Here is a 44,911-nt window from a genome sequence, read left to right as displayed (position 1 = left end):
AAGTGGCTGTAGAAGACGCTGGCGTAGTGGCCTTCGTATTGGGCAATGGGGTTATTGCGATACCAGTCGTGGGGCAGGCCGGCGTAGAGGGCCTTCATGTGGGCCTCAAGGCCTGCCATGTCAGTGGCTTTGAGCAAGCGCGGCAACCGGATGACCAGCTCATCGAAGATGGCGTGACTGACGCCCAGCACCGGTAGCAAGGCTTCGTTGAGGCTCGTCTCCACCTCCTGGTTGGGCAGGCCCAGTTCGTAGAGCGGTCGGTTGGGGACTTCTTCGTGGATATTCTTCAGGGTGAGGTAGCCCGTCTGAAACAACAGGGCATCAGTGGAGATATCGTCCACATCAAAACGGCTAAGCAGTGCCGGGCGGCTGTGCCAGGCGGTGAGTGCGGGAGTGAAGACGCCGCGCTCTTTGAGCAGATCCACAAGAAACGTGGGGGTTGCGGATTCGAACCAGTAGGGGCCGAACTGGCGCTTTTGAAACAGCAGCAGTACATCGAAGGGGTTGTACACGGGGGTGATGCCTCGCCCACCCCAACGGTAGCCGTTATACCACTGACGGATGGCGTCACGGTCAAGCCCGGCAAGCTCCGGGGCGAACACGGTGTCGATGTCCGCATCGGTATAGCCACAGATCGTGCTATACGGGGCATCCAGGGTAATGTCGTTGAGATTGTTCAGCCCAGAGAACAGGCTGACCTTGCTGAACTTTGAAACACCGGTGAGCATGACAAAGTGCAAATGCGGGTCTGCATCTTTCATGACGCTGTAGAGGTTTTTGAGGCCCTCGCGCAGCTCGCGGGCGCGTTCCGGGTCCCGGAGGTTGTCCAGGATCGGCTTGTCGTACTCATCGATGAGGATGACGGGTCTTTGCCCGTGCTGGCGGTGTGCCGCCTTGATCAGATCGGTGAACTCGCCTGCGATGTCCGTGTCCGCAGGCGGGGGCAAGCCCAGCGCCTGGCGAGTGGAGTCAAGCTGGTAACGAATGCGAACATCGAGCTCGGCGCGGCTTTGCATCACGCCGCTGCCAAAGCTCAGGCGGATCACCGGATGGGTGGTCTGCCAGTCCCATTTATCATGGATGTAGAGCCCTTCGAACAGAGCCTTGCGGCCTTCGAACAGGCAGCGCAGGGTGTCCAGCAGCAGGCTTTTGCCGAAACGTCGGGGGCGGGAGAGGAAGTAGTATTTGTTCTGCTGGATCAGGCGTTCGATCACCGGCGTCTTGTCGACGTAGTAGTAGCCCCCGTCGCGGATCTCGGAGAAGGTCTGAATTCCCACCGGGAGCCTCAGGCGCTGATCGGTAGCCATGCTGGCCTCCAGAGTGAAACGTCCTGCCGGTGCAGGTTTATCACGGCAAAAGAAATGAAGAGAGGTGACGCAGCGGGGAGTTTATCATGGTGGCTTTTGTTCGGTATGATCGGGTCCGCACCCGTCAAGGCAGACTTCAGGTCGTTACATGCAGCAGTGGTACGTCGTCCGTTGCAAACCCCGTGAGGACGAGCGGGCCGAGATGCAGCTCGGCAATCAGGAATATGAGGTCTATCGCCCCCTCGCCCGCATGCGACGCCGGCGGGGTAACAGTGTGACTCATCGTATCGAGTCACTGTTCCCGGGTTATTTGTTCATCCACCTGGACGCCACCCAGGGTGACTGGAGCCCCATCCGCTCCACCCGAGGTGTGCTGGATCTGGTGCGTTTTGGCACCTACCCCACCCCCTTGCCTGACGAGATCATTCAAGATCTCCACCAGCGCGAGGACAAGGACCACGGCTGGGTGGATCTTACCGGCGCCAGCCGCTATCAACGCAATCAGGCCATTCGCATCGTTGATGGCCCCTTCGCCGGCCATGAGGCCCTGTTCCAGTCCCATAGTGGCCAGGATCGGGTTATCGTCTTGCTCAACATCATGCAGCAGTCGGTGCGCACCACCGTGCCGGAAGGCGCCATCACCCAGGCGTAGCGAAAAAGGGGACGGATTTATTTTCCCGCCGCCAAAAGCGGCGGGAAAATAAATCCGTCCCCTTTTTCGCACCCAGGATTAGGTTAAACTCAGGACGTTTGCACAGGGGCATCAAAGGGAGTGTTCATGCAGGTTGAATCGGGACAGCTATGGAGGCATTCGTTCAAGCGTTGGGGGGCGTTTGCGCACGATCTTGCCTGGATTCCGGTGGCTTTATTGCTGGCCTACTGGGCTCATGCCAACTTCCGGTTGATGACGCCGCCGGATTACGAAGGCTTTCTCACCCTGGCGCCGTTGGCCGTCGGGGTGCAGGCGGTGGCCTTCTGGGCCTTTGGCCTGTATCGGGGCATCTGGCGCTTTGCCTCGGTGCCCGATCTGATGCGCATCCTCAAGGCGGTATCCGCCGGGGCCATGGGGGTTGCCGCCCTGGTCTTTTTCCTGCGCGTGGAGGGTGTGCCGCGCACGGCGATCGTGCTGTTTCCCATCTTCCTCACCATGGGCCTGACCGGTCCGCGGCTGCTGTATCGCTGGCTCAAGGACCACAACCTGAAGCTGGCTCGCGAGGACGGTCAGCGCGCCCTGGTGATCGGTGCCGGCCGCGCCGGGGACATGCTCGTGCGGGACCTGCTCAAGGATGACCATTATTCACCCGTGGGGCTGCTGGATGATGCCCCCGAGAAATGGGGCCGGGAACTACACGGTGTGCGCATCCTGGGGCCTTTGACGCAGCTGGCAGCCACCGTCTCACGGCTCAAGGTGGACGTGGTACTGCTGGCCATGCCCTCGGCGCCGGGCCAGGTGATGCGCCAGGTGGCCGACACCTGCCATGACCAACAGGTGCGCTGCGGCACCCTGCCCTCGGTGAGCGAGATTGCCGAGGGGGTCTCCAGCGTAGCCCAGCTCCGGGACATCCGTATCGAGGACCTACTGGGACGCGACTCCATCAGCCTGGATGACAGCATCATCCGCCAGTTTGTGGATGGCAAGCGGGTGCTGGTCACCGGGGCCGGCGGGTCCATCGGTTCGGAGTTGTGCCGGCAGGTGTGCCATTACGCACCGGCCCAGGTGATCATGGTGGATCACGCCGAGTTCAACCTGTACACGGTGGATCAGGAGATCCAGCGGCTCATCCCGGCGGATCGGCTGCATACACTGATCGGGGATGTACGCCACGAGGGGCGGATGCGCGACATCTTCCGCCGTTTTCGGCCTCAGGTGGTGCTGCATGCGGCGGCCTACAAGCATGTGCCCCTGGTGGAACACAACCCGGTGGAGGGCCTGAGTACCAACCTGTTGGGAACCGCCACCGTGGCCGGCCTGGCCTCGGAGTTCGAGGCCGAGAAGTTCCTGCTGGTGTCCACCGACAAGGCGGTGAACCCCACCAATGTGATGGGGGCCACCAAGCGGGCGGCGGAGATGTGCTGCCAGGCCCTGCATGATCGCTCGAAGACGGCCTTCATCGTCACCCGTTTTGGCAATGTGCTGGGCTCGGCCGGTTCGGTGGTGCCCCTGTTCCGCAAGCAGATCGAGGCGGGCGGGCCCGTCACGGTCACGCACCCGGACATCACCCGGTTTTTCATGACCATCCCCGAGGCGGTCAGCCTGATCCTGCAGGCGGCGGCCATGGGGGAAGGTGGCGAGGTGTTCGTGCTGGACATGGGCGAGCCGGTGAAGATCGATGATCTGGCCCGAGAGATGATTCGCCTGTACGACAAGGAGCCGGACGAGGATATCGAGATCCAGTACGTGGGCCTGCGACCGGGCGAGAAGCTCTTCGAAGAACTCTTCCACTGTGATGAGAACCTGGTTGGCACCGGGCACGCCAAGATCATGCGCGCCCAGACACGTTGCATCCAGGGCCCGTGGCTGGAGGATCACCTGGCCCACCTGCGCACGGCCTGTCAGCGCCAGGACGAGGCCGAGGTTCGCGAGCGACTGGGGCGACTGGTACCTGAATACGCGGGGCCTTCAACGCCACCTCAACCCGAGGGCAAGCTGGTTGAGGTGCTGGAGGAACGGCGCCCCCTGAAGGTGGCAGGAAGTTGAGCCACAGATGAACACCAAGTTGGAGCGTTCTCCCTCGAAGCCACCTGCCGGTGTTTCGGGAGGTTTATACTGGTGGGCTGACGACTTTCAACGATGGACAGTTGTTGTAGATGCATGCACGATGAGGCCCTCGCTGACACGCCTGTGCCAAAACAGGCGGGAGACCGCCGCTCACTCCCTTGATCATGGCAGGATGCGGCGGGCCCGAGCCAAGGCACGGTACCAACTGCGTCGGGGTGCCGGCACCACTGGTGGGCGCTGGCTCAGCAGATTCATACGGGGCATTTCCTCGGCATTGCTTTGAGAGATCATGCTCAGTACCTGCTCCCGCGCCCCATAGGTCTCCGTGAGAAACTCACGGGCGTCCTCCGTGAGTTGAACCCGGTAGTGCTTTACCAAGGCCAGGGCCAGCCGTTCTGCGGCCTGGCTCATGTCCTGTTCCACATCCTGAGCCATGGCTTCACCCAGGGCGCGTTTCTCCTGTGCACTCATCCCCGGCTCCAATCCCCCCAGGTAACTGGCATTGGTGGCACCCACGCCTCGCTGCACCTCGGCACGGGAGAGCTGCACATGCGGCTCCAGTGCCAAGGCCACTTCCACAGCCAATTGACGTCCCCCCTCCAATGTCAGTGCGCGACGGCGGCCCTCATGACGCGTGAAGAAACGCCGTCCTCGTTTCTCCAGGTGTTCACCATGCAGATAATTGACGATGTGGCTGCAAAATGCCTCCCGGGCATCCTCGTCCAGACTGATCACCTTCTCGACAATGCGCAGCCCCTTGCTGCCCGGTCCCAGGCGCAGTTGACCGGATTCCTCGCCAGAGCGTGCCACGATCCGCTCCCATTCCTCTGCCGCCTTGAGAAATTCCGCGTGCACACGGCCAATATCCTTGAAGGCCTCGTGAGCCATGCGGTACAACCGTACAGCGTTGGCGAGGATGTCACCTTGCCGCCGCACATCACCCAAGGTCACACCATTGGGGAGATTGTCGGCCCGGGCGCTGAGGTCAGCCAGGTCTCGTGTGATGCCATCCAGCGCCTTGAGGACACGCTCCACCAGAACCGGCGTTGACAGCCCTTCGGGCACCTCCTCGTAGGGCAGCGCTTCCACTTCCACCAGCCAGGAGGCCAACGCGCGGATGCGATTACCGCCCGCCGCCTGGGCAATGCGATAGCGGCTGCGCTGTTCCTCGAGTCGGTCCAGCGCCCCTGCCAGGCGCCATTTGCCACTGTAACTGAACAGCAGCATGGGAATCTCTCGGCCATTGATCAGTTCAAAGGCCAACACGAGCATGGATTCCACATCAGTCGCCGTCATCAACAGAGGATTGTCCTCTTCAATGGCCGCCATCACCCTTTCCAGGAAAAACTCGTCCCTGGGTGTGCCCTGCTGCAGTTTGGGCGCCCCGCCCATGTAACGCTCGCGCAGAATGGAAGCCGCGATGGGGGCTACCGGCTGCAAGTCTGACAAGGCCTTGTCGAAGCGCTCTCCTTGCTCCCGATGCAGGCCACGGATGCGACTGTACAGACCCGCCCGACGCAGATGGTCGATATGCGCCAGACACTGGCCCAATGCCTGGTCACCAGTCAGCTCCTCACAGGCAAAGGCCACTCCATCCGGTGACAGATCCACCCGCTGCAACAGATGAACGGCTGCCTCGCGCCGGAGCACATCCGGCTCGAAGCCTTCCATGGAGAGATCCAGCACGGCGAGGATGAGATCGCCGAGGATGTCGATGGTTTCCAGTACATCCGCCCGGGCCTGCTCCTTGGTCACCCCGTGGGTGCTGTCGTAAACAATGGTAGCCAGCAGACCAATCAGGCCCGAGAGGACGGTGAAGCTCACAAAATAGGTCAACAGCTGAGTGGAGGGCGCATGGCCGTAGCCGATGTAGTACCCCCCGTAGAGGCCCAGTCCTGTCACTGGGCCAGCAGTCCAGACGATTTTCAGCAGGTTACGGGAGACACGCACGCGCCGGACGGCGCGCGTCACGCGCTCCACCTTCTCATTACCGGCCCGCCCCAGGGAGACGCCGTCCTGCTGTCGAGGACGGCGGAACCGACTGAACTGACTCCAGTTCACGTCAGGATTGCCCGATGGCGCTCATGGGAAGTGTCCTTGGACTGACGGTGCAACGGCTTGAGACGGGACACGGCCCTGTCGGCGAAACGTCAGCCCAGGAGACGCTTGCACACGTCATTTTGCAGATAGCCACGGAAGTCGTCGGCCAAATCCGGGTGTTTGAGGGCATATTCCACCGTGGCCTGGAGATAGCCCAGCTTGCTGCCGCAGTCATAGCGGGTGCCCTTGAAGCGCTGTGCCAACACGCGTTGCTCACTCAGCAGATCGGAGATGGCATCCGTCAACTGGATCTCGCCCCCCGCCCCTTTGCCAGTGTTTTCGATCAAATCGAAAATGCGGGGCGTGAGAATGTAACGACCCACCACCGCCATGTTCGAGGGGGCATCGGCCGGGGCCGGCTTCTCCACAATGGCCTTCACATCCCAGAGGCGATCGGACACCCGCTCCGGGCTCACCACGCCATACTTGTGAGTCTCGTCCTCAGGAACATCTTCCACACCCAGGATGCTGCAGCCATACTCCTCGTAGACGTCCACCATCTGCCTGAGGGCAGATCCTCCCCCCTCCCCATCGATCAGGTCATCGGCCAGGATCACGGCAAAGGGTTCATCCCCCACCACGGGACGGGCGCAGCCCACCGCATGCCCCAGACCCAGGGCCTCGGCCTGACGAATGTACACACAGGTGACATTCGGTGGCAGGATGTTGCGGACGATCTCCAGCATCTTCTCCTTGCCGCGCTCCTCCAATTCCGTTTCCAGCTCATAAGCCTTATCGAAATGATCGGGGATGGAGCGCTTGTTACGGCCGGTAACGAACACGAGCACATCAATCCCGGCCGCAACGGCCTCCTCGGCGGCGTACTGGATCAACGGCTTATCCACCACCGGCAACATTTCCTTTGGATTGGCCTTCGTGGCCGGAAGGAAACGCGTTCCCATGCCTGCCACGGGAAAGACAGCCTTGCGTATCTTCTTGTGCATAATGAGTCTTCAGCGTCCAGTTGAGTGGTAGTCGAAGCATGCGTGACTGCCCCACAAAAAGACAAGGGGCAGCGATGCTGCCCCTGGGTCCTTTTCATTGGGAGACGGGTTCCGGGGATTATTGTGAAACGGTCACATCTTCGTCCAGGGTGATGGCGCCCAGATTGATCTCCACAGTCCGAGCACCGATGCCGGGCACCTGCGTCAGTTCATGCACCGACCGGAACGGGCCATGCGCTTCACGGTGCTCCACGATGGCCCGTGCCTTGGCTGGACCCACGCCCTGCAACGCTTCTGACAAGGCCTGGGCGTCCGCCTGATTGATGTCCACGGTGTCGCCCGCATGCAGACCGCCCGCGGTGAACGTGCAAAGAAAAAACAGGATAAAAACGGAGAGATGCTTCTTCATGACCAATTGCCTCCTTGGCATATCCATGGTTTGAGGTGAGCCAGTCTGTCCTGCCATCCTGTGACTCACCCGAGCTATCTTACCCGAGTTGACGAGTTCTTCAAGCCTCCATGACCGCTGCCAACTCCCCATGGATGTCCGCAAGCACGGTGGCCGGGTCCTGTGCCCGGGTAATCGGACGACCAATGACCAGGTGCGTAGCTCCATCACGCAGGGCATCCGCCGGAGTCACGATGCGCTTTTGATCACCGGCCTCGCTACCGCGGGGGCGAATTCCCGGCGTCACCTTGAGAAATGCCGCGCCCAGATCCTCTCGCAGCGCGGCGGCCTCACGGGCAGAACACACCACACCATCCAGGCCGCTTTCCTGAGTCAACCGGGCCAGGAAGCGTGCCTGCGCATCCACCCCGCGACCAATGCCACAGGCTCCCAACTCCGCGTCATCCATGGAGGTGAGTACCGTCACGGCAATCAGCAAAGGCCGGTCCACACCGCCTTCGAGAGCCTCGCGTGCCGCCTCCATCATGCGTTGCCCCCCACCGGCATGGACGTTGATCATCCACACACCCAGGGCCGCGGCCGCGCGACAGGCGCTCGCCACGGTATTGGGAATATCGTGAAATTTAAGATCCAGAAATACCTGAAAACCTCGGGCCTGCAAGGCCTCCACCAGCGCAGGACCCGCTGCCACAAACAACTCGAAGCCCACCTTGAGACGGCACAATGCAGGATCCAGTGGTTTCACGAAAGACAGCGCTGAATCCGCGTCGGGAAAGTCCAGGGCGATGATGATGCGAGGATCCGTATTTTCAGTCAGCATGGCGGTAGCGGGGGCTCAGTTAAGGGATAAGTTGTGGGCGCTTCAAGTGCCTGCCGGCGGTGTGAGCGAGGTTTCGGGGCGGGAGACCTGGGGGCGCTCGAGTGGGCGGATACTGCCCCAAGCATGACAGCCTGGACAATGCCAGAAATGGTTACGGGACTGAAAACCACAACGTACACAGCCAAATTGGGGCCGTTCCCGCAAAAAGGCTTCCAGGGCACGTGCAACCTTATCCAGCGCATCGTTATCACCGGCCTCGCCCCGCGCCGACATGATGAGCAGGTATTCCTTCACCAGCCGCAAAGGGACGCGGTCTCGGCCCATTTCCTCAGTCAACAACTGATCCAGCGGCTCCCGCTGGTCCCGGTTGTGAAGCAGGCGCACCAGCGCCAGCGCCGATCCCACCGAGGTGTCATTCTCGCGCACCGACTGCAGAAAACTCTCGTAGCCCTCGGTATCACCCAACGTCTGGAATGCATCCCGGGCCTGATCCAGTACCAGCGGGACAAACCCGGCATCCTGTCGCATGACCCGGCTATAGTGCTCGATGGCCAGGTGCGGGTGATTTTCTTCACGCGCCAGGTCACCCATGAGGATGCTGGCCCGCGCACAGTGCTGGTCAAAGCTCAGCGCCCTGCGAGCGCAACGCCCCGCTTCAGCGCCATCCCCTCGTGCACGCGCCAACTCACCCAATTCACAATGGTAGTGTGCGATGCGACGGTTTTGGGGTTCACTGGAGAATTCGCAGAGTTGTTCGCTGGCCCATATCGCCTGGGGCCAGTCCTTCTCCTGCTCATAGAGGGATCGTAGACGCTTGTACGCCTCTGCCTGGAGATAGCCCAGCCCGACCAGTTCCTTGAACAGGTGTTCCGCCTGATCCAGCACGCCGGCCTTCATGTAGTCACGCCCAAGCTCCATCAGGGCGTTGGCCCGCTGGGCCGGTTCGAGACTGGGGCGTTCCATGAGGTTCTGGTGTATCCGGATGGCCCGGTCCACCTCGCCACGTCGACGGAATAGACTGCCCAGAATCAGGTGAGTCTCGACCGTTTCCGGATCGACCTCCACCATATCGATGAACACCTCCAGGGCACGATCCGACTGCTCACTGAGCAGGTAATTGAGACCCTGGATGTATTCGGAAGAAAAAGCAGCGCTCCGCCCCGGGGTATCAGCCCCCTGCTGGGTACGTCGCGCTGCCAGCCATCCCGAAGCCGCTGCTACCGGGAGCAGCAGCCACAGGAGTTCGAGCATGCAGGCTTACACCTTACCGCTACTGGGCAACTGGCGCAGTCTGGCGATCTCGTCTTCGGCACGCTTGCAGCGCTTGCGCATCTGGCGCACTTCACGGCCTCGACTCATCACCATACCAGACGTGGCCAACCCCCCAAGGACGGCCCCCAGCAGAAGACTCACGAACACCACGATGGACAGGGGCACCTGGTAGGTTTCCAGGTACAGGTTGACACCCACGTCCCCCGCGTTAATGACCGTGAAGCTGGCTCCCAGCACAACGGCTACGATAACAAACAAGATAAGTATCAATCGACTCATGGGCTGCATTCCCGATTGTGGACATTGGTTGTTGCCACGTCAGCGGATCGCCACCTTGTCAGGCTTTTCCGGCTCGTTCACCCGCTCCCGCAGTTCCTTTCCAGGCTTGAAATGGGGCACGTACTTCCCGGGAAGAGACACCGTCTCCCCCGTTTTCGGATTGCGCCCCACCCGCGGCGGGCGGAAGTGTAAGGAAAAACTTCCGAAACCACGGATTTCGATGCGATCCCCAGTCGCCAAGGCCTGGCTCATCTGTTCGAGGATGGTCTTCACAGACAGCTCGACATCTTTGTACGCGAGATGGCTTTGTTTGCGAGCTAGTATATCGATGAGTTCCGATTTCGTCATCGTTCTGCCCTGTTGCACGTTACACCACCATGACAATCCCTGGCTGGTTCGCCGGGTGCCCTCGAGCGCGGAGTCAGAGGCCCGATGGAGCCCTCCCTGGCTCCAGCGTGCTTGGTGCCCTCCCGATTACTTCTTGTCTGAATCGTTGCCGGCCAGTTGTTCCTTGAGGATATCGCCCAAGGAGGTGGTAGCGACCGAAGAACTGCTGTAGTCCTGCATCATTTCCTGCTCTTCGTCGGTTTCCTTGGCCTTGATGGACAGGCTCACGGTGCGGTTCTTGCGATCCACGCCAACGAACTTGGCGTCGATCTGGTCACCCACATTGAGCATGGTCCGGGCATCCTCGACGCGATCCCGCGAGAGTTCAGAGGCACGCAGCACACCGTCCACGCCGTCACCCAGATCAATGATGGCCGCCTTGGCGTCCACTTCCTTGATCACGCCCTTCACGATACTACCCTTGCTGTGTTCAGCCACAAAGTTGGAGAAGGGATCCTTGTCCAGCTGCTTCAGGCCCAGGGAGATGCGCTCGCGCTCGGGATCCACGGACAGGACCACGGCGTCGATCTCCTCGCCCTTGCGGAAATTACGCACAGCCTCTTCGCCGGGCATGTTCCAGGACAGGTCGGACAGGTGAACCAGACCGTCGATGCCACCATCCAGGCCCACGAAGATACCGAAGTCCGTAATGGACTTGATCACGCCGGTGACCTTCTCGCCCTTGTTGTGCATGGCGGCGAATTCGTCCCAGGGATTGGGCTGGCACTGCTTCATGCCCAGGGAGATCCGGCGACGTTCCTCGTCGATGTCGAGGATCATCACCTCCACTTCCTCGCCCACGGTCACCACCTTGGCGGGGTTGACGTTCTTGTTGGTCCAGTCCATCTCGGAGACGTGCACCAGACCCTCGACGCCGTCTTCCACTTCCACGAAGCAGCCGTAATCGGTGATGTTGGTGATCTTGCCGAACAGGCGGGTGCCCACAGGGTAACGGCGGGTGATGTTCTCCCACGGATCCTCACCCAGTTGCTTGAGGCCCAGGGACACACGGTTGCGCTCGCGATCGAACTTGAGCACCTTGACGTTGATTTCGTCACCAATGTTGACCACTTCGGAGGGGTGCTTGACCCGCTTCCAGGCCATGTCGGTGATGTGCAGCAGGCCGTCGATACCACCCAGATCCAGGAACGCACCGTAGTCGGTGAGGTTCTTGACGATACCGGTGAGCATCATGCCTTCCTGCAGGTTCTGCAGCAGGGCCTCGCGCTCGGCGCTGTATTCCTTCTCCACCACGGCACGGCGGGATACCACGACGTTGTTGCGGCGACGGTCCAGCTTGATGAGCTTGAATTCCAGTTCCTTGCCTTCCAGGTAGGCGGTGTCGCGCACGGGGCGAACGTCCACCAGCGAGCCGGGAAGGAATGCACGGATATCGCCCAGTTCGACAGTAAAGCCGCCCTTGACCTTGCCGCTGATCATGCCGGAGATGGTCTCGTCCTTCTCCATGGCTTCTTCCAGGCGTTCCCAGGCCTTGGCACGCTTGGCCTTCTCGCGGGACATGCGGGTCTCGCCGAAGCCGTCTTCGGGCGTTTCCAGGGCGACTTCCACTTCGTCACCCACCTGGATTTCGACTTCTCCCTTGTCGTTGTAGAACTGCTCGATCGGAATCACACCTTCGGATTTCAGACCGGCGTTCACCACAACCATGTCGTTGCGGATATCGATGACGGTGCCGTGGAGGATGGAGCCGGGCCGCATCTGGGTGCTGGCCATGCTCTCCTCGAGCATTTGCGCGAAACTTTCTGTCATGGGTTAGTTGAACCTGCAATGATTAAGGTCTGCAATCAGTCCCTTTGCAAACCGGTTGTTTTTAAAAGATCCCTGGCCTACCTGCCGGGGACGGTACTTAAGCCGCGCTTGGCCGCCAATGAGAGTATCTCATCGAGCACCGCGTCGATGCTCATGTGGGTGGAATCCACCTCGACAGCATCTTCCGCCGGTTTGAGCGGAGCCACAACCCGCTCTGTATCACGCCGGTCACGCTCGGCAAGCTCGTCTAAAAGGGACTGAAGGTTAGCACTAAGTCCTTGTTCCATCAACTGCTTGTAACGTCTCTGGGCACGCTCTTCACGACTGGCTGTAAGAAAGACCTTTAACTGCGCGTCGGGAAAGACAACCGTTCCCATGTCGCGGCCATCAGCCACCAACCCGGGCGCCACGCGAAAGTCCCGCTGACGGGCCAGCAGGGCCTCGCGCACCGGTGGCAGCGCCGCCACCTGGGAGGCAGCATCACCACAGGCCTCGGTGCGCAATTCCGAGGACACGCGCTGCCCGTCCAGGAAGACTCCCGGGCCCTCCGCCCCCCCGGCATCGAAATGCACATCCAGGTTGCGGGCCAGATCGAACAGGGCATCGGCATCATCCAGGGGCAAGGCACGACGCAGCGCAGCCAGGGCGACCAGGCGATACAAGGCGCCGCTATCAAGAAAACCCCAGCCCAGCCTGTTGGCTACCTGGCGACTGATGGTGCCCTTGCCCGAACCGCTCGGCCCGTCCACGGCGATGACAGGCACACTCATGCCCCACCCTCCTGCTGTTGAATATCCTGCTGTTGAATATGAAGCCCCATGCGCGCCGCCAGGTCCACGAACCCAGGGAATGAAGTGTTCACGTTGGCACAGTGAAGTATCCGGATGGGCGCCTGAGCCCGCAGGCCCGCCATCGCAAAGGACATGGCCACCCGGTGATCACCGTGACTGTTCACGGTGCCGCCGGTGAACGACCCGCCCTCAATGACGATACCATCGGGCGTGGGCCGGGCCTGGATACCCAGGGTGTTCAGACCTTCGGCCATCACCTGAATCCGGTCGCTTTCCTTGACCCGCAATTCCTCGGCATCGGTCAGCACGGTTTCGCCCTGGGCGCAGGCCGCGGCCACGAACAGGGCCGGGAATTCATCAATGGCCAGGGGCACGAGCTCGGGAGGGATTCGCACGCCGCGCAGCGGGGCCGACTGCACCCGCAGATCGGCCACCGGCTCGCCCCCCACCTCGCGGGGGTTCTCCACCTGGATATGGGCCCCCATGAGCCTGAGGATATCGATGATGCCGGTGCGCGTGGGATTCATGCCCACGTGCTCCAGCCGCAACTGGCAATCCGCAGCGATACTGGCCCCTACCAGGAAAAAGGCAGCCGAGGAGATATCTGCCGGCACATCAATCGCCCCGCCCTGGAGACGCCCTTCGCCGCGCAGGCACACGCAACCATCGTGGCGCTGCACCCGGTAGCCAAAACCGGACAGCATGCGTTCGGTATGGTCGCGGGTGGGGGCCGGCTCGGTCACGCAGGTCTGCCCCTGGGCATACAGTCCTGCCAGCAACAGGCTGGACTTCACCTGGGCACTGGCGATCGGCATGCGGTAGTCCACACCCTGAAGTGATGCCCTCCCCTGGATGTGCAGCGGCGGCGTACCCTCATCACTGGTACGGATGCGGGCGCCCATGCGGGCCAGGGGCTCGGTCACCCGGCGCATGGGGCGGCGCGTCAACGAGGCATCACCGGTCAGGATGGAGTCAAAGGCCTGCCCGGAGAGCAGGCCGGCCATCAGGCGCATGGAGGTTCCGGAATTCCCCACGTCCAGGGGCCTCTGGGGGGCCTTGAGGCCATGAAGACCGACACCGCTCACATGGACCTCCCCGTGTTCGGGGCCCTTGATCTCCACCCCCATGGCACGGAAGGCCTTCAACGTCGCCAGGCAGTCTTCACCCTCGAGGAATCCGGTGATGCGGGTGTCTCCCTCGGCAAGGGCCCCGAGCATGATGGCACGATGGGAGATGGACTTGTCCCCCGGCACCCGGCAACAGCCCTGCAACCGGCCGCCCGGCTCCACCCGCAGTGTCACATCCTGTGGGTCAGTCATGCTTGTTCTCCTCCGCGGCGGCTCACCCCGGTCATGTCGGGCATATCAGGTCGCCCTCGGTCGTGAAAACTGAATGGATCATGGATCCTGCCATTATGGGCAGAAACGGTCACGGGCACCCTTGGCACGGTGAAAGATCTCCAGCAAGACATCACCATCGCCCGCTTCGATGGCCCGGGTAATCATGCCCAGATCATCCTGGTAGCGCCCCATCACCTTGAGGATGGCCTCGCGATTGGCCAGGCAGATGTCCCGCCACATGATCGGGTCGCTGGAAGCAATCCGGGTGAAATCCCGAAAACCGCCGGCGGCATAACGGAAGATCTCCTCCCGTTCGCCCATGCGTGCCAGGCTGTCCACCAGACCAAAGGCCAGCAGATGAGGTAGATGGCTGGTGGCGGCCAGGACCTCGTCGTGGTGCTCCACGGACATGGTCTCCACCACTGCACCCGCCTCTTCCCACATGGTTCGTACCCGGGCCAGGGCGCCCAGATCGGTGGTCTCCAGGGGGGTGAGGATCACTCGTCGCTCATGGAACAGGGTGGGAAAGGCCGCCGACACGCCGCTTTTCTCGGTACCCGCGATGGGATGCCCGGGGACGAACCCCAGGGGCATTTCGCCGAACCCCTCGCGCACCGCTTCAACGACACTGGCCTTGGCGCTGCCCACATCCGTGAGGGAAGCATCCGGGGCCAGATGACCGCGGATGGCCTCGCAAACGCCGCGCATGGCCCCAAGTGGTACGGCCAGCACCACCATGTCCGCACCCTTCACGGCCTCGACCGGGTCCAGGGTGTAGCGATCGATGACACCGAGTTCCTTGGCCTCCCGCAGATGATTTTCCGAACGGGAGCAACCCACCACTTCCTGGCAGGTGCCCGCAGCTCGAAGCGCCAGGGACAGTGAGCCTCCGATGAGGCCCACCCCGAATATGGTCAGACGACGAATCACCGGTTCAGTACCTGGTCCAGGGCGTCAATGAAACGCCGGTTCTCATGGGCGCGCCCCACGGTGACGCGCAGATGCTGAGGCAAGCCGTAGCCGCCCACGGGCCGGACGATCACCCCCTGGTGAAGCAACGCCTGGTAGACGGGCTCAGCGTCGCTCCCCACATCCACACAGATGAAATTACCGACGGAAGGGATGTAACCCAGGCCACGCTCATTGAAGGCCTGAGTGAGTTGCGCCAGCCCCTCACGGTTCACCTGCACGGACTGATGCACATGGGCCTCGTCATCCAGGGCTTCCAGGGCGGCGGCCTGGGCCAGACTGTTGGTGTTGAAGGGCTGGCGCACCCGGTTGAGGATATCCGCCACCTGCGGATGAGATACAGCATAGCCCATGCGCAGTCCGGCAAGACCGTGAATCTTGGAAAAGGTCCGGGTCACGATCAGATTGGGGAATTCGCTCAGCCATCGCGTGGTATCCGGATAGTCCTGCTCCTCCACATACTCGCAATAGGCTTCGTCGACCACCACCAGGGTATCGGCTGGCTGGGCGGCAATGAAATCATGCAGACTCTCACCATCGACCCAGGTCCCCGTGGGATTATTGGGGTTGGCCACGAAAATCACGCGGGTGGACTCGGTCACCTGATCCGCCATGGCGGAGAGATCATGCCCCCAGGGCATGGCATGGTCCGGTGCATTCGCGGCCGCCACGCGGGCCTCCGCGCCCACGGCCTGCACGGCCAGGGGGTACACGGCAAAGGCGTGAGCGGAGAATACCGCGCTGCGACCCGGTGCCAGATAGGCGCGAGCAATGAGCTCCAGCACGTCATTGGAGCCATTGCCCAGGGTGATGCATTCCGCCTCCACGCTCAGCTTTTCCGCCAGGCGGCTACGCAGGGCAAAGCCATTGCCATCCGGGTATTGCGCCAACTGATCCAGCAGACTTCCCAGGGCCTGCACAGCGCGAGGACTGGGGCCCAGGGGATTCTCATTGGAGGCCAGCTTGATGCTCTCGGAGATGCCCAACTCCCGCTCAAGCTCTTCCACCGGCTTGCCGGGCTGATAGGGCATCAGCTTTTGCACCCCGGCGTTAGCCAGGGCCTGAAAATCACAACTCATACTCTCTCCTGATGATGTCGATGAGAACCCCTTCCCCTGGGAGCGATCTGGCTACCGATGGCCAGAACTAAAGCACTGCCTTGGGATAGGAGCCCAGCACCTTCACCAACTCCGCCGCCTCCCGCAGTTCGTCCAGCGCCTTGGATACCGGCGCCTCGGCTGTATGTCCGACGATGTCGATGAAGAAGACATACTCCCAGTTCACGCATTGGGACGGACGGGATTCAATGCGTGTCAGACTGACGTCGTTATTGGCAAAGGGTGACAAAAGCGCAAACAGGGAGCCCGGACGATTGCGCGCGGACAGCAGCAGCGTGGTCTTGTCATGACCTGATGGCCCGCTTGAACGTGGACCGATCACCAAAAAACGCGTGGTATTGTCGGGGGAGTCCTCGATATTGGCAGAGAGCACACCCAGGCCATACAACTCCGCCGCCGCCTCGCTGGCAATGGCCGCGGTACCCGGTTCGCGAGCCGAACGCCGCGCGGCCTCGGCATTGCTGCTCACGGCAACGCGCTCGGCGTGGCCCAGGCGCGCGTCCAGCCATTCCCGGCACTGAGCCAGTGACTGCTGATGGGAGTACACCCGCTCCACTTGAGCCAGGTCCCTCTCAGCAGACAGCAGGTGGTGATGAATCCGCAGTTCCACTTCACCGCAGATACTCAAGGGAGACTGCATGAAGCGATCCAGGGTGTGCGTGACCACGCCTTCGGTGGAGTTCTCTATCGGCACCACACCATAGTGTGCGGTGCCGGATTCCACCTCCCGGAAGACCTCGTCGATGGCACTCATGGCCACGGTCCTGACGGAATGGCCAAAATGCTTCAGGGCCGCTGCCTGGGTAAAGGTGCCCTCCGGACCCAGGAAGGCTACCGACAACTGCTGTTCCAGGGCCAGGCAGGCAGACATGATTTCCCTGAACAGACGGGTCATCTCCTCGCTGTCCAGAGGGCCAGGATTGGACTGATGAATGCGGCGAAGCACCTGGGCTTCGCGCTCCGGCCGATAGAACTCCGCCTGGGCATCGGCCTCCCGCTTGATACGGGCGACTTCCTGGGCACAGGCGGCACGATCGCTGATCAGCGCCATGATCTGCGCATCCAGCGAATCAATACGCTGACGGATATCAGCGAGCGTTGTCTCGTCCCCGGCACTCATCAATCAACCTGCCCCGCCGTTTCGGCCCTGTTAGAGGACGCGCACACGCAACACGCCATCAATACCCGCGATACCCCGCGCAGCTTCCTCATCAATCTCATCCTCCACATCGATGAGATTGTAGGCAATGCCATTGCGGGATTCATTCATCATGTGAACGATGTTGATATCGCTCTGGCCCAGGACATGGGAGATCTGCCCCACCATATCCGGGCGGTTGCGGTTCATCACGGCCAGGCGTGCCTTGCCCGCGCGCGGCAGCATGATCTCGGGCAGATTCACCGAATTGCGCACGTTGCCGTTCTCCAGGTAATCCCGCAACTGCTCTCCCACCATGACGGCACAATTCTCTTCCGCCTCACGGGTGGACGCGCCCAGGTGCGGCAGTGCAATCACCTTGTCCTGCCCCTTCAGACCGTTGCTGGGGAAATCGCATACATAGGCGTGCAACTGTCCCGAGGCCAGCGCTGCCAGCACCGCCTGCTCGTCGACGATGGCATCCCGGGCGAAATTGAGGACCACGGAACCACGCTTCATGTTGTGCAGGCGATCACTATTGATCAGGTGGCGGGTATAGTCGTTGAGGGGCACATGGAAGGTGACCATATCGCAGCGGCTGAGCAGGTCATCCACGCTCACCGCCTGTTCCACCGCAGCGTCCAGCTGCCAGGCACGGTTCACGGTCATGTGGGGATCGTAGCCCACTACCCGCATGCCCAGGGCGCGAGCCGCGTTCGCGACCTGAACGCCGATGGCCCCCAGACCCACCACACCCAGGGTGCGGCTGGGCAACTCGAAGCCGGCATACTGTTTCTTGCCCGCCTCCACCTGTTTGTGCACACCGGCATCGTCCCCTTCCAGGTGCCGGGCATAATCCCAGGCCTGACAGATATTGCGCGCTGCCAGCAGCATCCCTGCCAACACCATTTCCTTGACGGCATTGGCATTGGCACCCGGCGCATTGAATACCGCCACGCCACATTCGCTCATGGCATCAATGGGTATGTTGTTCACGCCGGCACCAGCGCGTCCCACCGCCTTGAGGCTGGCCGGGATCTCCATGTCGTGCATGTTGGCCGAGCGCACCATGATGGCATCGGGCTGCGACATCTCCGAGGCCACTTCATAGTGCTCGTGACCGAACTGGTCCAGGCCCTTGGGGGAAATATTATTGAGCGTGAGAATCTTGTACATGTCAGGCCTTGCGCTGTTCGAAGTCCACCATGAATTCCACCAGGGCATCCACGCCCGCCTCCGGCATGGCGTTGTAGATGCTGGCGCGCATGCCGCCCACGGAACGGTGCCCCTTGAGGGTGGTGAGCCCCGCCTGCTCGGCCTCCTTGAGGAACAGACCATCCAGTTCGGCATCCGCCAGGGTAAAGGGCACATTCATCAGTGAGCGGGCCGACACCTCCACCGGGTTGTGATAGAAGGCAGAGTTATCGATGGCGGTATAGAGCTTCTCCGCCTTGCGGCGATTGATCTGTTCCATGGCCTCCAGACCACCCAACTCCTTGAGCCACTGGAAGACCAGACCCGCCAGGTACCAGCCATAGGTGGGCGGGGTATTGGACATGGAATCCGCATCCGCCTGGATCTTGTAATCCAGGATGCTGGGCAGGCCCGGCATGGGATCACCCATCAGGTCATCCCGAACGATGACCAGAGTCAGACCGGCAGGACCGATATTCTTCTGGGCACCAGCGTAAATCACGCCATATTTCGAGACATCGATGGGGCGGGAGAGGATATTCGAGGACATGTCCGCCACCAGCGGCACATCACCCGTCTCGGGCACCCAATGGAACTCCACTCCACCAATGGTCTCATTGGGGGTGTAATGCAGGTAGGCTGCCTCAGGGTTGCATTGCCAGGTCTCGAAGGCGGGGATATGCGTGAAGTTGTCCCCTTCACTGGTGGCCACCACACTCACATCCGCATATTTCTTGGCTTCGGAGATGGCCTTCTTGGACCAGGAACCGGTGTTCACGTAATCCACCTGCTTCTTGCCTCGCAGCAGGTTCATGGGGACAGCAGCAAACTGACCCGACGCACCGCCCTGGAGGAACAGGACCTTGTAGTTGTCCGGCACCTTGAGCAGGTCACGCACATCCTGTTCCGCCTGGGCGGCAATGGACACGAAGGCCTTGCCGCGGTGACTCATTTCCATCACCGACATGCCGGTGCCATTCCAGTCGAGCATTTCCGCGCGGGCGCGCTCCAGCACCGGTTCGGGGAGCACGGCGGGGCCGGCGCTGAAGTTATAAACACGTGTCATGTTTCACTCCTGGTTTGGATCACGGACAGATTGATTTCGCGGGAATCAGGTCAGGAGGCGTCATCCGGGGATGATTCGCCGTCTTCGGCATCGTCGCTGCTGTCATCGCCGCTTTCGTTATCGTCGCCATTGAGGCCCTCGACCCGCGCCAGTTCTACCAGCTTTTCATCATCGGCAAGGCGTATCAGGCGCACGCCCTGGGTATTGCGCCCCAGGACCGGGATATCGCCGATCGGCGTGCGTACGAGGGTGCCACCATTGGTAATGAGCATGACCTGATCGTCGTCTCCCACCAGCGTGGCCCCCACCACCGCACCGTTGCGGCCTCCCGTCTGAATGGCGATCACGCCCTGGCCGCCTCGACCATGGAGGGGGAATTCCTCCGGCGAGGTGCGCTTGCCATAGCCATTCTCGGTCGCGATCAGGATGTTGCCCTGGTCAACAATGATCAAGGAGATCACCTGCTGATCCGAGCCCAGGCGCACGCCACGCACACCGCTGGCCGTCCGCCCCATGGCCCGCACGGTGTCCTCGCTGAACCGCACCGCCTTGCCGGCAGAACTGAGCAGCATGACATCCTGGTGCCCGTCGGTGACCTTCACATCCACCAGCCAGTCGTCCTCGCGCAGACCCACGGCGATGATGCCGTTGGAGCGCGGACGGGAAAAGTCCACCAGAGGCGTCTTCTTGACGATGCCGCTGCTGGTGGCCATGAACACATACATGTCCTCCCGATACTCCCGCACCGGCAGGATGGCGTTGATGCGCTCCCCCTCTTCCAGGGGCAGCAGGTTCACCATGGGCCGTCCACGAGCGGCACGACTCCCCATGGGCAGTTCATATACCTTGAGCCAGTAGGCCTTGCCACGGCTGGAGAAGCACAGGATGGTATCGTGGGTATTGGCCACCACCAGACGATCGATGAAGTCCTCGTCACGGAAGGTGGTGGCGGTCTTGCCCCGCCCACCGCGCTTTTGCGCCCGGTAGGCTGTCAGGGGCTGGTACTTGGCGTAACCGGCATGGGAGAGCGTGACCACCACATCTTCCTCGGTGATCAGGTCTTCCAGGGTGAGATCCTGGTGATGACTGAGGATCTCGGTGCGGCGCGTGTCCCCATACTGATCGCGCATGGCGACCAGCTCCTCGCGAATCACCTCCATCAGGCGCCCAGGGCTGGACAGGATCTCCAGCAACTCCTCGATACGCCCCAGCAATTCACGGTATTCGTTGACAATTTTATCCTGTTCAAGACCGGTCAGGCGGTGCAGTCGCAGGTCGAGAATGGCCTGTGCCTGCGCCTCGGAAAGCCGATAGCCGCCTTCCTGCAATCCGAACTCGCTGGCCAGCTCCTCGGGTCGCGATGCCCAGGCACCGGCACGATCCAGCATGTCCTGCACCACACCTGGGGCCCAGAGACGCCCCAACAGTCCTTCCTTGGCCTCCGCCGGACTGCCGGAGGTCTTGATCAGGGCAATGATCTCGTCGATGTTGGCCAGAGCCACAGCCAGACCTTCCAACACATGAGCCCGCTCACGGGCCTTGCGCAGTTCGAAGATGGTTCGGCGGGTGACCACTTCGCGCCGATGGCGCAAAAAGGCCTCCAGAATCTGCTTCAGATCCAGTAAGCGCGGCTGCCCGTCCACTAGGGCCACCATGTTGATGCCGAAAACATTCTGCATCTGGGTGTGCAGATAGAGATTGTTGAGCACCACCTCAGGGACTTCGCCGCGCTTGAGCTCCACCACCATGCGCATGCCATCCTTGTCGGACTCGTCCCGCAGTTCGCTGATGCCCTCCAGCTTCTTGTCCTTCACCAGTTCGGCAATGCGCTCCAGAAGGCGGGCCTTGTTCACCTGATACGGCAGTTCCGTCACCACGATACTGTTGCGCCCGGTGGACTCGTCGGTCTCCACATGGGAGCGGGCCCTCACATGGATACGCCCGCGTCCGGTGCGATACGCCTCGTGGATGCCCCGGTCGCCATTGATGATGCCGGCCGTGGGAAAATCCGGGCCCGGTATGTGCTCCATCAGGCCTTCCACGCCCAGATCCGGGGTGTCAATGAGCGCCACACACGCGTTGACCACCTCGGTGAGGCCGTGCGGCGGAATATTGGTGGCCATGCCCACGGCAATACCGGCCGACCCATTGATCAGCAGATTGGGCAGCTGGGTGGGGAAAACGGAGGGCTCGGTCTCGGAACCGTCGTAGTTATCGACAAAGTCCACCGTCTCCTTGTCGATGTCCGCCAGCAGCTCATGGGCGATCCGCGCCATGCGCACTTCCGTGTATCGCATGGCTGCCGGGGCGTCACCGTCCACCGAGCCGAAGTTGCCCTGTCCATCCACCAGCATGTAGCGCATGGAAAAGGGTTGAGCCATGCGCACGATGGTGTCGTACACGGCCGAGTCCCCATGGGGGTGGTATTTACCGATGACATCACCCACCACACGGGCGGACTTCTTGTACGGCTTATTCCAATCGTTGCCCAGCACGCGCATGGCGTACAACACCCGACGGTGCACCGGTTTAAGCCCGTCGCGCACGTCCGGGAGAGCTCGACCGATGATGACGCTCATGGCGTAGTCCAGATAGGACTGACGCATCTCGTCTTCCAGGTTGACGGGCAGGATTTCTTTGGCGAATTCGACCATTCAGTCTCGGGGCGCTGTGGTTAACATGGAAGGACTGAAACAAACGCCGGATGATACCACATTGGCGAGAGGGGCAGCAGTGAAGAGGGCTGGCATTGCCAGCCCTCGGTTGTGTCATCCTCGGCTCAGTCGGCCGCGAATAGCGCCTTCATCTTCTGTGCATTGGGTTGTTCCACCACCCCACGCTCCGTGACGATCGCATCGATCAACCCTGCCGGGGTTACGTCGAAGGCCGGATTCCAGGCGGCGGCTCCCGGGGCAGCCACACGGCGACCAGCCAGTTCCAGCACTTCCTCCTGGCCGCGCTCCTCAATGGGAATCTCTGCACCACTGGGCGCATTCATGTCGATGGTGGTGGTGGGCGCCACCACCATGAACTTCACCCCATGATGACGGGCCAGCACCGCCAGACCGTACGTGCCGATCTTGTTGGCCGCATCGCCATTGGCGGCAATCCGATCCGATCCAACAATGACCCAACCCACACGACCCTCGCGCATCAGGCTGGCCGCCGCCCCCTCACACATCAGACTCACGGGAATCCCGTCCTGCACCAGCTCCCAGGCAGTCAGGCGTGCGCCCTGCAACCAGGGGCGGGTCTCATCGGCATAGACATGCTTGACCCGCCCCTGGGCGTAGGCACTGCGAATGACCCCCAGGGCCGTGCCATAGCCACCCGTGGCCAGTGAACCGGTATTGCAATGGGTGAGCACATCCCGCCCGTCCTGCAACAGGGCCGCCCCCAGATCCCCCATGTGCCGGTTGCCATCCACGTCCTCCTGGTGAATGCGCTCGGCCTCCACCAGCAGGGCGGGCTCCGGGTCCTGGCCATCGGGCAGCCCTGCCATCACCTGCCCCATGCGTTCCAAGGCCCAAAACAGGTTCACCGCCGTGGGACGGGAGTCCGCCAGGGCCTTGAGATCGGCCGCCATGGCCGCGCGCCAGTCCTGACCATCCTCGGACCAGGCGCGGCGCGCAGCCAGTACCACCGCGTAGGCAGCCGTCACACCGATCGCCGGGGCCCCGCGGACCACCATGTCACGGATGGCATCGGCCGCTGCCGCGGCCCTATCCGTTTCCAGATAGACGCTCTCATGGGGCAGCAGACGCTGATCCAGCAGGCTGAGGTGGGTACCGGTCCACTGGACCGCGCGAATGGAGTCGTGCGTGTGTGTGCTCATGACATGTCGGGTTGGCGGTGGGTAGCCGCGTACTTTGCCAGGATATGCCGCCCCGTGCCACAGCCCGCTCCAGGCTGAATACTTGTCCAACCCTCGTGTAATCGTTATCTTGCGCGGATGCAAAGCGTCGACAAGATCATCACCCCCCGCTGGATCGTGCCAGTAGAACCGGACGATACGGTGCTGGAAGGCTACAGCCTGGTGGTTCACGAAGGTCGCATCCTGGACCTGCTACCCACGGCGGAAGCAGAGTCGCGCTATCACGGCGAGACCCATCGACGCCTGAATCAGCATGCCCTGATCCCCGGCCTGGTGAACGCCCACACCCACTCCCCCATGACCCTGCTGCGCGGGCTGGCCGATGACCTGCCGCTGATGGACTGGCTGCAGGACCATATCTGGCCCGCCGAGGGGCGTTTCGTCGGCGAGGACTTTGTCCATGATGGCACCCTGCTGGCAGCGGCAGAGATGCTGCGCGGTGGCACCACCTGCTTCAACGACATGTATTTCTTCCCGGAGACCACCGCTCAGGTGAGCGGCCAAGTGGGCATCCGCGCTGCCATCGGCCTGATCGTCATCGACTTTCCCAGCGCCTGGGCGTCGCAGGCCTCCGAGTACATCGACAAGGGCCTGGACATCTTCGACCGTCACAAGGGCGAGGGCCTGCTGTCGTTCTGCTTTGCCCCCCACGCCCCCTACACCGTGGCCGATGAACCCCTCAAGCGCCTGGCCACCCTGGCCGCGGAACTGGACATGCCCGTGCACATGCACGTGCACGAGACGGCTCATGAACTGGAGGAATCCAAGGCCCGCTTTGGCGTCCATCCCCTGGAGCGCCTCGCGCAGCTGGGATTGGCCGGCCCCCACCTCATGGCCGTGCACATGACCCAACTGGAAACCGGGGAGATCGCCCATCTGGCCGACGCCGGCACCCATGTGGTGCATTGCCCTGAATCCAACCTGAAGCTGGCCTCCGGGTTCTGCCCTGTGCAGGCCCTGGTGGAGGCGGGTGTGAACGTGGCTCTGGGCACCGACGGCACGGCCAGCAACAACGACCTGGACATGTTTGGCGAGATGCGCACCGCCGCCCTGCTGGCCAAGGGCGTCAGCGGCAACGCCGCCGCCCTGCCCGCCCACACCGCGCTGCGCATGGCCACCCTCAACGGTGCCCGGGCCCTGGGCCTGGCAGATGAAATCGGCTCCCTCGTCCCGGGCAAGAGCGCGGACATGGTCGCCGTCAACCTGGGGGAACTGGAAAGTCAGCCCGTTTACGATCCTGTCTCTCATCTGGTGTATGCCGTGGGTCGTCACCAGGTCAGCGATACGTGGGTGGCAGGCCGCCCGCTGTTGCGGGATCGCCAACTCACCACCATTGATGAGACTCAGCTGCGCCAGCGGATATCCCGTTGGCAAACCCGCATTGCAGAGGCCGACTGAGCCCCGCACCCGACCCGTGATGACCGCCCCAATGTCCGAGATACATACCAACGTCGACGCTGCCGAGATCGCCAAGTTTGATGACATGGCCCACCGCTGGTGGGATCCGGAGGGTGAATGCCGTCCTCTGCATGAAATCAACCCGCTCAGGCTGGACTACATCGAGGAACGCGCCGGCCTGCAGGACAGGAAGGTGCTGGACGTGGGCTGTGGCGGCGGCCTGCTGTCAGAGGCCATGGCCCGTCGGGGTGCCCAGGTCACCGGCATCGATATGGGTGAAAATGCCCTGGGTGTGGCGCGTCTGCACCTATTGGAATCCGGTCTGGAGGTGGACTACCGGCAGAGTTCCGCCGAGGCCCTGGCGGCAGAGATGCCGGGGCAGTTCGACGTGATCACCTGCATGGAGATGCTGGAACATGTCCCCGACCCGGGCTCGGTGCTCGATGCCTGCGCGCGCCTGCTCAAGCCGGGCGGACATCTGTGCGTGGCCACCCTGAACCGCACCCCCAAGTCGTTTGCCATGGCCATCCTGGGGGCCGAATACCTGATGCGCATGCTGCCCCCCGGTACCCATGAGTACGCCCGCTTCATCCGTCCTTCGGAAATGGAGGCATGGATGCGGCAGGCCGGCTTGTCCCTGCGCAACCTCACAGGCATGCACTATGACCTGATCAATCGCAGCTACCGCCTGGGCCCGGGTGTCGATGTGAACTACCTGGCCCACGCTGTGCGGGAAGACTGAGCCTTGCGCACCATTCTGTTCGACCTGGACGGCACCCTGGCCGACACCGCCCCGGACCTGCATCACGCCCTGCACTGCCTGCAGCGGGAGCGGGGCCTGACGCCCCTGCCCTTCGAGCAGGTCCGTGATCAGGTCTCCCATGGCACGTCGGCCCTGGTGACCCTGGGCTTCCCCGAGGCCGCCGGGGCCGTCTTCGATGGACTGCGGGAGCGCTTTATCGAGATTTACATGGCCCACATCCACCGGGAGAGTCGCCTGTTCCCTGGCATGGACGAGGTGCTGGAAGCCATTGAATCCCGAGGCATGAACTGGGGCGTGGTCACCAACAAGCCGGCCTTTCTCACCGATCCCCTACTGCGCGCCATGGGCCTGTACGATCGTGCCGCCACGGTGATCAGTGGCGACACGACCGCAGAGTGCAAACCCCACCCCATGCCCATGCTGCTGGCCTGCGAGCAGTCTGGCAGCTCCCCCGGGCAGTGCCTCTATATCGGTGACGCCCTGCGGGATATCCAGGCAGGACGGGCCGCGGGCATGCGCACGCTGGTGGCCCGCTACGGCTATATCGATGCCGCTCAGTCCCCGGAGACCTGGGGCGCTGACGGCTTCATCCAGCACCCCGGCGAGATCATGGACTGGTTGCCGGCCCAGGCGGGGCTGTAGCCCCTCTCCCGCTGGCAAAGGAAAACCCATCCCATGCACACACGTCATCCCGCTCTGAGGATCATCACCGCCCTGTTTGCCCTCGTAGTCATCATCACGGCCTGGATCCTGGTGATCGACGCCGGGCGGGGGGTCGAGCAACGCCAGATGGAACGGGACGGAGTGCCGGTCACACTGCTCCTGCCAGCCGATGCCAGCCATGCCCCCGGCGTGGTGGTCGCCCATGGATTTGCCGGCTCGGCCCAACTGATGCGCACCTGGGGACTGGCACTCGCCGATGCGGGCTTCGTGGTGGCCCTGCCTGACCTCAGTGGACATGGACGCAACCGCGCGCCGCTGGACTGGTGGAACGATCCCGAACAGTTCCAGCGAGATGTGCGATCGGCCCTGGCGTTACTGGGCGAACAACCGGAGGTGGATGCCGGGCGACTGTCCCTCCTGGGCCACTCCCTGGGTGCCGGTGCCGTGATCGATGCGGCCATGGAAACCACCCAGCCAATCCGGGCCGTGGTGGCCGTGTCCCCCGGGCAGAGCGAAGTCACCCCGGAAAGCCCTCCCAACCTGCTGCTGATGGCCGGGGCCTGGGAAGGACCGTTCCTGGAGGCGGCGCAGACCCTGCTGGAAAAGGCCGGCGGCCCCGGGGGTGATCCGGCCGCAGGCACTGCCCGGGCCCTTGAGGTGATCCCTGGCGTGGAGCATATCGGTGTGCTGTTCAGCCCCCAGTCTCATGCCGCCTCCATTGACTGGCTGGCCCAGGTCTCGGAGATCGCCCCACCACAGGGCAACGGGGTGAGCCCCATGCTCTGGTGGCTGCTGAATCTTGTGGGGGTTCTCGTTCTCTGGCGTGCCCTGGCGCCCTTCTGGGTGGATGGCGATCGACTGCGCCTGGATACGGCCCAGGCAGAAATACAGGGGCGCACCCGACGCCCCCTGGTGCGGGCCGCCATCAGTGGGGTGCTGGCCACCCTGCTGCTCATTGGCATTGGGGAGGTGATCCATCTGGATGGCATCGGCGGGATCCTGGTCAGCCCCCAATTCGCCCTGTGGCTGGCCCTGGCCGGGGGTATCTGGCTGGCGCTGGGCACCCGTCCGCCCCGGCCTGAATGGCCCGACCTGGCCTGGGGTCCGATCATGCTGGGTGTGCTGGTCCTTGGCTTTGGGGTGATGGGGGCGGCCCTGTGGCTGGCCTGGTGGCCGCCGCTGCATCGACTGCCCTATCTACCCATCCTGACCCTGCTGATCCTGCCCTGGGCGGTTGCCTTTGCCACCGCCCTGCAGGGACGCACCGGCTGGCGGGGGCTGGGCGTCGGGTTGGGCGTGGCCCTGATCACCATGGTCACGGTGGGGGTCGCCGCAGCCATCGTCGATGGCATGATGTTCCTGCTGATCATCCTGCCCCTGCTGCCGGTGATGCTGGCCCTGCCCCTGCTGGTCAGCCGGCCGGTACAGCGCCCCTGGGCGGATGGCTTCGCCCTGGCCGCCTTCCTGGGCTGGACCCTGACGGTGATGTTCCCGCTGATCTAGCTCACCCCGTGGGAGCGGCCCTGGCCGCGAAGGGATGCATCGGCGGGCACCGCCATTCGCCGGCAAGGCCGGCTCCCACAGGGGGACAGGTGCAACTCAGGTTTCCACTGACCTCGCAACCATGCCCCCGTGGGAGCGGCCCTGGCCGCGAAGGGATGCATCGGCGGGCACCGCCATTCGCCGGCAAGGCCGGCTCCCACAGGGGGACAGGTGCAACTCAGGTTTCCACTGACCTCGCAACCATGCCCCCGTGGGAGCGGCCCTGGCCGCGAAGGGATCTGCCGGCGGGCACGCCGTTTCGCCGGCAAGGCCGGCTCCCACAGGGGGACAGGTGCAACTCAGGTTTCCACTGATCTCGCAACCATGCCCCCGTGGGAGCGGCCCTGGCCGCGAAGGGATGCATCGGCGGGCACCGCCATTCGCCGGCAAGGCCGGCTCCCACAATCAGGACTCCCACAGAGGAGGACAGGGTTTGGTTCAGCGGTGAGTCAGGGTACCGCGCAGGGCCGACACGTCCCCGGCACCGCTGGCAAACATGGCCACCCGCAGTTCCCTGAGCACCTGCGAGATGAAGCCATCCAGTGCCTCGGGCCCTTGGGCGGCCTTGATCAGAAACGGCCTGGCCATGGCGGCCACATTCGCACCCAGGGCCAGGGCCTTGGCCACATCGAGCCCCGTGCGCAGCCCCCCGCAAGCGATCAGTGGGAGATCGGGGGCCACCCGCCGGACGTTGACAATGCTCTCAGCGGTGGGAATCCCCCACTCACCAAAGACCTGCCCCAGGTGCCTCTCCCCCTCGCCCTCGGTACACAGGGCCTCCACCCTGGCCCAGGAGGTACCGCCGGCACCGGCGCAATCCAGGCCGGCGACGCCGCAGGCAGCCAGTTCGCGGGCCGCCTGCTCACTCAGCCCGAAACAGACCTCTCGGGCAAATACCGGGATGCCGTCGGCGGCCAGATCCTCGCAGAGCCGGGCCAGTCGGCCTGCCAACCCACGAAAATCCAGATCGCCCCCCTGCACCGCCTCCTGCATGGGGTTGAGATGCACGAACAGGGCATCGGCCCCAATCATCGCCACAGCACGACGCGCCTCCTCGGCCCCCCAGCCCTTGACCAGCTGGGCCCCGCCGATATTGGCAAAGAGCACGGCATCCGGGGCCTCGTCCCGCAACTGGAAATAGCGGGCCCGGGTCGAGTCCTCGATGGCCACCCGCTGACTTCCCACCCCCATGGGCAATCCCCAGCGCTGGGCCGCAGCGGCCAGGATACAGTTGAGTTCATGGGTGCGCGCATCACCCCCGGTCATGGGAGCCATCATCAAGGGGGCCCGCAAGGTGCGCCCGGCCAGTGAAACGGAAAGATCAATCTCGTCCAGACGCAGTTCGGGCAAGGCCTGATTGAGCAGATCATAACGCTCAAGGCCCGTGGACTTGCGGTAGCCCACGGGCCCCGAGAGACACACGTCCAGGTGACGGCCCTTGGATTCAGGATCCCGGCAATCATCACCCGAGGGTTCGCGCACCTCAAAGCCCATGAGTCACCGAAGCCGACGCCGGAGATCTGCCAGATGAGCTACCAGTCCGGCAAATAACCAAAGGGCAACCCAGGGCCAGGCGGACCCGGTCAAGGCGGCCCGGAGAGCCAGCAAAAGAAAGCCACCGGCCAGGAGCGTGGTCGCAATCAAATCCACGGGAAACCCGCGCCCCGTGCGGCGATGCCACCAGAAGAGCAAGGCGCCTTCCAGCAGCATCGCCACAAGGATGAGATCAACAATGTGACCGGTGGCGAAGAGTTCCGACATGCGTGCCTTAAGGACGGATCACACCCGGGACAGCCCGAGCAGATGCCCCATATCCTTGAAGAAGATACGCATATGGGCGAGCGGCTTGGCCTTGACCAGTTTCTTGTACATGTAGGCCTGCCAGGTGAGTTCCTGCACGTCCTTGTCCCGACAGATGGCCACAAACCGTTCCCGGCGCTTGTCGCTGCTGTACCAGAAACGCTGCATGATCCCCAGGATCCAGAATATCTGCCCATGGGCCTTCATGAAGCGCTTGCGGGCCTGCTTGAGCATGGCCGGATTGCCGGATTCCAGGAACGCGGCCACCGCCTCACCGGCCAGGCGGCCGCCCAGCATGGCGTAATAGATACCCTCGCCGGAGGCTGGTGCCACCACGCCCGCCGCATCCCCCGCCAGCAGCACATCCTTGCCGTTGTCCCAGCACTTCATGGGATACAGGGGGATCGGCGCGCCTTCGCGACGCAGGGTCTCGCAATCTTCCATGCCCGCCGACTTGCGCAGATCTGCCACAGCGCCCTTGAGGGAAAAACCCTTATGGGCCGAACCCACGCCGACGCTCACCGTATCGCCGTGGGGGAACACCCAGGCGTAGAAGTCCGGAGACAGCTTGCCCTGGTAGTACACATCGCAACGCTCGGGATCAAACTCCGCATCGTTGGCGGTGGGACGGCTGATGATCTCGTGATAGGCAGCCACGTGCGGGATCTTTTCGGCACCAGGCACCTCCTGCCGGGCCACGGTGGAGCGTGCACCATCGGCACCGATCACCGCCCGGGCGCGCACCCCTACCTCTTCACCCGAGTCATCCTTGTAACGGACGATGGCGGTGCCGTCCCCGTCGCGATCAATCCGCTCGTAGGTGCCAGCACGTCGCTCTGCCCCCCCCTCGGCGGCACGCTTGCGCAGCCACTCGTCGAAGGTCTTGCGATCCACCATGCCCACGTAACCCCCCTGGATGGGCATGTCCACCTTGCGATCCTTGGGCGAAAACATGCGGGCGCAGCGGACCTTGGCCACCAGCACCGACTCGGGAAGTTCGAATTCGGTCATGGTCACCGGCGGGATCGCCCCACCGCAGGGCTTGATACGCCCACCGCGGTCCAGCAGCAATACCTTGCGGCCCGCACGGGCCAGGTCGTTGGCCGCGGTCGCGCCCGCCGGGCCACCGCCCACGACAACAACATCAAAGGTCTGTGTTTCAGCCATTACATTCACCTGTTCCGGTTGCCGCGACGCCCAGGGTCACCCAGGGCCGCCGCAGGGAAAAGCGCGCCCCAGGGAGCGCGACGATGGAGACTGTGCTTGAGGGTCCAATCCGCCCGGGAACGCACACGGACCCGTACACCCGCGCGAGAAGGTATCAGGGACAGGATCGGGGAAAGATGACGCGGGACATGCAGGCCAGCCAACCAGCTGACGCACCGGGTACAAACAGACAAACGGTGGTCATTGAAGAGGCGCATCACCCTGGGTGAAGTCCGGTGCGCAGCTTGGGCATGCCAGACAGGGACCAGGAACGGCGCCTGGATCAAGCTCCGTTCACCTGCCCACCGGGTATTCACGACGCCATCAGGTCCATGCTGCTCAGGGCGAAGGCGGTGACCATCATGCCACTGACGTAGAGCGTGATGCCCGTGGCGTTGTACCACGGAGCCAGTTCCTTGGGCCGCTTGAGCAGACGCACCATGAGGCCAACCTGCACCACCAGCAATACAGCCACGGCGGCAGCGTAGATGGGAGCACCCCAGGTCAGCAGCAAGGCAACCACAACCAGTTGCGGGATGGCCATCACCCAGCAGGCCAGCTTGGCGGCGCGATCAACTCCGAGTTTTACCGGCAAGGAACCCAGGCCCATCTGCCGATCACCTTCCACGGACTTGAAGTCGTTGAGGGTCATGATGCCGTGAGCGCCAATACTGTAGAGAAGGGCCACGGCAATGATGCGCCAATCGGGGAAGACACCCGCCATCACCACCACGCCGGTGAACCAGGGCACGCCCTCATAGCAGATGGCCACGGCGGAATTGCCCCACCACCCATTGCGCTTGAGGCGGGTTGGCGGGGCGCTGTAGGCCCAAGCCAGGATCAGACCGAAAACCGCAGCAATAAAACCCCAGATCCCCAGGACCGTGGCCAGTGCCAGGGAGGCCAGCGTCCAGAGAATGGCCAACCAGAGCCCCCATTGACCCGGGATACGACCAGAAGGGATCGGGCGATGAGGCTCATTGATGGCATCCACATGGCGATCAAACCAGTCGTTCACCACCTGACTGGTGCCGCAGATGAGCGGGCCGGCCAGCATGACACCGACAATGATGAGAACCCAGCGTTCTCCCAGCGCCACACCGGCGGAGACCACGCCACACGCGTAGGCCCACATGGGCGGAAACCAGGTGACCGGATGAGTGACTTCAAGAATGGCACGGGGCTGAGGGAGCGACATGGCGGCTAAATTATACGCGCCCCCCCCTTTCGTCAAGCACCATTTACACCCCGCGGAGACACCATAAGTAATGACAAATGGACACCCCACAAAGGGCGTCACGCCACGCCTTGACAGAGGTCAAGCTTCAGAGCTTTTCCTCGTTCTCCTGGGCCAGGTGACCCAAACCATAACGGCGCAACTTCACATAGAAACTCTGCCGGCTCAGCCCCAGCATCTCGGCCGCCGAAGCCCGGTTGTCATTGGTGAGTTCCAGGGCTGCCTCGATGCACAGTCGTTCGATCATGTCCGTGCTCTCGCGCACCAGATCCTTGAGGGGGACCCGGCCCACCAATTCAGTGAGCTGCTCCACGGAGCGGGGACCATCACGACTCACCCGGGTCTCGCGCGCCAGACGTGAACCCACGTTACGAATGGTAAATCCCAGACAGGGCTCCTCCAGGCCGAGCACCGCCACCGCGGAAATCTCCACCTCGGAAGCAGACCCGTACTCACCGCGCAGCGCCGTGGCAAACAGCCTCACCGCACCGTGTTCACGCAGGTTGCCGATCAGCACGCCAAGGTCCACGCCGGGGCGTCCCAGCCAGCGGCCCAGGGATTCCCCACGGGCCTGCTCTTCCGTGGGCAGTTGCGCCATCTCGAGAAAGGCCGGGTTGGCACTGAGAATGCGCCCGCTCATGTCGGTGACCACAAAGCCATCCGGGGCCCGCTCCACCATACTCAAGACGCGGGACGCACTTTGCGGCCCCACGGAGGCCAGAGCCTCGGCACGAGGACAACGCAGACGCACAAGAAAATGGGAGGCGTTGTCCTGACGGAACAACGAAGCAGAAATCATGAATGCCTGTTCGCCACCCAGGGAACAGACCGATATATCCTCGGCCCGACCGGTGGCACGCACGGTGGCCAGCATATCCTGAACCACCTGGGTATTTTCCAGATCGAAACCTTCCGGAAAGACCCTCCCGACCATTTTATGGGACGCATCCCCCAGCAGTTCGCCTGCCGCGGGGTTGGCCTCCACCACCTTATGGGTTGCCGCATCCATGATCAGTACCGCCTCGGAAGACACCTGAAACAGCAGGCGATACCGGGTCTCGGCATGACGCAGACGGGCATACTCCCGCTCCATGGATTGCTGCGCCTCAACGAGGCGTCGCTGCAGTGCCGCCACACCTCGCAGATCCCGCCCCATGGCCACCACACGCCCGCCTTCCCCCACCTGAATGGCGGAGTACATGACCGGCACATCATGGCCACGACTGGAAGGATGATTCACCTGGCGCCAGCGCACATTGCTGGGCGAGGAGGCATCACGAAGCAGGGCCTCAATCTTGCCTCGACTCTCCACCGTGACCGTGTCCACCCATGGCTTCCCCACCCACTGCCCGTACCCTTCCATGGTGAGATCATCACTGCCCAGGGCCAAATCGCGGATGACACCGGTCTCATCGAGCACCAGGGAAACATCGGCCGCCGTCGCCACCAGGGAGGCGACTTCGTCGGGTTCCAGGTCCCCGAGCACCTGCTTTGGGGCTTTGAACGGCTTCACGAGCTCCACGCTTATCGGTTTCAAATCCTGGTTGGAAACATCATATCGGCCCCATATCCCTGGTGAAGCAGCCGGTGCGTCGTGCCAGCATGGCCTCCGCCCTCCGCACTGCCGAGGCGCCGTCCTGGGCCGTGTCATCCGCACCGACCACCGACACCAGTTGAGGGTTTTCGGTAAAGAGCCGCCCCCCGACAATGATTCCTACGGAAGCATTGCGCGACACGCGCCGCACCCCGCGCACAGTGGTGGTGACCTTGTCGAGCAGGGTCTGACAACTGACCGACAAGGCCACTATGTCAAACCATTCCTGGCGCACCAGATGGTTCAGATCCCGCATGGACAGGGAAGGGTCACAGGTGACATCCCAGCCCTCGCGGCGGAAAAATTCGGAAATCATCATCAAACCGAAGGTGTGCTGCTCTCCGGGAATGGGAGACATGAGAATGCGCTTGCCGCTCACCCTGTGCGGATCCACCTCACCCTCAAAGGCGCCGCCCAACTCCCGGAGAACGTGCTGCAGGCGGCACAACCCCACGGTGACTTCGGTGAAATCGGCCTGATCCTCCTCCCACAACTCGCCCAACCGCTTTGCCGTGGGGGCCAGCAGGTGAACGAACACACTTTCCAGCGCGGTTCCCTGAGCCCTCAGGGTGTCTACATAAGCCAGCGCCGCGGCGGCGTCATGCTCGATCACCATCCGCGAGAACTCCTCCACCACCGGCACACCGATGGACACCCCTTCAGGATCCCCCGGGACATCCTTCGCCGCGCTGCCGCGGACCGCCTCTTCCGAGCGATGCGCCATCATCAGGCGCGGAATAATCTCGCCCTCAATGACGTGGGACAACTCCTTTCGCATGGACTCGGGACACATTCGGTGGGTGCCTGGCACCGGCGACCGGCAGGCACCTTCAGCTTGTCCGCCTCGCTGGGTCGCGCCACTCCGCTCGGCTTCACCTCCCGGATTCAGTGAGGACTCCCCACCCTCGCGACCAAGCTGACGTCTCGCAGTGACCATACATCTCCCCCCAGGGCTGAAAGCGGGCCGCCTGGACTGACGCGACCCTCTCACCCGTCCGGAAAACCTGACCACCGGTCCGGGCTTGTCAACGGAGGCAGTTTAGCAGGCCTGCGGGTATTTTCACCTACGAAAATCATGGTTACGACATCCGGGAATGTCAACCAATCCTTACGTCCAGCTTGATTGACAAAGCCAAGGGGCTTGTACAAACTCAGCGCACCACGTTGAGTTGACTGGAGAAATACCCGATGCAGCATGCCGGAGCCGGGGATCGCAAGCCCCGCCCCCTGTACACCCCCGAGCAGCGTCGGCGGCGGGATGAAACCCCGTGGACACTCGTGCAAGGTATCCTGGCACCGCTGCAGTTCCTGGTCTTCATCATCAGTACCTGGCTGGTGGTGCGATACCTGACCACGGGGGAAGGCCTGTGGCTCGCTCACGCCTCCATCGTCGTCAAGACGTTCATCCTTTACACCATCATGGTCACCGGCGCGATCTGGGAGAAGGTTGTCTTCGGCCATTACCTGTTTGCCAAGGCCTTCTTCTGGGAAGACATGGTGAGCATGCTGGTGATTGCCCTGCACACCGTCTACATGGCGTCGCTGTTCTGGAACTTCATGAGCGCGGAACAGCAGATGTATCTGGCACTCGTGGCTTATACCGTCTACGTGGTCAATGCGGCACAGTTCCTGATTAAATTGCGCGCTGCCCGCCTGGGCGAAGCCGAGGCGAAAAAGGCCCGAGCAGCAGCCTCCGGCCAGGAGTCCGCCAAATGACAGGCGCACCGCAACCTTCCGTCAGCGACGGCTCGGAGCAGACCGTGGACTTTTCCATTATCCGTGAACGGGGTCAGCATGAAGTCTTCTGCGGCCTGACCAGCATCATCTGGCTGCATCGCAAGATTCAGGATGCCTTTTTCCTGGTGGTGGGTTCACGTACCTGCGCCCACCTGATGCAATCGGCAGCCGGCGTCATGATCTTTGCCGAACCCCGTTTTGGCACGGCCCTGATCGAGGAGCGCGACCTGGCCGGACTGGCGGATGCCAACGAAGAGCTGGATCGCGTCGTCGCGCGACTGCTGGAGCGGCGCCCGGATATTCGCATGCTCTTCCTGGTGGGGTCCTGTCCCTCCGAGGTCATCAAGCTGGATCTTGCCAAGGCCGCTTCCCGCCTGTCCCAGCAGTACATGCCCCAGGTGCGGGTGCTCAACTATACCGGCAGTGGTATCGAGACCACCTTCACTCAGGGTGAGGATACCTGCCTCGCCGCCCTGGTGCCGGAACTCCCCCGGGAGACCGAGGCCGACCCAGCCTCCCTGCTGGTGGTAGGCTCGCTGGCTGACATCGTCGAGGATCAGTTCACCCGGTTGTTCGCCGAGATGGGCATCCATGAGGTGCGCTATCTGCCAGCCCGACGCTCGGATCAACTGCCGGCCGTCGGTCCCAACACGCGGTATATCCTGGCGCAGCCCTTCCTGAATGAGACCGCGCGCGCCCTGGAGGGCCTGGGCGCCACACGTCTGCCCGCCCCTTTCCCGCTGGGCGTGGAAGGGACCACCGGATGGCTGCGAGCCGCGGCCGATGCCTTTGGAGTGGATGCGGGGCTCTTCGATCGCGTCACCACACCGGGGATTGAGCGGGCGCAACGCGGTCTGTCTCATATCACTGAGGAACTCAAGGGCAAGCGCATCTTCCTGTTTCCGGATTCCCAGCTGGAAATCCCCCTGGCTCGTTTTCTGCACCGTGAGGCGGGCATGGAACTGGTGGAAGTCGGTACGCCCTACCTGCATCGCCAGCATCTGGCGGAAGAGTTGGCCATGCTGCCAAAAGATACCTGCCTGAGCGAAGGACAGCACCTGGACAAGCAACTGGACCGCTGCCGCGAGGCACACCCGGACGTGGTGGTCTGCGGCCTGGGTCTGGCGAACCCGCTGGAGGCGGAAGGCATGACAACCAAGTGGTCGATCGAACTGGTCTTCACCCCGATTCAGGGCTACGATCAGGCGGCCGACCTTGCTGAACTATTTGCCCGACCGCTGATGCGCCGGGCCAAATTGAGGGTCTGATTCGTGCAACTGACGGTATGGACCTATGAAGGGCCACCCCACGTGGGCGCCATGCGCGTGGCCACCGGCATGGAACGGCTGCACTATGTCCTGCATGCTCCCCAGGGGGACACCTATGCGGACCTGCTGTTCACCATGATTGAACGGCGCAATCAGCGGCCTCCGGTGACCTACACCACATTCCAGGCCCGCGACCTGGGCCAGGATACGGCAGAGTTGTTCCGCAACACGGCCATTGAGGCCTATGAGCGGTTCAAACCCCAGGCCCTGCTGGTGGGATCATCCTGCACCGCCGAACTGATCCAGGACGACCCGGGCGGCCTGTCCCAGACACTCGGCCTGCCGGTGCCGGCCATCCCCCTGGAATTGCCTTCCTATTCACGCAAGGAAAACTGGGGGGCCTCGGAAACCTTCTATCAATTGGTGCGTTCCCTGGCCGGCAATGCCGATGCCCGCCCCGCGGACGATGCCGGTTCTCGTCGGCCCCGCTGCAACCTGCTCGGCCCCACGGCCCTGGGCTTTCGCCACCGGGATGACATCCAGGAAATCACCCAATTGCTGGGCAGCCTGGGGATCGATGTCCATGTGACGGCCCCCATGGGGGCCACTCCGGCCGACATCGCCCGCCTGGGCGAGGCCGACTTCAACGTGGTCCTCTATCCGGAGATCGCCCAGACCGCGGCCAAATGGCTCGAGCGGACCTTCAAACAACCCTACACGCGCGTGATCCCCATCGGTGTACGCGCCACCCGGGAATTCATTCAGGAAGTTGCCGAGATCGCCAAGGTGGACCCCGCACCCGACCTGGAGAACGCACAGTCGCGCCTGCCCTGGTATTCCCGTTCGGTGGACTCCAACTACCTGACCGGAAAACGCGTCTTCATCTTCGGCGACGCTACCCACGCGGTGGCCGCTGCCCGTGTGGCCACCGAGGAATTCGGCTTCAAGGTGGTCGGCCTGGGCACTTACAGTCGCGAGTTTGCCCGCGAGGTGCGTGAGGCTGCCAAACTCTATGACGTCACCCCGCTGATCACCGATGACTATCTTGAAGTGGAGACCCAGGTGGCGGAGTTGCAGCCCGAGTTGGTGCTGGGCACCCAGATGGAACGACACATCTCCAAACGCCTGGGCGTGGGCTGCGCCGTCATCTCCGCCCCCGTCCATGTGCAGGACTTCCCGGCCCGCTACGCACCGCAGATGGGGTTTGGCGGCGCCAATGTACTCTTCGATACCTGGGTTCACCCCCTGATGATGGGTCTTGAAGAGCACCTGCTGGGCATGTTCCGGGAAGACTTCGAATTCCACGCTGAAGCCGCCCCCTCACATCTGGGTGGTACCGGCACGACGGAACGCCGTGTGGCGACAAGTTCGGCCGAAGCGCACACCGAGGCTACCCCGGCCGAAACCGCTCCCGAGCCCGTCCAGGACGGCGAACCCGTGTGGACAGCCGATGCCGAGAAGGAGCTTCGCAAGATCCCCTTCTTCGTGCGCGGCAAGGCCCGTCGCAACACTGAACGCTTTGCCAAGGAAAAGGGTCTCCACGAGATCTCCATCGACACGCTGTATGACGCCAAGGCCCACTTCGGGCGCTAATGCGTTAGCCAAGCCAACGGATTCCACTGATGCCAACGCCCTCTTATCAAAAACGCCGAGGTCAGCTCGAGACCTACTTCGACCGCACCGCGGTGGATGCCTGGAAAAAGCTGACCTCCGACACCCCCGTCGGCCGGGTGCGCGCCACTGTGCGTGCCGGGCGCGAAGAGATGCGCAACACCCTGCTGGACTGGCTGCCTGACGACCTCAGTGGCAAATGGTTGCTGGATGCAGGCTGTGGCACCGGCATGCTCTCTGTGGCTGCCGCCCAACGTGGCGCCCAGGTGGTGGCCATCGATCTGGCCGGTAACCTGGTGGACATGGCCCGGGAACGCGCCGAGGCCGAAGATCTGGGCGAAGGTCGAATCGACTTTCGTGTGGGCGACTTTCTCAAACCCGAACTGGGTGAGTTTGATTATGTGGTGGCCATGGATTCGTTCATCCATTACAAGGACCATGACATCGTGGGTGTTCTGGCAGGTCTCACGGTGCGCACCCATGCTGCCATCCTGTTCACCTTCGCCCCACGCACGCCCGCCCTGTCAGTGATGCACGCCGTGGGCAAACTGTTCCCCAAGAGCGACCGTTCCCCCGCGATTGAGCCGGTAGCCGAGAAGAAGCTCCTGCGCCTGATCAGCGAAGAGCCGTCCCTGGACGAATGGAGTGCGGAGCGTACACGGCGGATTTCCCGGGGCTTTTATACCTCACAGGCCCTCGAACTCAAGCGCGGATCTTCCAGCTGATCCGCCCTGTTCCCAGCCTTTGACCGGTGAAGCTGATCCAGATCATGCTCAAGCCAGCTCGCGCCAACACCCCGACGATTTGTCTGGCATTATCCCGAAGTAGCGCTCCAAAGCTCGCTCATGCCCGTGTGGCAGCCCAAGCCCCGGAGCGTTTGGGAAAGCAGGAATTTTCGGGTCAGGGGGGGCCTCTGGACCCGGAAATTGGCGATGTTGTGGTCTAAAATCTAGTCAACTTGATGTTGTTTGTATCACCCAACGCGTTTGGGCCGCCCATGCAAGGCGGGGGCGTCACCCGAAAGCAATCTTGATCGAGGTTCGGTCCAGCCATTTCACGCGGCTAACCCACCCGAAACTTGGAGGAAAAGCAATGCCAACCGGTGCCATTACTGAATATATGGACGTCGCACAGGTCACCCTGTACGTCTTCTGGCTGTTCTTCGCAGGTCTAGTCTGGTATCTACATCGGGAGAACAAGCGGGAAGGTTATCCGCTGGAGTCCGACCGCTCCCCTCACATTACCGTTCAAGGCTACCCGGCCGCCCCGGGGCCCAAGGAATTCCCCACCATGGACGGCGGTTCCTTCATCGTTGCCAACGGCAATCCGGATACCCGCGAGATCCACGCCAAGCCGGCATATCCCTTCCCCGGTGCGCCGCTGGATCCCACCGGCAACCCCATGATCGACGGCGTCGGTCCCTCCTCCTGGGCCAACCGTGCCGATGAGCCCGACGTGACCATGAATGGCGAGCCCCGCATCGTGCCCATGCGCAGCACCAAGCATGGCTTCGGCATCTCCGAAAAGGATCCCGATCCTCGCGGCATGACCGTGTTCGCCGCCGACGACAAGCCCGCTGGCACCGTTCGCGATGTGTGGGTTGACCGTTCCGAGGCCATGCCCCGTTACCTGGAAGTGGAAGTCAAGGGCAGTGCCCGCCGCATCCTGGTGCCGATGTTCCTGTCCAAGGTGGCCCGCGCCAAGTACGCCGATCCCAAGCTGCCCATGGGTCAGCGCCTGAAGGACGGCCGTCCCTATGAGGTCCGCGTGGTTTCCGTGATGTCCCATCACTTCGCCGATGCACCCTCCACCAAGAGCATGGAATCCGTGACGCGTCTGGAAGAAGACCGCATCATGGCCTACTTCGGTGGCGGTCACTTCTATGCATCCCCGGAGCGTAGGGAAGCCCTGCTGTGAGTCACGACGACCACGCCGTTGAACCGATACGTGGTCTGCCTGAGCTCCCCCCTTCGGGGGAGCGCATTTTGTGGCAAGGTGCTCCTCATTGGAGCACCTTTGCCATTCGGGCATTTCACGTCAGAAAGGTCATTTTCTACCTTGCCATTCTGATTGTGTTACGTGCCGCCTTTAGCTATGGCGAAACGCAATCCCTTGTGGCAGCCCTTGCCTCCACCAGTTTCCTGCTGACCCTGTCAGTGACGGCCGTCGGCTTGCTGATGCTGCTGGCCTGGCTTACGGCGAGAGCCACGGTCTACACCATCACCAATCAGCGCATCGTCATGCGTTTCGGCGTTGCCTTGCAGATGAGTGTCAACCTCCCCTACTCCGTCATCGAATCTGCCTCAGCCAAGCTTTACAAGGACGGCACGGGTGATATCCCGTTGGTGCTCATCCCCCCGGAACGCGTCTCCTATATCATTCTCTGGCCCCACGTCAGACCCTGGCGTTGGATGACGCCGCAGCCCATGCTACGCGGCATACCCAACGCACGGCGTGTGGCCGACATCCTGGCGGAAGCCATGGCCGAAGACCAGAATCGTGCCCGGACCCCGGATGCGACTGACGCAGCCGAATCCGAATCTGCACCGCAGACCCACCGAGAAACTGCCGGTGAAACCGCCTGATGACTGACTCCAACGGTTCTTCCCGTTCCCAGCGCCGATTCCTTTTTCCGGGAATTGGCGTTGTTTTACTGGCCCTCGCCTTCGGCATCTATTACCTGGGCAGCAACGCGGTCTCCCCTCCCCCCCCTCCGGCAGAACCCACGGGGTCCGCGGAAGCCGCTGACGACAATCTTGAGGTGGTACAGTCCATAGACTTGAAGCCCCAGGAAAAGCCCGGTGGTTACCTGGAAATCCTCAATGCCGAGACGAACCAGGTGCTCAAGCGTGTTGAACCAGGCGCCGATGGCTTCATGCGCACTGTGCTGCGCATCATTGCCCTGGACCGTCGCCAGCTGGAAGACCACGAGGATCCACCCTTCCGTCTGACCCGGTGGTCGGATGGGGGTCTGACCCTGGAAGATCCCGCCACGGGTGTCCGCTACAAGCTCAATGCGTTCGGTTCCTCGAATGCCGCCGCTTTCGCGGAGCTTCTTGATTCGGCGCAAGATTCCTGAATCTTCTCCTCAGCGGGGGCCTACGGGACTCGCCGCCGAGAACCAAAAGACTGTACAGTTTCGTCCATCGACTCAGGCCGCAGTCGAACCGAGTTCCCCGGGGTTCCGTGTGTGCCGGGAAAATGAGGAGAACGCAGCGATGAACGGCACCGTGGCAACTGCTTTGCCCGCCCCCTTTTTCCATCACAACGCCCGCGAGGGTGTCCATCAGCCGTCCACGGTGAGGGGCCGGTGATTCAATACGGCTTGCCTATACTTTATGTGGTGTTTCTCTGGTGGTTCAGCACCGGAGCCATCATCTATCTGGACGGTCTGCCACGACGGACCTATCGCTGGAGCATGCTGGGGGCCTCGGTACTCGCGGGCATCGCACTCTACACACTCGCCCTGACCGCTCAACAACAAACGCTGTATGGGGCCTACGTGGCCTTCACGGGCGCCATCATTCTCTGGGGCTGGGTGGAAATGAGTTTCCTCATGGGCGTCATCACAGGCTCTCGACGCAGTCGATGTCCTGAGGGGGCTCGTGGCTGGGGACGATTCCTCTACGCGGTTCAGGCAATTCTCTACCATGAATTCGCCCTCATCATCGCCGCCTTGGCCATTGCCCTGGTCACATGGGGCGGCGTCAACAAGGTGGGGCTATACACCTTCCTCATTCTGTGGGTGATGCGTACCAGCACCAAGCTCAATGTGTTCCTGGGCGTTCGCAACCTCAATGAGGAGTGGCTGCCCGAGCACCTGCGTTACCTGGAAAGTTATTTCCGCAAGAAACCCATGAACCTGCTCTTCCCGATCTCCGTCACTGCCTCCACCATCGTGGCAGTCTGGATCGTGCAAATGGCCATGGATCCAATGGCTGCCACGCACCAAGTGGCCGGGGCCACATTCCTGGCGGTACTCATGGTGCTGGCCATTCTGGAGCATTGGTTTCTGGTGCTTCCCCTGCCCTCCCAGGCCCTCTGGAACTGGGCGCTGCGCTCACGCCAGCCCGAGGAAGCCCATTTCAGGCCCATCTACCCAACCACCAAGGCGGCGAACGACCCGGACAAGCGTTCTCCCACACCGGGGCTCACTGTCAGTTCCAGCCGCCTCCGTTACTGATTGCACACTGCGCACACCATGACTGAACAGAATCAAACCACGGCCCGGATCGGGCCGAACTCCATCACCCGCATGGCCCAGGCTCTGCGTCACCAGCACGACGAGCAGGTCACGGCACGCATCTTTGAAGCCGCCGGCCTCACCGGGCATCTGGCACATCCACCCACCGCCATGGTGGACGAGCGTGATGTGACCGCATTGCACCGCGCCTTGCGAGAAGAACTCACCGCAGAACAGGCCAGCGCCGTATCACTGGAGGCAGGCCAGCTGACCGGGGACTACCTCCTGGCCAACCGCATTCCCAAGCCAGTGCAGTCCATACTGAAACCCCTTCCAGCCGGGCTCTCAAGCCGCATTCTGCTCAAGGCCATCGAGCGCAATGCCTGGACCTTTGCCGGCAGCGGCCAATTTCAGGTCAATCACCAACCCAGCCTCACACTGACCATCACCAACAGTCCCCTATGTCGAGAGGCACAGTCCGCGCACCCTGTATGCGATTACTATGCGGGCACCTTCCAGCGCCTGTTCCAGGTATTGGTTCACCCCAGAACCCAGGTGACGGAAACCCAGTGCGCCGCCACGGGTGCCACCCACTGCGTCTTCGAGGTCCGTTGGCAATAAATCTCACTCCGGCCTGACAGGAATCGAACTGATGAATCGCACCCGCCATGCTGTGTTCTTCACCACCCTGGTCATCCTGGCCATCGCCCCCGCCCTCCAGGCCGGGCAGATCACTCAGGTGACCGTCTATCCGGACCGTGCCGGAATCATCATGGAAAAGGAAGTTCGGCTGGAGGCGGGAGAAGGCGTTGTCAGTATTGACGGACTGCCGGCCCGGCTGGACGTGAACACGGTGCGCGTGCGGGCCAGTGGGCCTGAGGGCATGCGGCTGGGGGGCGTGGAAACCCGAACGATCCCGGGACGGGACCTGGCCCACCCCCGTGAACAGGCACTGACAGAGAAACTCCAGGCACTGGAAGATGAGGCGCGGACCATCGATGACCAGATTCGCGCTCATCAGGTGCAAATGCGCCTGATCGAGCAACTGGGCACACACCCGGAGGCCCTGCCGGACAGCAGCGAATGGCCGCAGGCGTGGGAGCGAGTCGGTGAAGGTGCCCTTCGGGTGCTTGACGCGATCCATGAACAGGAGCGGGCGCGGCGCATTCTGGAGGCCGATATCGAACGGATGCGCCGCGAGCTTGGGCAATTGCAAAGTGGCCAGCGCGACAGCCTTCAGGCCCGTATTCACTATCACAGCCCCAAGGTGGCCCATGCCACCGTGACCCTGGAATACACCGTACCCGATGCCCGCTGGACCCCGCTTTATGAGGCCCGCCTGGACACCAACACCCGTCAACTGCACTTGATCCAGCGCGCCGAAGTGCGCCAGAACACAGGACAGGACTGGTCGGACATCCCCTTGTACCTGTCCACGGCCCGGCCTCGACTCGGGGGGCACCTGCCGGAGCCACCTCCTCGCTACCTGGATGTGCCCCAGCCTGTCCCCACCTCAACTCGGCTCTCCAGGTCCATGCCGGAAGTGGCCCTGGCGGCCGAGCCCGACATGGCGCAAAGCGAAGGTACGGCCTTCACCGTCCGTTATCGGGTTCCCGGCCGCGTGAGCATTGCCTCGGATCACCAGGCCCATCGCCACAATCTGGGTGAGGAAGTCATGGAAGCTCGGCTTTCGGTACGTGCCGTACCCCGGATGACACCTCGTGCCTATCTGTTCGCCGAAAGCGAATTCACGGGCGATGTGCCGCTCCTGCCGGGGCCCCTCACCCTCTTCCAGGACGGCACCCTGGTAGGCCAGCATCAACTCCCGCGCCTGCGTCCGAACAGCGCGCTGGAAATGGCCTTTGGCGTGGACGAACGCGTTGGCATCCAGGTCCAGCTGGAGCGTGACGAACAGGGCCAGGAAGGCCGCCTGAGACGCCACAATACGCTTCAGCGCAGCCATTTGATGACCGTTCACAATAGCCACGACCGCGAGTTGGATGTCACCGTTCTGGACCGGTTACCGGTCTCCCGCGACGAGCGCATCACGGTCACCCTGGCCGATGATGTCAGTGAACCCTCGGAACAGGACATGAATGAAGATCGCGGCCTTCTGGCCTGGCATCGCACCGTTGCAGCAGGCGAAGAGATGACCCTGCGGTTCTCTTACACAGTGACGTGGCCCGAAGACATGGAGACCCCCTGGGGCCTGCGTTGACCGTTAAACCCCTCACGGTATGGGCCTTCTTGACGCACTCCTGCTAGAATCGACACCCGCTGGTCGGGAAGACCCGCACACAACGTCGGGCCCCATCGGCCCGTGTCTTTCTGGCCCAGATGCCACTGGTATCCCACAGTGTCCGCATGCGGGGCATTGGCAGTCATTGAATGTCCACCAAGAAACCTCACACC

The 44,911-nt window shown here is 62.6% G+C and carries 41 protein-coding genes (1 of these 41 only partly in view); 17 read left to right on the top strand and 24 right to left on the bottom strand.

The features are described 5' to 3' along the window. The coding region (locus BMY52_RS02580) for an ATP-binding protein (RefSeq protein ID WP_090250426.1) at positions 1-1,307 on the bottom strand (1,307 nt) is incomplete at its 3' end. A gap of 148 nt (positions 1,308-1,455) precedes the next feature. Here BMY52_RS02580 and rfaH point away from each other — a divergent pair. Continuing rightward, complete coding sequence (rfaH, locus tag BMY52_RS02575) at positions 1,456-1,959, top strand: transcription/translation regulatory transformer protein RfaH (protein ID WP_090250423.1); 504 nt, start codon at positions 1,456-1,458, stop codon at positions 1,957-1,959. A gap of 126 nt (positions 1,960-2,085) precedes the next feature. Further along, a complete protein-coding gene (locus BMY52_RS02570; RefSeq protein ID WP_090250421.1) occupies positions 2,086-4,005 on the top strand; it encodes a polysaccharide biosynthesis protein in 1,920 nt (639 codons plus the stop codon). Positions 4,006-4,188: 183 nt separating this feature from the next. On the opposite strand, the gene BMY52_RS02565 is transcribed toward BMY52_RS02570, so the two are convergent. From BMY52_RS02565 to mtnA, 17 genes are all read right to left on the bottom strand, one after another. Further along, complete coding sequence (locus BMY52_RS02565) at positions 4,189-6,087, bottom strand: coiled-coil domain-containing protein (protein WP_090250418.1); 1,899 nt, start codon at positions 6,085-6,087, stop codon at positions 4,189-4,191. An 89-nt stretch (positions 6,088-6,176) separates the two neighbouring features. Continuing rightward, positions 6,177-7,070: a UTP--glucose-1-phosphate uridylyltransferase GalU gene (galU, locus tag BMY52_RS02560; protein WP_090250416.1), complete on the bottom strand. Its 894-nt coding sequence runs from the start codon at positions 7,068-7,070 to the stop codon at positions 6,177-6,179. A 118-nt stretch (positions 7,071-7,188) separates the two neighbouring features. Then, on the bottom strand, positions 7,189-7,479 hold the full coding sequence (locus BMY52_RS02555; RefSeq protein ID WP_090250414.1) for a ComEA family DNA-binding protein: 291 nt from the start codon (positions 7,477-7,479) through the stop codon (positions 7,189-7,191). Between the two features lie 100 nt (positions 7,480-7,579). Further along, entirely contained in the window at positions 7,580-8,299 is a 720-nt protein-coding gene (pyrF, locus tag BMY52_RS02550; protein ID WP_090250412.1) for an orotidine-5'-phosphate decarboxylase, read from the bottom strand. A gap of 42 nt (positions 8,300-8,341) precedes the next feature. After that, entirely contained in the window at positions 8,342-9,550 is a 1,209-nt protein-coding gene (gene lapB / locus BMY52_RS02545; protein WP_090250409.1) for a lipopolysaccharide assembly protein LapB, read from the bottom strand. Positions 9,551-9,556: 6 nt separating this feature from the next. Further along, a complete protein-coding gene (locus BMY52_RS02540) occupies positions 9,557-9,829 on the bottom strand; it encodes a lipopolysaccharide assembly protein LapA domain-containing protein (RefSeq protein ID WP_238627508.1) in 273 nt (90 codons plus the stop codon). A 60-nt stretch (positions 9,830-9,889) separates the two neighbouring features. After that, positions 9,890-10,216, bottom strand: a complete 327-nt coding sequence (locus BMY52_RS02535; RefSeq protein ID WP_158407551.1) for an integration host factor subunit beta — start codon at positions 10,214-10,216, stop codon at positions 9,890-9,892. 108 nt (positions 10,217-10,324) lie between these two features. Then, entirely contained in the window at positions 10,325-12,007 is a 1,683-nt protein-coding gene (gene rpsA / locus BMY52_RS02530) for a 30S ribosomal protein S1 (RefSeq protein ID WP_090250404.1), read from the bottom strand. A gap of 77 nt (positions 12,008-12,084) precedes the next feature. Next, the gene (gene cmk, locus BMY52_RS02525; protein ID WP_090250401.1) at positions 12,085-12,777 is read right to left on the bottom strand and encodes a (d)CMP kinase; all 693 of its coding nucleotides are present in this window, start codon (positions 12,775-12,777) and stop codon (positions 12,085-12,087) included. Continuing rightward, on the bottom strand, positions 12,774-14,117 hold the full coding sequence (gene aroA, locus BMY52_RS02520) for a 3-phosphoshikimate 1-carboxyvinyltransferase (protein ID WP_090250398.1): 1,344 nt from the start codon (positions 14,115-14,117) through the stop codon (positions 12,774-12,776). The genes cmk and aroA overlap by 4 nt, the downstream gene beginning before the upstream one ends. A gap of 93 nt (positions 14,118-14,210) precedes the next feature. Beyond that, the gene (locus BMY52_RS02515; protein WP_090250396.1) at positions 14,211-15,068 is read right to left on the bottom strand and encodes a prephenate dehydrogenase; all 858 of its coding nucleotides are present in this window, start codon (positions 15,066-15,068) and stop codon (positions 14,211-14,213) included. Beyond that, positions 15,065-16,186 carry a histidinol-phosphate transaminase gene (hisC, locus tag BMY52_RS02510; RefSeq protein WP_090250393.1) on the bottom strand — a complete coding sequence of 374 codons (1,122 nt, stop codon included), beginning with the start codon at positions 16,184-16,186 and terminating at the stop codon, positions 15,065-15,067. Before hisC ends, BMY52_RS02515 begins: the two co-directional genes overlap by 4 nt. A gap of 67 nt (positions 16,187-16,253) precedes the next feature. Further along, positions 16,254-17,345, bottom strand: a complete 1,092-nt coding sequence (gene pheA / locus BMY52_RS02505) for a prephenate dehydratase (RefSeq protein ID WP_090250391.1) — start codon at positions 17,343-17,345, stop codon at positions 16,254-16,256. 30 nt (positions 17,346-17,375) lie between these two features. Continuing rightward, complete coding sequence (locus BMY52_RS02500; RefSeq protein WP_090250388.1) at positions 17,376-18,539, bottom strand: phosphoglycerate dehydrogenase; 1,164 nt, start codon at positions 18,537-18,539, stop codon at positions 17,376-17,378. 1 nt (position 18,540) lies between these two features. Continuing rightward, the gene (gene serC, locus BMY52_RS02495) at positions 18,541-19,623 is read right to left on the bottom strand and encodes a 3-phosphoserine/phosphohydroxythreonine transaminase (RefSeq protein ID WP_090250386.1); all 1,083 of its coding nucleotides are present in this window, start codon (positions 19,621-19,623) and stop codon (positions 18,541-18,543) included. A gap of 50 nt (positions 19,624-19,673) precedes the next feature. Beyond that, a complete protein-coding gene (gene gyrA / locus BMY52_RS02490) occupies positions 19,674-22,277 on the bottom strand; it encodes a DNA gyrase subunit A (RefSeq protein WP_090250382.1) in 2,604 nt (867 codons plus the stop codon). Between the two features lie 125 nt (positions 22,278-22,402). Then, positions 22,403-23,458 carry an S-methyl-5-thioribose-1-phosphate isomerase gene (mtnA, locus tag BMY52_RS02485; RefSeq protein ID WP_090250380.1) on the bottom strand — a complete coding sequence of 352 codons (1,056 nt, stop codon included), beginning with the start codon at positions 23,456-23,458 and terminating at the stop codon, positions 22,403-22,405. 117 nt (positions 23,459-23,575) lie between these two features. Between mtnA and BMY52_RS02480 the strand changes: the two genes are divergently transcribed. From BMY52_RS02480 to BMY52_RS02470, 4 genes are read left to right on the top strand one after another with little or no spacing between them, the layout of a single operon-like run. Beyond that, positions 23,576-24,895 (top strand): TRZ/ATZ family hydrolase, encoded by a 1,320-nt coding sequence (locus BMY52_RS02480; RefSeq protein WP_090250377.1) that lies wholly within the window; start codon positions 23,576-23,578, stop codon positions 24,893-24,895. Between the two features lie 31 nt (positions 24,896-24,926). Next, the gene (gene ubiG / locus BMY52_RS15345) at positions 24,927-25,637 is read left to right on the top strand and encodes a bifunctional 2-polyprenyl-6-hydroxyphenol methylase/3-demethylubiquinol 3-O-methyltransferase UbiG (RefSeq protein ID WP_177169813.1); all 711 of its coding nucleotides are present in this window, start codon (positions 24,927-24,929) and stop codon (positions 25,635-25,637) included. A 3-nt stretch (positions 25,638-25,640) separates the two neighbouring features. Then, positions 25,641-26,300, top strand: a complete 660-nt coding sequence (gene gph, locus BMY52_RS15340) for a phosphoglycolate phosphatase (protein ID WP_177169812.1) — start codon at positions 25,641-25,643, stop codon at positions 26,298-26,300. 33 nt (positions 26,301-26,333) lie between these two features. Next, a complete protein-coding gene (locus BMY52_RS02470; RefSeq protein ID WP_090250374.1) occupies positions 26,334-27,824 on the top strand; it encodes an alpha/beta hydrolase in 1,491 nt (496 codons plus the stop codon). A 477-nt stretch (positions 27,825-28,301) separates the two neighbouring features. Here the strand turns inward: BMY52_RS02470 and fni are convergent, their stop codons facing one another. The 6 genes from fni to BMY52_RS02440 form a co-directional block, all read right to left on the bottom strand. Continuing rightward, positions 28,302-29,357, bottom strand: a complete 1,056-nt coding sequence (gene fni, locus BMY52_RS02465) for a type 2 isopentenyl-diphosphate Delta-isomerase (protein ID WP_090250372.1) — start codon at positions 29,355-29,357, stop codon at positions 28,302-28,304. Between the two features lie 3 nt (positions 29,358-29,360). Further along, positions 29,361-29,624 carry a hypothetical protein gene (locus BMY52_RS02460; RefSeq protein ID WP_090250369.1) on the bottom strand — a complete coding sequence of 88 codons (264 nt, stop codon included), beginning with the start codon at positions 29,622-29,624 and terminating at the stop codon, positions 29,361-29,363. 18 nt (positions 29,625-29,642) lie between these two features. Beyond that, on the bottom strand, positions 29,643-30,830 hold the full coding sequence (locus BMY52_RS02455) for a geranylgeranyl diphosphate reductase (RefSeq protein ID WP_090250368.1): 1,188 nt from the start codon (positions 30,828-30,830) through the stop codon (positions 29,643-29,645). Positions 30,831-31,182: 352 nt separating this feature from the next. Then, entirely contained in the window at positions 31,183-32,067 is an 885-nt protein-coding gene (gene chlG / locus BMY52_RS02450; protein WP_090250365.1) for a chlorophyll synthase ChlG, read from the bottom strand. Positions 32,068-32,194: 127 nt separating this feature from the next. After that, positions 32,195-33,619 carry a transcriptional regulator PpsR gene (ppsR, locus tag BMY52_RS02445; RefSeq protein ID WP_090250553.1) on the bottom strand — a complete coding sequence of 475 codons (1,425 nt, stop codon included), beginning with the start codon at positions 33,617-33,619 and terminating at the stop codon, positions 32,195-32,197. Between the two features lie 40 nt (positions 33,620-33,659). Next, complete coding sequence (locus BMY52_RS02440) at positions 33,660-34,478, bottom strand: cobalamin B12-binding domain-containing protein (RefSeq protein ID WP_177169811.1); 819 nt, start codon at positions 34,476-34,478, stop codon at positions 33,660-33,662. A 410-nt stretch (positions 34,479-34,888) separates the two neighbouring features. Between BMY52_RS02440 and bchF the strand changes: the two genes are divergently transcribed. From bchF to BMY52_RS02385, 11 genes are all read left to right on the top strand, one after another. Further along, on the top strand, positions 34,889-35,416 hold the full coding sequence (gene bchF / locus BMY52_RS02435; protein WP_090250360.1) for a 2-vinyl bacteriochlorophyllide hydratase: 528 nt from the start codon (positions 34,889-34,891) through the stop codon (positions 35,414-35,416). After that, the gene (locus BMY52_RS02430; RefSeq protein ID WP_090250357.1) at positions 35,413-36,705 is read left to right on the top strand and encodes a ferredoxin:protochlorophyllide reductase (ATP-dependent) subunit N; all 1,293 of its coding nucleotides are present in this window, start codon (positions 35,413-35,415) and stop codon (positions 36,703-36,705) included. Before bchF ends, BMY52_RS02430 begins: the two co-directional genes overlap by 4 nt. Positions 36,706-36,708: 3 nt before the next feature. Then, positions 36,709-38,298 (top strand): ferredoxin:protochlorophyllide reductase (ATP-dependent) subunit B, encoded by a 1,590-nt coding sequence (bchB, locus tag BMY52_RS02425; protein ID WP_090250354.1) that lies wholly within the window; start codon positions 36,709-36,711, stop codon positions 38,296-38,298. Between the two features lie 29 nt (positions 38,299-38,327). Then, complete coding sequence (gene bchM, locus BMY52_RS02420; protein WP_090250351.1) at positions 38,328-39,041, top strand: magnesium protoporphyrin IX methyltransferase; 714 nt, start codon at positions 38,328-38,330, stop codon at positions 39,039-39,041. 367 nt (positions 39,042-39,408) lie between these two features. Next, complete coding sequence (puhA, locus tag BMY52_RS02415; protein WP_090250349.1) at positions 39,409-40,233, top strand: photosynthetic reaction center subunit H; 825 nt, start codon at positions 39,409-39,411, stop codon at positions 40,231-40,233. After that, positions 40,230-40,901: a photosynthetic complex putative assembly protein PuhB gene (puhB, locus tag BMY52_RS02410; RefSeq protein ID WP_090250347.1), complete on the top strand. Its 672-nt coding sequence runs from the start codon at positions 40,230-40,232 to the stop codon at positions 40,899-40,901. Before puhA ends, puhB begins: the two co-directional genes overlap by 4 nt. Continuing rightward, on the top strand, positions 40,901-41,395 hold the full coding sequence (gene puhC, locus BMY52_RS02405) for a photosynthetic complex assembly protein PuhC (protein ID WP_090250345.1): 495 nt from the start codon (positions 40,901-40,903) through the stop codon (positions 41,393-41,395). The genes puhB and puhC overlap by 1 nt, the downstream gene beginning before the upstream one ends. Positions 41,396-41,641: 246 nt before the next feature. Further along, positions 41,642-42,499 carry a putative photosynthetic complex assembly protein PuhE gene (gene puhE, locus BMY52_RS02400; protein WP_245740505.1) on the top strand — a complete coding sequence of 286 codons (858 nt, stop codon included), beginning with the start codon at positions 41,642-41,644 and terminating at the stop codon, positions 42,497-42,499. An 18-nt stretch (positions 42,500-42,517) separates the two neighbouring features. Beyond that, positions 42,518-43,120, top strand: a complete 603-nt coding sequence (bchJ, locus tag BMY52_RS02395; RefSeq protein WP_090250340.1) for a bacteriochlorophyll 4-vinyl reductase — start codon at positions 42,518-42,520, stop codon at positions 43,118-43,120. Positions 43,121-43,151: 31 nt separating this feature from the next. Then, the gene (locus BMY52_RS02390) at positions 43,152-44,717 is read left to right on the top strand and encodes a mucoidy inhibitor MuiA family protein (protein ID WP_090250337.1); all 1,566 of its coding nucleotides are present in this window, start codon (positions 43,152-43,154) and stop codon (positions 44,715-44,717) included. Between the two features lie 170 nt (positions 44,718-44,887). Then, positions 44,888-44,911: the start of a putative bifunctional diguanylate cyclase/phosphodiesterase gene (locus BMY52_RS02385; RefSeq protein WP_090250333.1), read on the top strand. The gene runs 2,289 nt beyond the window's last position; 24 of the gene's 2,313 nt are visible here — the first part of the coding sequence; it begins with the start codon at positions 44,888-44,890; the stop codon falls past the right edge of the window.

The sequence above is a fragment of the Ectothiorhodospira marina genome (genome assembly GCF_900109495.1).
Classification (GTDB): domain Bacteria; phylum Pseudomonadota; class Gammaproteobacteria; order Ectothiorhodospirales; family Ectothiorhodospiraceae; genus Ectothiorhodospira; species Ectothiorhodospira marina.
This window is presented reverse-complemented; position numbering and strand designations above follow the sequence as displayed.

Coding starts and splice junctions, on each gene's coding strand:
- fni (WP_090250372.1), bottom strand. CDS start 29,357: ATGGGCTTTGAGGTGCGCGAACCCTCGGGTGATGATTGCCGGGATCCT.
- chlG (WP_090250365.1), bottom strand. CDS start 32,067: ATGTCGCTCCCTCAGCCCCGTGCCATTCTTGAAGTCACTCATCCGGTC.
- BMY52_RS02500 (WP_090250388.1), bottom strand. CDS start 18,539: ATGTACAAGATTCTCACGCTCAATAATATTTCCCCCAAGGGCCTGGAC.
- BMY52_RS02440 (WP_177169811.1), bottom strand. CDS start 34,478: ATGCGAAAGGAGTTGTCCCACGTCATTGAGGGCGAGATTATTCCGCGC.
- bchF (WP_090250360.1), top strand. CDS start 34,889: ATGCAGCATGCCGGAGCCGGGGATCGCAAGCCCCGCCCCCTGTACACC.
- rpsA (WP_090250404.1), bottom strand. CDS start 12,007: ATGACAGAAAGTTTCGCGCAAATGCTCGAGGAGAGCATGGCCAGCACC.
- BMY52_RS02455 (WP_090250368.1), bottom strand. CDS start 30,830: ATGGCTGAAACACAGACCTTTGATGTTGTTGTCGTGGGCGGTGGCCCG.
- aroA (WP_090250398.1), bottom strand. CDS start 14,117: ATGACTGACCCACAGGATGTGACACTGCGGGTGGAGCCGGGCGGCCGG.
- puhA (WP_090250349.1), top strand. CDS start 39,409: ATGCCAACCGGTGCCATTACTGAATATATGGACGTCGCACAGGTCACC.
- BMY52_RS02480 (WP_090250377.1), top strand. CDS start 23,576: ATGCAAAGCGTCGACAAGATCATCACCCCCCGCTGGATCGTGCCAGTA.
- bchM (WP_090250351.1), top strand. CDS start 38,328: ATGCCAACGCCCTCTTATCAAAAACGCCGAGGTCAGCTCGAGACCTAC.
- mtnA (WP_090250380.1), bottom strand. CDS start 23,458: ATGAGCACACACACGCACGACTCCATTCGCGCGGTCCAGTGGACCGGT.
- serC (WP_090250386.1), bottom strand. CDS start 19,623: ATGACACGTGTTTATAACTTCAGCGCCGGCCCCGCCGTGCTCCCCGAA.
- BMY52_RS02470 (WP_090250374.1), top strand. CDS start 26,334: ATGCACACACGTCATCCCGCTCTGAGGATCATCACCGCCCTGTTTGCC.
- ubiG (WP_177169813.1), top strand. CDS start 24,927: ATGTCCGAGATACATACCAACGTCGACGCTGCCGAGATCGCCAAGTTT.
- rfaH (WP_090250423.1), top strand. CDS start 1,456: ATGCAGCAGTGGTACGTCGTCCGTTGCAAACCCCGTGAGGACGAGCGG.
- bchJ (WP_090250340.1), top strand. CDS start 42,518: ATGACTGAACAGAATCAAACCACGGCCCGGATCGGGCCGAACTCCATC.
- BMY52_RS02570 (WP_090250421.1), top strand. CDS start 2,086: ATGCAGGTTGAATCGGGACAGCTATGGAGGCATTCGTTCAAGCGTTGG.
- gyrA (WP_090250382.1), bottom strand. CDS start 22,277: ATGGTCGAATTCGCCAAAGAAATCCTGCCCGTCAACCTGGAAGACGAG.
- hisC (WP_090250393.1), bottom strand. CDS start 16,186: ATGAGTTGTGATTTTCAGGCCCTGGCTAACGCCGGGGTGCAAAAGCTG.
- lapB (WP_090250409.1), bottom strand. CDS start 9,550: ATGCTCGAACTCCTGTGGCTGCTGCTCCCGGTAGCAGCGGCTTCGGGA.
- puhC (WP_090250345.1), top strand. CDS start 40,901: ATGACTGACTCCAACGGTTCTTCCCGTTCCCAGCGCCGATTCCTTTTT.
- BMY52_RS02460 (WP_090250369.1), bottom strand. CDS start 29,624: ATGTCGGAACTCTTCGCCACCGGTCACATTGTTGATCTCATCCTTGTG.
- BMY52_RS02390 (WP_090250337.1), top strand. CDS start 43,152: ATGAATCGCACCCGCCATGCTGTGTTCTTCACCACCCTGGTCATCCTG.
- cmk (WP_090250401.1), bottom strand. CDS start 12,777: ATGAGTGTGCCTGTCATCGCCGTGGACGGGCCGAGCGGTTCGGGCAAG.
- galU (WP_090250416.1), bottom strand. CDS start 7,070: ATGCACAAGAAGATACGCAAGGCTGTCTTTCCCGTGGCAGGCATGGGA.
- pheA (WP_090250391.1), bottom strand. CDS start 17,345: ATGAGTGCCGGGGACGAGACAACGCTCGCTGATATCCGTCAGCGTATT.
- pyrF (WP_090250412.1), bottom strand. CDS start 8,299: ATGCTGACTGAAAATACGGATCCTCGCATCATCATCGCCCTGGACTTT.
- BMY52_RS02555 (WP_090250414.1), bottom strand. CDS start 7,479: ATGAAGAAGCATCTCTCCGTTTTTATCCTGTTTTTTCTTTGCACGTTC.
- BMY52_RS02430 (WP_090250357.1), top strand. CDS start 35,413: ATGACAGGCGCACCGCAACCTTCCGTCAGCGACGGCTCGGAGCAGACC.